This is a genomic window from Lentibacillus kapialis (assembly GCF_014646635.1).
Classification (GTDB): Bacteria; Bacillota; Bacilli; order Bacillales; family Amphibacillaceae; genus Lentibacillus; species Lentibacillus kapialis.
The window spans coordinates 1-43,301 of the sequence record NZ_BMNQ01000027.1 but is presented as its reverse complement, the minus strand read 5'-3'; the positions used below and the strand labels follow the sequence as shown (position 1 = coordinate 43,301).

Below are 43,301 nucleotides of genomic sequence, written 5' to 3'. Positions count from 1 at the left end.
ATTGACTTATCGAGGAGTCACGCTACAGCATTAGTGCTAGAGCCGGACGTGGCAATATTCGACGAAGTATCAATAGGGCTAAAAATTATATACTTTCTGATCTTCTTAGAAAAACTCGGCATTCGCCTCGCCTTATAGCGAATGCCGAGTTTTTCTTATAAGGTCATCCATATTTTATACTTTCTGACGTTATTAGAAAACTTGGCTTATCGCCAAGCTTTAATGGCGAAAGCCTTAGTTGCATTTATGCAGTAAGAAATAATTTATACTTTCTTAACTTCTAAAAAAGAAACGGAAGCATACGCCTCCGTTCCTTTACATCGCATCAAGCATTTCAAACTGTGATTTAACCAACTCAAAATAATCACCGCGCTGTTTCATGAGTTCATCATGACTGCCATTCTCAAGTATTTTGCCATTTTCCAGCACAAAAATATTATCAGATTCCCTGATGGTTGACAGACGGTGTGCAATCAGGATGGCCGTTCTGCCCGTTAAGAGCCTTTGCAGCGCCTTCTGAATTTTGACCTCGGTTTCAGTATCGATACTTGCAGTCGCTTCATCCAATATTAAAATCCTTGGGTTTGCCAGCAATGCCCTGGCAAAAGATAATAATTGCCGTTCACCTGCTGACAGGATATTCCCCCGCTCTTCCACTTCCGTTTCATATCCGTTTGCGAGCCTCTGAATGAAGTCATCTGCCCCGACCACTTTTGACGCGTCGATAACTTCTTGATCAGTTGCGTCCGGTCGGCCAAATCGGATATTTTCCATAATGTTGCCGGAAAAGATAAATGTGTCTTGTAAAACAACGCTGATTCCGCGACGCAAACTATCCAATTTGACATCCCGTAAATCGTGACCATCGATTTTGACCGAACCTGCCGTTGGATCATAGAACCGGTTGATCAAATTGGCAATCGTCGATTTTCCGCTTCCGGTGTGTCCTACCAAAGCAATAGTCTGACCAGCTTTTATATTCAATGATATCTCATGCAGTGCAGTTCGTTCTTCATCGTAGGAAAACGCCACATGGTCAAATTCAATCTGCCCGTTCATACCCGTTAATTCTGTACCATCTTTTTTGTCAACAACATTCGGTTGTTCATCAAGGAATTCAAAAATACGTTCCGATGCCGACATAGCCATCAGCAGTTGATTATACATCTGACCAAGGCGTGATATCGGCTCCCAGAACATACCGATATAAAATCCGAACGACACAAACGTTCCAATGGCGATACCACCGCCTGCCTCTCCCAATAATATAAGATAAGCACCATATGAGATAAGGATAACTGTCCCAAGTGCATTGCTCAATTCAACAAATGGGCCGAACATAGCGCTTTTCTTCGTAGCCGTCTGCCAGCTTTTAAAATTATCAGTGTTGACGCCGTCGAAATATTCTTCGTTAGCCTTTTCTTGAGAAAATGATTGTGTAATACGGATTCCTTGAATACTCTCATTAAGATGTGAATTCAGACGTGATTGCTGAATGCGCACATCTTGCCACGAGCGGCGGATATTGCGTCTGAGTTTTGTTGAAATATAAAACATAATAGGCAATATAACCATAATCGCCAGTGCCAGCTTCGGACTCAACGCCAATAAAATAACGACGATCCCGGTCAGGGTGACAACATCCATCAGCAAGTTGATGATTCCATTGGTGAAAAGTTCCTGAAGGGAGTTGGTATCGTTCATAATACGCACAATGATGGAGCCCCCGGAACGTGTATCAAAAAAGCGATGCGACAAGCGTTGAACATGCGAAAACAGATGCTGGCGCAAATCATAAATAACATTTTGCCCCAGAATATTCACCCATTTTATCCGAAAAACATTACCAATATAGCTCAGCGAATACAAAACAACAATGCCAATCACCATATAGGTCAGCAGCGTTATATTTTTATTTGCAATAACCATGTCAAAAGCAACTTTGCCAATGAGGATCGGAACAATCAATCGTACGGCTGTTGAAATAAACATCGCAATTACTGCGCCGGGCAAATATGTCTTGGCGTAAGGTTTCAAATATGTCAACAAGCGCCACATTTGCTTCCAGTTAAACGGCTTTTCCACCGCATGATCAATTGTGTAATAAAACCGGTTTAAATGACGATTTTTTTCTGGTGCTTCATGTGTCATAACGTCTCCCCCTTTAAGTGGCTGTTTCCATAATCTGCTCCCGGTCCTGATACTGAATGTTATAAATCCGCTCATACGGGCCATGATGACTGATTAACTCCTCGTGCTTACCGCGTTCAACAATTTCACCACCTTCAAGCACTAAAATTTCATCAGCATGTTTGAGCGACGATATGCGGTGGGCAATAATAAAGGTGGTCCGCCCCTTCATGACCTCCCTTAATGCTTGCTGAATCTTGAATTCGGTTTCCATATCGACAGCTGATGTCGCATCATCAAGCACCAATATGCTCGGGTTGATGCAGATGGCCCGGGCAATTGCAATTCGCTGCTTCTGTCCTCCTGAAAGCCCCATACCACGTTCGCCAAGCATCGTGTCATAGCCTTGTGGCATCGTCATAATAAAATCATGTGCCTGGGCTCTTTTGGCAGCATCAATGATCCGTTCCTCGGAAATGTCCGGGTCGCCGTAACGGATGTTTTCTCTGATTGTCGTTGAAAACAGAAACGATTCCTGCAACACAAATCCAATATGGCCGCGTAATGTTTGCAGTTTATAATCCTCAACCGGTCTGCCATCCACAAGCACTTTGCCTTTTTCAGGCTCATAAAAACGGGGGATCAGCTGTGTAATGCTCGTTTTTCCTGATCCGGTCGCTCCACTCAGCCCAATGACTTTCCCTTGCGGCGCATCAAACGTGACATGTTTAAGCGCTTTGTCGTCATTTTCCGTGTACGCTAACGTTACATCGTTAAATGTGACATGACCGTCTATTGGTGTATCGATAGCCTCCTCTTTTTCCACAACGTCCTCTTTTGCTTCCAATATGTCAAGAAGTCTCTCACCGGAGGCTTTTGCCTGGGAATACGTATTAATGACAAATCCCAGATTCATCAATGGCCCCATAATGTACCAGACAAGGCTGAAGAATGCTGTCAGCGCCCCCAGACTCAAATCCCCGTTCATAACAAGATAACCGCCATATCCCAGCAATAGAACAACACAAATATTGCCGATAAATTCCATCACCGGGAAATACTTTGCCCAGATACTGGATGTAAATAAATAATGTTGACGATAATTATCATTGCTGTCTGAAAAACGACCAACTTCAAAATTTTCCTTTGATAACGATTTCACTGTATTCATACCGCTGATATTTTCCTGTACACGCGTATTCAGTCTGCCGAATGATTTGCGGATCCCGCGGAATGCCGGATGAACCCGCTTATCGAATTTATAGACAACGATAGCTAAAAACGGCATTGAAACCATTGTAATTAAAGCGAGTGGTATTGAGTAATAGAACATGACACCCAAACTGAACAGGATTAGCATGGTGATTTCAATGAAATCCGATATCCCAAACGAGATAAAATTGCGAAAACCTTCCACATCTGTCGTTTTCCGTGACATCAGATCCCCGGTCCTGGCATTGTCATAGTACTTAAATGATAAGACCTGTAGCTTTTCATATAGTGCTTTACGAAGATTGTAAACAGCAGTTATGCCAAACAAATCCCCCATATATTGATGGAAAAACGACGCTACCCCCTTGAAAAGCATGATGAGAAAAAAGCCGGCAGCAATGTATGGGATCAATGAATACCGCTCCTGCAAGACTACTTCATCGATCGTCAACTGCAGCACGATCGGATAAACTACTGTTATGGCTACGACAAACAACAGGAAAAATAATGAAATAAATAAATACTTCCTGTGCGGCCAATAGAAATGTTTTAATTTTTTGAAAGTATTCATTAAAAATCCCCCTGATGACTTTTTGTAATATCTAATATAACGGGTTCCGAAATAAAATGCCACACCTTTTAATTAATTTTTTAAACTTTCTAATCCGGGATAAATCTAAATTAAATAAGGACAGCCCTTTTAAGCTGCCCCCCCGGTTAAATCAGTCTGCTAATTCTTTTCTGCAACAGTTGCAGTCCACCCGAACCCGAATGACGGTATCTTAATTTTCCATTCGTATCAAACAGATAATAACCCGGGACATACTTGTTTTGAAATTGGTTTGTTAATGAATGGTCATGATCGATTAAGATTGGAAAGGACACGTTATAACTCTTGACGACAGATTGAACTTCCGACAAATCCTGATCGCGCTCAGTACGTGGCATATGAACACCAATAACAGCCAATTGCTCATTATAAGCATCGCACAGTTCATTTACTTTTGGCATCGCTTTTTTGCATGTATCACAGCTAACTGACCAAAAATAGATGACGATCGGTTTATGACCGATCAAATCATGTTTGAACAATGGTTTGCTGTTAAGCCATTTCCCGGAATGTCCCAATTCCGGCATTTCTTCTCTCAATTTCATTGTTTAAAACCTCCATTATACAGCCTGGCTCACCTTTTGACGCGAGCAATTCTTTAACCACTTCTATATTCTATATGCTGAAAAGCTTTTCCGCGTACGGCGAGTCTGATTTAATTTCTGTTTTAAATTCTGTAATTTGGGTAATTTGTTGTTATCTGTCATTATATGTTTTAAAATGTTTACTGAAAGGAGAGTACATATGGAGATTTTTGGATTCAGCATCGATGTTGCCGGCTTACTGAAAAGTATCGTACCGGTTATCTTGCAAATTGGCTTAATGATTCTGGCATTTATTATTCTGGTGCCAATTGGTAAAAAAATCATTAAATCAACCTTAAACAAAGCGGGATCAAATCAAAAAGTATCCCCATCCCGGATTAAAACACTGGAAAAATTATTACTGAACGTGTTTACCTATGTTATGTTCTTTGTGTTGGTATTAATGTTGTTTGGGGTGCTCGACATTCCACTCGGGCCGTTACTGGCAGGGGCAGGTATTGTTGGCCTTGCTATTGGCTTTGGCGCCCAGGGACTTGTCAGTGATATTGTGACCGGGTTCTTCATCCTGCTGGAACGTCAGCTTGAGATTGATGATTATGCAACAACAGCCGGCTATGATGGTATTGTGGAAGAAATCGGGTTGCGTACGACAAAAATCCGCAGTTTCGATGGAACATTGAACTATGTCCCAAACCGCTACATCGAAGGGGTGGCGAACCATACCCGCGGGAACATGCGCGCGTTGGTTGACATAAGCATCCGGTATAACGACAATCTGGATGAGGCCATCACCGTGCTTGAAGAAGTTTGTGCCGGTTTCAAAGAAGATGAACGCTTTAAGGAAGGCCCTGATGCCATCGGTGTTCAAAGTTTCGGCACATCTGATATTGTTCTGCGTGTCGTTGGTCAAACTGAAAACGGCCTCCAATGGGAATGTGAACGCGCAATGCGGAAACAAATTAAAGAAGCCTTCAATCATGCAGGAATTGAAACACCCTTTCCTCAGCAAATTGCCGTTCATAACAATCAAAATTAATGTTAGAAAAACTCGGCATTCGCCTCGTCTTATAGCGAATGCCGAAGCTTTTCTTATAAGGTCATCCATAATTTATACTTTCTGACGTTACAAAAAACGCCGCATTCGCCCCAATACAGAGCAAGTACGGCGTCCACCAATGATTAACTGTATAGCATTTTTCCGGTGTATTTTAACAACGGACGGTCTGTTCTAAAGATCACTGCTGCTTTAATTTCTCATTCACTCTGTCACAAACTTCTTTGGCATTGGATCCGTCTGCATTGATTACCGAACCGGCGATACTTGCTGTTGACATACCCGAGACATCTTTATCCTGACCCGAAATAACACAGCAATCACAATAGGCGGTATCATCTTCTGAATGTAAATCAACGACATCATGCCCCATTTCTGCAAGAGCTTCCTTCACATCGGTCATGGTTTCTTCCACACCAATTCGCGCCATCGTTGCATACCTCCTTAGTTGCTATTACAAATACATGTCACCGTTAGTATTTCTTCATGACTTTTAAAATATGCAGTTCATGATTACGGGAAAACATGCACTGCTGTGAGCAAAGGTATTCATAAATGACGCTCATGTATGAGATTTCAATGTATAATAGTCCCGTTTCAGCTGCTTTAAAATAGTGCGCCTAGTCAGAATACCATCAAAATAGCCATCCTCATCAGCGACACATACGAATGGATAATTGATGACTGCCTTCATCCCTTCCATAAACGTGTCTGTTTTTGATAGAGACGGAATATCCGAATTCATAGCTTCATGCACCTGCAGTTGGGATAATTGTTCCATTTCAAAGCGTTCCAAACCCAGAACCTGATTTAAAATACGCGTTTTTCCGATTGTTCCTGCAAGTTTATACGATGAATCCAAAACAGGGACGGCAGAGTATCCTGACTTCACAAGTATTAGTAAAGCATGTTCTAACGGATTGTTGACCTGTACATGCGCTACTTTTTCCGAGGATATCATTAAATCACTGATTACAATATCTGTTAATTTCTTATCCTGTGTTGTACTCATAATAAAACGCTCCTTTTCAATCCTATACAATAAGGAGTTTATTATATTAACCTCATATCTAGTTTACCATAGGATGTGCAGTCATGACATGCAGGACAAAGTCAAAATTAAAAACGTCATATGATAGCCCTTACATTTCAATTAGCAAAAAAACCGTGGTAATTCTTAACCAGCCTCAATTGAAGAGGCCTTTCATGCAGGCGTGCCCACTTCACCGTCCTATCCGGATAAACCGGCACATGCTTGTGGCCGTGTTTTAAAATGGGTTCTGATTGAGCCACTGGCCACCATCCATTGTCACGACTTCTCCGTTTATGTACGCTGCCTTATCGGAAAGTAAAAAATATGCCAGTTCCGCAATTTCTTCCGGTTTGCCCAAACGCTGCAACGGTACAGAATGAAGTGTACGTTTTGCAGCTTCTTCAGACTCCCAAAGCTTCTCTGCGCCGCCAGTCCGTTCGATTGGTCCCGGAGCAATCGCATTAACACGAATGCCATACCTATTTCCCCATTCAACTGCCAGAGTTCGTGTCAGATTAAGCACGCCCGCTTTAGCCGCTGACGAGTGAGCTACACCTGCTCCGGCTTTCCAGGCATATGTCGCCACCATGTTAAGAATCGAACCATTCATTTTTTGATCGATCCAGTACTTGCCGGCTTCACGGCTACAATAAAATGTTCCGTTCAAAACGATGTCAATCACTGCGTTCCATCCATTGACAGACAGGTCTTCAGCAGGTGCAATAAAATTACCCGCTGCATTATTCACAAGGTGATCGAGTGATCCATATTGATCCACCGTTTCCGTAACCATCCGCTCAACATCTTCCGGTTTACGTACATCCATCGAAATCGGGTGCACATTTCCCTTGGACGTGTCCTCCAACTCTTGGCGTGCTGACTCCAGCCGCTCTTCATTACGCCCTGTTATCACAACATTGGCGCCTTCAGCAGCAAATTTGGCTGCCATATATTTCCCCATACCACTCGAAGCGCCCGTTACAACAACTGTCCTATTTTTCATCGTATCTCCCCCATTTCATTTTTCCCCTGTATTCATCATAAATTCAAATGACTTAAAAGGCAAAATATTAACAGTTTCTAACATCTATATCTTTCACTGGCATCATACTGTAATCCCATATAAAATAAGAATAGTCATTGATACTCAGTTTGAGAGGTAGAAACGTATGAACAGACGCACGTTCTTGAAACGATCAATCGGCAGTTTGCTCACGCTTCTTGGTTTAAGCGGTGGCACCTATTACTATGCACACGATATAGAACCCGGGATGCTTGATGTTAGCGATGCAGAGCTTTCGTCCGGCAAAATCCCACACGTTTTTGACGGCTTTAAAATTGTTCAGTTTTCCGACACGCACATCGGTTATCACTACACAATCGAACAATTTTCAGATCTTGTAAGCACCATTAATGCCCAAAACCCTGATTTAATCCTGTTTACCGGAGACCTTGTAGACAAGCCGCATACGTACAATTGGAACAGCGAAATTGTCCAAATACTGCAGCGTATAAAAGCAAAATATGGAAAGTATTGGATATATGGCAATCATGACCATGGCGGGTATGGAACTCAAATAGTAAAAAAAGTAATGGATGAGTCCGGTTTCAGCCTGTTGCAAAACAATCATACTACTATTAACATTGACAATCAGCAAATCGTTCTGGCGGGAATTGATGACGTCATGCTGGGTGAACCGGATCTTCAAACTTCTCTGAACGGCGCAAATCCTGACTTATATACCATTTTACTTGCGCATGAACCCGATTACGCTGATAATACCGTTCACTTTCCTGTTGACGTCCAGCTGTCAGGCCACAGTCACGGCGGCCAGGTCCGTCTGCCTTTTATTGGCCATCTTTACACCCCGCTTTATGCACACAAGTATGTGCAGGGAAAACACACATTCCAAAACGGAAAACTCAGCCTGTTTGTCAATCGTGGAATCGGTACAACACGTTTGCCATACAGATTCCTATGCAAGCCTGAGATTCATACGTACACCCTTAAAGCGGACCCGGCATCATAAAAGGGCTTCAGGACTGTCTTGCCCTGCTTTCTTCCATACATTCGTAACACTTTGTTCATAGTTTTTTTCTGAAAAAAGTGATACACTTGAGAATGATTACCACTAGGAGGAAAGCACATGGCACAATTTAAATGGGTTTTTCCGCTGTTATTATTCGCTGTATTTTTAAGCGCATGCGGGAATCAATATGATGGTGATTTTTCATATAAAGTGCAAGATTTCACGTTTACGAACCAGGATAGCGAAAAAGTGAGCAAAAGCGATCTGAAAGGTGAATTTTGGGTAGCTGATTTCATTTTCACAAATTGTACAACGGTATGCCCGCCAATGACTTCGAACATGTCTTCGCTGCAGGATCAGCTTGCAGAAGCAGGTCTTGATGATGTCCGGCTCATTTCATTCAGTGTCGATCCGAAAAACGATACACCGGAAGCACTAAAAAATTATGCCAAGCAACGCGACGGGACGTTTGAAAACTGGGATCTTCTGACAGGCTATGATTTTGAGACAATCAAAGAGTTTTCCGTCAAATCATTTAAATCAGCCGTTGAGCAGCTCCCAGATTCAGATCAGGTTATGCATGGTACAAGCTTCTTCATTGTTACCCCGGAAGGCAATGCGATCAAGAACTATGATGGACGCAAAGCTGGAAACATGGAAAAAATAGTAGAAGATATTCAGGCTATGAAATAATGAAACGTCAATTAAAGACATAGCCATTTCTGCTGAATGGCAGCTGAATTGGTCATCTACATGCTCGATGTTAAATGAGCGGGGATTAATCCCCGCTCATTTTAAATTGAACTTATGCTGGCAATAAGGTACGATAGAAACATGCAAGATGAACACATAAGAAAGGAGTGCCCTTTGAATGCATGAGAAAGAAACTGTTTCGCTCAATGATCTCGGTAAAGCGCTTTTCACCATAAACCGTCACGCCAAAACTGCTCCGGACCCCAAACATCTATATCATATCAAGAAGGAATCAATCAGCCGGTTATTGAAAGAAAAGCGTGCCGAAAAGATTGGTCTTCACTTCTCGAACAATCCAAGATTCAGCAATCAGCATTCAACACTTTTAGTTAAAGTGGACAAGTATTTTTTTCATATTCCTCCAACGAAAGACGACTTCAAAGAACTTGAACATTTAGGTGAGCTCGACCAGAGCTACCGTAACCCTTCAACAAAGATGTCACTTTCACAAGCCAAAAAGATAGTCTACCGCCACATAGACTGGCAGCCAGTCAAAAAGACACAAAACCGCTCGAACCGGAAAAAATACCGGTCCTCCTATTTCACGCCATCATCACTGGGAAAAATAGACTGGCCTCCCGGCAAAACAAAACGAAAAACACGTTAAAATGCCGGTAGAAAAACGACGGCATTCGCCCCCTCTTATAGCGAATGCCGACGTTTTTCTTATAAGATCATCCATAAATTAGACGAACAAATCCAAAATGATGAAAAGTCTTCAGTTGGATGTCACGCTTTTCTTTTATAAAAAAGTGATAATTATAGAGTTGTGCTTATCCGTCATACGCGCTTCTTTTTATTGCGAAAGACCTGAAGTAATAAGTGAATCCCTCCCAGACATCCGCCAAAAACCGCCAGACTATGTAAGGTGACTTCCAGCATAGAACGACGGAAAACGGCTGATAAAGCAATACCTCCGAAAAGAACCACCAGAACAAGCAAACTGCTCATAACGTAGTTTAATAATGTGACTGATTTAGAGTCAACAATCCACTTTATGAACGGACGAACAAACATATAGATGCCGCTAATCGCTATTATCATAAAAATGTATGCAGGGTTTATCTGTTCTGATAACATTTGTACTACCTTCGTTATACCCATGCCATCCAACAATTGCTTTCACCTCTTCCCTGCCAGTTTATTATCCAATATGAACCAATCTCTTTCGTATTATACGTCGATACTCTCTGGTATAATGTCAGCAATAAACATAGTTTGGGGGGATACGGACTTTGAATAAAGCGTTTCTTTACATTATACTCGGTGCCGCACTGTGGGGAACGATCGGATGGTATGTGAAGAACTTGTATGCATATGGTTTCACACCTATGGAAGTCGTGATCTTGAGAGTTTGGTCCGCTGCCCTATTATTGGTGCTTTTCTTGATTATCAAGGAACCAAAAAAACTGAAACTGACGTCCTTTTCTGATATAAAATACTTTATTGGCACAGGGATTTTCAGTATTGTTTTTTTCAATTTCTGCATGTTCACGGCCATTCATCTATCAACCATTCCAGTGGCAACGGCCCTCCTTTACACGGGGCCGGCATTTGTTACCATATTATCTTTCATACTCTTTCAGGAACCGCTGACAAAGCCTAAAATCACGGCTCTTATAATCACTATCTTTGGCAGTGCCCTTGTTGTCGGTTTGATTCCCCTTAACTTGAACACGCTGCAGCTGGCAAGCATTTTGTTCGGATTGGGATCAGGATTTGGCTATGCGCTTTACAGCATTTTCAGTAAATTTGCATTGAAAAAATACACAACGTTAAGCATTACAGCCTATACATTTATCATAGCAGCCATCTCATTGCTGCCATTTTTCCCTTACCAAGAAAAATTACCTGTATTGATGCAGCCCCGTGTCTTATTTTTTGCCGTTGGACTTGGTTTTCTTCCAACAGCATTCGCTTATCTCATTTACACATACGGGCTGAACAAAACAGAGGCATCCAAAGCCTCGATTCTAACGACAGTAGAACCGGTCGTAGCAACGTGGATTGGCATATTCATTTTTCAAGAAGCTTTTACGACAGCACAAATGATCGGTATGGTGTGCATAATCGGTGCCGTCATTCTTATGCAGATCAGCTCCCGCCGGGCAAAAATATCCTAAAATAGTGAGTTTAATCACGTCATTTCGGGCGAAAAGTCGTTATGATTTAGGTAAGTTCAATTTAAGGAGGCAATGCAATGACTGAATTTACCATTGAACATAAACCGGCTGACATCGTCAAAATGTATCCAAAAGCAAGCGACTTATTTAAAAAGAAGCGCATTGATTTTTGCTGCGGCGGGGACCGGCCGCTTGCGGAAATTTTTAAAGAACGTAACATAGATGAAGAAGAAGTGATGGGTGAGCTTAATCTTTCCTATCAGAATTGGCAAAAGGAAGATCATGAAGTCATTGATTGGGATGCCAAAGCCCCCGGTGAATTAATTGATCACATCGTTCATACACACCATGCTTATTTGTGTGAAGAACTGCCCGCACTAGGGAAATTTGTTTCAAAAATCTTCCGTGTTCACGGCAAGAATCATCCGCATTTAAAAGAGCTTCACAAGCTTTACAACGCGTTTAAGACAGAGATGGAGGAACATTCGGTCAAGGAAGAAGAAGAAGTTTTTCCACTGATTAAGGAATACGAGGAAAATCCAAGTGACCAACTCCTGGAACAGATTCATCTAGCCAATGGCGACCTGGAAGATGAACATGATACGTGCGGCAATATTCTGAAGCGCATGCGCGAGATCACTGAGGGATTTCAGCCGCCAATTGATGCGTGCAATTCCTACCGTATCACCTATGCACGGCTCGCAGAATTGGAGAGCGATACATTTCAGCATATCCACCTAGAGAACCACGTCCTGTTTAAAAAATTATAGCCGGTTTCAGAAAAGCTCGGTATTCGCCTTAATTTATAGCGGATGCCGAGCTGTTCTTATAAGGTCCTCCATAACTTTCTGATGTTTAGAAAAACTCGGCATTCGCCTCGTCTTATAGCGAATGCCGAAGCTTATAAGGTCAACCATTTTATATTTTCTGACGTTATAAGAAAAAGAGAGACATTTTTAGATGCCCCTCTTTTTTGCGTTTGAACAAGCGTTTAGGATATTTTATCCACTTTATCAGCATTTCGATCGGCTGCTTTTTTATCAAGTCGTTGTTCGATTTGTTTGAGTTTTCGATCATCTTCAAGCAGTTCCTGTTTATTCTGTTTAACCAGATCTTCAAAAGTCTGATGTTTTAAACGCATATGGTCATACACTCCTTCATGATGGATCATTCAAAAAGCTATCGCACGAACTTTTCGAATCATCTATTTTGTTTTATTTACAGTATACCCTATATTTCCTTATACTACTCAAAATTATTTGAACATTTTATAACATTTATTATGATTCAAGAATACTTGAGACTCCCAGCCGGAATTTAAGCACATGTTTTACCTCAGTGAAATCACTAGCGTTGCACAAAATTTTCAAGTAAAAGTCAAGCAATAAATGTTGTGAATAAAGGTAATTTTCACTATTAAGAGTTATAAAAAAACCTTATAATTAGGGTGTGGTAGTCCTGTCCTGCAACAACAATGTACTTTGAACAAACCTTAGCACAATACGTATCGGGTGATATTGCTCATTTGAACAATTTAACTTATGATCCTGTCAACTAAATAAATGTAAAAAAATGGATGTAGAACTACCTTTATAGCCTTGTTGTCCTTTTTTCTTCCATGTAGGATTGTCTGTATCAGAAATTTCAGTTATTAATCCCGATCATGAAATCAATTGTTTGACTTCGCTATTATTTTTTATGCAACGCTAGTGGAATGAAATAAAAGATCAATCAATCCATATAGGAAACAAGGAAGAGATAGAGGGGGAAACACTAAGGATGTTTGCGCTTGCGGTTACACATAAGAGGCGGAAAAGGGTCAAGGTCGTGTGAATTTCACTTTACTTTTTCCCGATTATTCGTATGTTTCATAGATTGGTACAGATTTAACAGCTTGTCCAATTCCTGGCTGATCCTTACAGATTCCGGACTTGTAAAACCTTTTTCCATCGCAACATCAGTCATCCTGTTTCGCAAATATTCAATGCGTCTTAAAATCGTATCTTCAGCACACATATGGTCTAAAGGGCACCTCCATGACAGACTTACTTAACTCTAGCATAATTCAACAAATCATGACAAGTTTTAATTGAAATTTCTGGAAAAACTCTTTCGCTTGGGAGGAATTTAAACTGGATCATAAATCTCGTGGCAAGTAGATGTGTTTACTGTTATATCACACACGTATGGAAAATGAAAGGATATCGTCGGCAAGAAGAGGCAGCCGTCGGATCAGAGCTTATTATTCTCCTATAAACCAATGATCGCTGACAAGGGTCAGACATACACTAAAGTATCTGACCCTTATGCTTATTCATTATCAAAAATACAATAGCCAATATTAAGTACAAGCAATCCAAAACAAACAATACCAAAGGCTGTTTCCCACACTCCCATGTTTGTACCTCCTTCGTGCAGTTTATAAGGTCTAATCTTCCCTTTCATCATACCAATTTCATCGTATTAATGAAAGTAAAACTTCTATTAGTGCAATGGCTTTCCCTGGTTGATGCGGACTAGAGCTAAAATATGATAAACTTGGAATAAGATGTTATCCGTATATCCTTTAATAATCCAGAGCGAAAGCAGGTGTGATGATGCACCACTGTCCCTATTGTGGCACAAAAGTTCAGAATAATGAATCCTATTGCATAAAATGCGGAAAAAAACTACCGGAAGACATGCATGAACGCCTTACAAACACGAAAACATTCAATAAAAACTGGTATTTTCCAATATCGATTATGGTACTCATTCTGTTGACTTGTGTTTTTTATTATCTGTTTTTGCAATCACAGGCATCTCAAGCAAAAGAACTATACAATAAAGGCGAGGAAAATGCTATGGAAGGTCACTATCAGGAAGCAAACGACGCCCTGAAGTTAGCCCTTGAACATAATCAGTCATTTCCGCAGGCTGATGTAGCCTTAAATTTTGTCGATATTGCAAAAATTGCCGAAAAAGATATGCAACGGGCGAAAAATCTTCTTGAAGAACAGGAATTCCAAAAAGCACTCGCGCTCATCAATGAAGCAGAAAGCAGTTTATCCAATTTCAATGGTGATACGGTTATTCCATTAATCAATAAGCTGACAGAGAAACGTAATACAATTAAATTGGAACAGCTTAAATACGAACTGGAACAGGACCCAAGCATCAATGAGTTAAAAACGCTATTATGGGAAGCCGATGCCATTCAAAATGAGGAGGCTGAGAAGATAACCGGCAATATCCGTACACGTATTGTTGAACATACGTTTTCCAAGGCAAATGAACAATTAAACGATAAACAATTTTCAGATGCTCTGCTGGTGGTTGAAGATGGGATGAAATATGCACCGGAATCTGAAAAATTACAAAGTCTGAAGACTACGATTGAAAAGGAAAAAACGGCATTTGAGACAGCGCAGCAACAGCGCATTGAACAGGCTATCAATTCAGCTGAAGAGGAACGGAAGCTGAATGAGAATGATGCGATTGAGCTCGTTTCGGTCAATGTCGAAAAAGATGAACAAGGGAAAGCAGTCATAAAAGGAAAAGTAAAAAGTGTCGCGACTATCCCAATCAATACCATTTTGGTTAAATATGAACTGCTGAATGATGATGAAGCCTTTTTATCCAATAAAGTATATGTCTATCCGGACAAACTTTATCCGGATCAAACCGGCGAGTTTGATTTCACACATTTCGATATTGATCAAAAAAAACAAATTGATATCAAAGTGAAGACAATCAAATGGTATATTGATCAATAAACCATTTAAATGCTCACGTACTTGAAACCCATGATCAAATAGCCATCAACGAGGTGACCACATGCATAAAAAATATCTGGGACCGCTGATTGTATCTATATTGCTCGTTGCAGCCGGCATTACGATAGTGACTATGATATATAATACATGGCGATCAAATCCCATATCAGTAAACAACCCTGGCATTAACATGGTGGAATCAAACACCCGCAACCTGGACCTGAAATCAATTATCCATAATGCCGAAAAAAGTGTTGTCCAGATAGAGGGCAAAACGGAACAGAAAACAATCACCGGATCCGGATTTTTGTTTAATGAAAAAGGCGATATCATCACAAATGCCCACGTTGTAAAAGATGCTGACGTAATTGACGTTCGTACAACTGACGGTCGGGTTTACCCTGCAGCAATAGTTGGAACAGGTAAAGATACGGACATTGCCGTTATCCGTGTACAACAGCTGGCCAATCAAAATTCCTTGACGATTGAAAACGATACAAAAGCAGAAATTGGAGATGCAGTCATCGCACTTGGCAGCCCTCACGGCTTCCAAAACACGGTTACCCTGGGGATCATTTCAGGAACGGAACGCAATTTCACAGTTGATGGATTCAATTATGAAAATGTCTATCAAATTTCCGCGCAAATAACCGAGGGCAACAGCGGAGGACCGTTGATTAACCGGGAAACCGGCAATGTTATCGGCATTAATTCGGTGGGCACTGATGATGGAACAATCGGTTTCAGTATTCCTGCAGATGAAATCTATGACCAAGTGACAACCTGGTCAAAAAAGGCGCAAAATGATCAGCTGGTATATAAAAATGCCGATGAGATCACCACCACAGACAATACCGATCAGCTTATTGAAGATGCCGAATATGTAGCGGATTACTTTTTCGAAAGCATCAGCATAAGAGACTATGTCGGGGCTTACACACTGCTTGGAAGCCCAATGCAATCATCCCGGTCTTATTCGGAGTTTCGAGAAGACTATATCCATTTTAAAAACCTTGAATATTCTGGTCTTTCCAGCACCGTTACAGACGAAAAACAGGTTAAAACGTCCGTCACCGTTACGACGGAAATAAAATCGTCGGATAAGAAAAAAACAAGCAAAGAAAAAATCACCTATAAACTGACGATCGGACACGAAAATGATCAGTTAAAAATTCTCGATATCAAAAAATCATGATGATTAAGGCGAAGCTTCAGTCAAGGGGAGGCTGACTGACAATTGAACACCGCATATGAGCGATTGGGAGCCATCAACCAATAATCATTTTCTCTTTAGGATAGTGATACTTCCCTACATTTTTATTATCTTTAAAGATAAGCAAGAAGGTAATAATCCCTATTCTACCAATAAACATTAATATCATCAGAATAATCTTACTGATACTTGACAGGTTATCCGTTATACCAAGAGATAAACCGACCGTTCCAAACGCCGAGGTTGCTTCAAAAAGGATTTCAGACAATTCAAATGGTTCCACAATGGATATCATAATCATTGCAGTAAAAACAAATATAAAACCCATTAATGTCACCATGACGGCTTTTAACAAATCCTCCTCATATACTTCACGATTGAAAAGCCGAATATTCCCCTTTCCCCTCGCGTACGTAATGATGAATATGACAACCAGCGCAAATGTCGTTGTCCTGACACCTCCCCCGGCACTACTCGGAGAGGCTCCGATGAACATGAGGACGGACATGAACAAGTGGTTCGGCTCGGACAGTTGACTGACATCCATTGTACTCAGTCCGCCGCTTCGTGTTGTAACCGACTGAAACAAAGAATAGAACAATACTTCGTGCCAGGATTTACCTGCAAAAAAGTCACCTATATCCAGCAGCATAATGAAAATAGTCCCTATGATAACCAATACAAAAAAGGTCAACGTCGTGACTTTGGTAAACAATGAAAAACGAAATGTATTGCCTTTGCTTCCACTTCCAATTAAAAATTCTTTTATTTCGACCAAAACCGGATAGCCAATTGCTCCGAATATAATCAGCAGCATATTGATGAACTGGACAAAGTAATCATCCTTAAACAGTACAAGGGATTGACCGGTAATATCGAAACCCCCATTTGTCGTTGCACTGATCACTCCGAAAAATCCTTGAAAATAAGCTTCTTTTGCTGTCGGGAAATACTGCAGAAAGTATGTTCCAAGAATCAGAAAACCGATTAACTCAATAATCAGAAGGACGGATAAAATTTCCTTTATTAACCGAACAATCCCCGAAAAGGATGTCTGATTTTGGTCTGCCATAATCAGCCGACGTTCTCTGAGTCCGATTTTTTTACCGACAATCATCCAGATAAACGTTCCCACTGCCATAACACCGACACCGCCTAACTGAAGAATGACGGCAAGCATCGTGATACCAGTTGTGCTAAATGTATCAGCAATTGTTAAAGTGCTCAAACCGGTTACACTCAGCGCGCTAACAGCCGTAAATAATACGTCAATGAACGGCGGTTCCACCCCATCCTGATGAGCTGCAGGGAGTGCCAGAAGTGCCGTAGCCAGAATAACGGCTATAAAATAAAACAGGAAAATCAATTGGACCGGTGATAATTGATTCACCCACCGTATAAAAGAATGTTTCATCATATCTACCCCCTGCAATTGTCGTTAAATTATTTGCTGTTTTTGAAAAACACGTCGTTCATCTCGCCTTATAGTGCGTGTTCAAAAAGGAGGATAAAAAGGACCAAGAAGTTCGAGGCGGCGCAGTTTCGAGCAGCGGAATGTATGCCTTTAGATACATGAGCAGCGGAGAAACAAGCCAACGAAGAAATTCAAAGTGTCATTTTTACCGGACTTTTTGAACTACCTCTTATAGCGATTTTATAAGGTGATCTATAAGTTATACTTTGTGACGTTATGAAAAAACATAATAACATTATAGCAGTCAAGTACGATGAATGCTTCCAATTTCGGTAATTTTTAGGCCGGCATTTTAAACTTAAAGAACAGTGAAAAAGCCGGCGGACACTTAAAAGCAGCACGCCGGCTTTTGAAAGCCTGAGGGTCATTTTTTTAAGACAAAACAGGGAATTCCGTTAAATCTGTTCTTTAAATTTGTACAGCAGGTTCTCCCCTTGATAGCCTTGTTCAATCAGCAGTTTCAATTTCTCTTCAATAATTTCTTTCCGCTGATCGACAATGGTTCCGATGAAAAGCACATTCATCTGATCGCCAATTTCATTCATTCCTGTTATCGATGTAATGAACGTTGCAGGATCATTACTTTCTTTTGTAATTTTAACCTCTATCAGGACTTGTTCGTTACGGCTCTGAAGGTGTTGAAAAAAATCATATTGTTCCTGTTCAACATAAGCTTCGATTACCCAGCGGTTTTCTTCATCTTCCTTGTTAATAATCAAACCATCCAAAAGAGGGACCGATTGTTTCAATACATCAGCATTTTCATTATTGATAACGTTTAAAGATCTCAGCTTGAATGTTTTCACACAATCACCCCCATTATTTAGCCTTCATGGATACCCTGTATTAACCGCCAATGTACGACATCTCTATTTTCTTGCGGTTACGACGGGTCTCCTCTGTGCGCTCCTCGGAATAACGATCCTTTCGTCTGCCCCACAAACGTGTCAGTTCCTCTTCCAATTCATCATCCGACAATTCGTCAGTACGTATTTTATCCCGGACATCAAAGCCATCTGATGCAAAAAGACATGTGTAAAGTTTGCCGTCTGCCGACAGCCTGATGCGGGTGCAAGTACCACAAAAAGAATCCGTGACCGAAGAAATGACACCGATTTCTCCCTCTCCGTCTTTATATCGATACCTGGATGCCACCTCGCCGTAATAATTCTCTTCAGCCGGCTCAATCGGCATTTCCTGATTAATTGTGTTAACAACGTCTTTTTTAGAAATGACATGTTTAAAATCCCAGCCGTTATGATTGCCGACATCCATGAATTCAATATAGCGCAATATAATGTCTTTTCCTTTGAAATAGCGAGCCATTGGCAAAATTTGGCTGTCATTCATTCCTTTTTTGACGACCATATTGACTTTCACACCAAGCCCTGCTGCTTGGGCAGCCTCGATTCCCTTCAATACAGGGTTTGATCCAACCCCTCTGTCGTTAATGGACTTAAATACATCATCTTCTATCGCATCGAGACTGACATTGACCCGTTTTAGCCCTGCTGCTTTAAGTTTTTTAGCCATTTTTGACAGCATAACGGCATTCGTAGTCAAGGCAATATCTTTTATCCCCGGGATGGCTGCCAGATCAGCAATTAACTGATCGAGATTTCTGCGCATCAGCGGTTCCCCGCCGGTGATACGAATTTTTTCGACACCTAGTTTGGCAAACATTTTGGCAAGCCGAATGATTTCATCGAAACTCAATAACTCTTTCTCCGACAAAAACACATAGTCCTCGCCGAATATTTCTTTCGGCATGCAGTAGGTGCACCGGAAGTTACACTTATCAATCACCGATATACGCAGGTCTTTCAGTACTCGTCCGAAGTGGTCTTTTATTGGTGCTGATTCATTGTGCACAATAACCTCTCCTCTATCTAAATGGTCTTAAATTCGGGCTGACCCTGCTGATCATCAAGTAACAATACATCCGCTTCATCGCCAGCTTTAAAGCCACGGGTTCCGCCTGGGAGCACCATCAGACCGCTTGTGTGTGCCAGCGATGTGACAACGTTGGATTTATCGATTCCAGCCAATTTAGCGTACAACCGGCTGTTTTCATAAAGTAAGTAACAGCGGACAAACCGGGTGAATGGGTTCGGCTTTGGAAAATCATCACCAAGTATGGCCTTAACCCTTCGCTGGAAAGCATGGCTATTGTGTAAATAATGCTGCACTATTGGCCTGACAAACAGCTCAAAGCCAACATAGCATGCGGACGGATTTCCCGACAATCCATACAATATCTTTTCCCCATTTGTCGCGACAGTCGTGACACTTCCTGGACGCATCGCCACTTTGTTAAACAGTACGTCGGCTCCGAGCTTCTCATAAATGGCGGGCATTAAATCAAAATCACCCACTGATACGCCCCCGGTGGTAATCAGGATATCGACTTCGTTCAAAATTTCATTTATCATATCGTAGCTTGAATCAAACTTATCTTCCAGTTTTCCGAAATACTTATAGTCAGCACCTGCTCTAATTATTTGCGACTCAATCATATACGCATTGGAATTGCGGATTTTCCCCGGCTGAAGTTCCTCGCCAACATCCAGTAATTCAGTACCGGTGGCAATGACACCAATCACAGGCTTTTTGGCAACTTTCACCTGACTATAGCCAAAGGTTGCGAGGACTGCTTTGATGCCGGGGTTAATAATAGTCCCCTTTTCAATCAGCTCCTCACCTTCTGCAACTTCCGAACCTTCGCCAATGATATTCTGACCTGAGTCCATGGTTCGTTTAATCGACATAAAGGATTGATTATCTTCTTCGTACGTCTGACATATTTCAAACATGGCCACGCAATCTGCGCCATCAGGGATCTTAGCTCCAGTCATAATGCGTGTTGCTTCACCTTTATGTAATATTTTTTCCGGAACTTGCCCTGCCCCGATATGTTCAACAACTTTAAATGTCACCGGATTATTCCGACTTGCTTCTATCGTATCCGCTGAACGAAACGCAAAACCATCGTATGGTGACTTTGGGAATGGCGGAACAGGATGTTTGGCAACAATATCTTCTGCCAGCCTTCTGTTATCGCAATCACGTATAGAAACGTGTTCTATCTCCCCTGTTATTCGGCGCTTCCATATGCGGTTAATCGCTTCTTCAACCGGGATTGGTTTTCGCATCTCTGCCATCTACCTTCCATCAATATATCTATATCATCAGTTTAACAAACGTGACAGAAAATTGATATCTACAGGATGGTTTGTCATGAAATGTTTAAGATTCAACACCAACGGGTAATACTTTCTGACATTAAGAAAAAGAGCATCCTGCCATAATGCGGGATGCTTTTCCTACTGAAAGGTCAGCTCCTCTTGGTGCGAGATTTTCATTGGTTCACCATTGACGATAAACCGCGCTTCACAAAACAACGTATAAACGCCTTCACCAGGGGTTTTAAATGTCTTCACACCCTGCGGATGATAACTGTTTCCTGTTGTTAAGGTATTGGAAACGGTTTTTCCAGTATAATCATGATTGGGATGATTAAACGATACCGAAACAAGTGGTGTTTGATGCTTGATTTCAACCGATTCATCACCGACATACTGAATCGCTCGGAACACCTGAAAGCCTTCATCTGCAGACTCGATTCGCATATGTAAAATAAAATCATCCTTCTTTACCTGACTGGTTTCGTTGCTTGTGAGTTCTGCATCGGCAACACTGTTGAGCCAATAGTACGAAACAGCTGTTATAATCAATACCGCCCCGATAAACACAGTAATCCATTTTTTCATTCCCATCTCTCCCTGTTATATACGACGATTGAACCCGTCAAAAAGTTCCATATGATTTTTTAAAAGGTAAAAAATAGTAAGCATAAATAATGGCTATCATTAAAATTATAAATAGTGAAGTGCTTAGGAAAAAATCATGAATGTTGTCAAAAGCATTCAGGTTTTCTATTTACTTTAACATCAAGGATAGTAATGAATTCCCGAATTTAAGGAGGATTAACCACCATGACCGTTTCATCACAGGTTAAACAAACGATTGCCGGGTTAAAAAGTGCGCAGGCAAGCTTTGAACAGTTTGCGCTTCAGACAGAAAATAAACAAGCGAAACAGCTTTATCAGGATGCAGCTCAGCAGACACAAACTATTTTGCAGACCGTCGAACCACGCGCACAGCAAATAGAACAGGAAGAACCCCAATACAAAGGATTTTAAATGGACGAGGTTGGCGTACTCAGCCAACCTCGCCCCATTGGGGGTATACTATGAAATCATTATCGACTCTGCTGTCACTGATGGCACTGATTTTCCTGATAAGCTGCTCACCTGACAATGATACATCACAAAACGACCGAGGCGTCAATTTCAGTAAAATTTCATCCAGCAGCTCCATCGACCAAACTGCTGCGAACCAGGCAAAAGAGAACATAAGTAACTATAATCCGGTGACGGCCGTTAATGCCGTCAATACGGAAAAGAAAATAATCATTGCCTTTGAAATTGAACATAACAAGCGGTTCCAATTAGCTAACATAAGCAAGAAAATGCAAAAAGACATGGAAAAACAATTCTCTGGTCATAAAGTTGAGGTTTCAACCGACAAAAGGCTGGTTTTCGATATCGGTAACCTTGAAGAAAAAATAGCCCGGGATGAAATATCCAGTAAGAAACTAAAAAAAGAGGTCGACCGTCTCATTAAACTGATGAAAGACAATACGTAAAAAAGGTGTGAGGATGTATGGCAGATAAGAAGAAGAAAAATTTACCGCCAAATGCACAGCGGTATCAATCTTTCGCAAAACAGCGGGAAGTAAAACGGCCATTGCTGAAGAATTGTATCAAGGCTTTTCTGGTTGGTGGTTTTATTTGTTTTATCGGCCAGATCATTTCCACCATCTATGTGTATTTTTTTGCGTTCACAGAACAAACAGCAGGCAATCCGACCGTCGCAACCCTCATTTTAATCACCATGTTTTTGACAGGCTTTGGCGTATATGACCGGATAGGCCAATTTGCAGGTGCCGGTTCTGCCGTACCTGTAACCGGGTTTGGCAATTCGGTCATATCTGCTGCTATTGAGCACCAATCAGAAGGGTTTATCCTGGGTGTCGGGGGCAATATGTTCAAGCTGGCCGGTCCCGTCATCGTATATGGTGTTTTTTCAGCATTTGTCATAGCCTTAATTAAAACAATCTTGACTCAATGGGGTGGGTTGTAATGTTAACCGGACACCGCACCTGGATTTTCAACAACCACCCTGTCATTATTTCAACCGGAACTGTCGGCGGTCCATTTGAAGCTAAAGGTAATATTCCTGAGGCATTTGATATTTTGCATGATGATATGTGGCTTAAGCAATCATCCTTTGAAAAAGCACAGCGGATATTGATGGAAGAAGCAAGCCAGCTTGCTATTAAAAACAGTTTGATTCAAAAAGAACAGGTGAACTTTTTTATCAGCGGCGATTTAATCAATCAAATCACTCCAAGCAGTTTCGCAGCTAAAACATTTGATGTGCCCTATCTTGGCTTATTCAGTGCCTGTGCAACATCGATGGAAAGTCTTGCGCTTGCGGCTTTCATTCTTAATGGTGATGGGGCTGATTATATCTTAAGCGGAACCGCCAGTCATAACGCCGCGACCGAAAAACAGTTCAGATACCCGACTGAGTATGGGGGACAAAAACCCCCAACTGCCCAATGGACTGTAACAGGGGCGGGATGTGCATTGGTTGCTAAAAACGGAGAAGGTCCAAGAGTTACATCGGCAACCATTGGCAAAGTTGTCGATATGGGTATTTCCGACCCATTTAACATGGGTGCTGCCATGGCACCTGCTGCCGTTGATACTATTGAAACCCATTTACGAGAACGAAATGTCGACCCGACCTATTATGATTTGATCATAACCGGCGACCTTGGGCATATCGGCCGTGAGGTGTCCATGGATATGTTGCAGAAAAAAAATATCACGATAAACAGCGACATGTATAAGGACTGTGGCTTGACGATTTACCGCGAGGGTCAGCCGGTTCTGGCAGGTGCAAGCGGTACAGCCAGTTCAGCAGTCGCTGTGTATGGCCATTTTTTAAAACTGTTGAAGGAAGGGCGATTAACCCGCATTCTCGTGGTTGCAACCGGCTCACTTCATTCGCCGTTAAGCGTTCAGCAAAACGATTCCATCCCTTGTATCGCACATGCCGTTTCGATTGAGTCAGGAAGTGATAAACCATGATTTTCTTCTGGGCCTTTGTTGTCGGTGGAACAATCTGTGTCATCGGTCAAATTCTTTTTGATGTTTTTAAACTGAATCCAGGTGTGACGCTTACCATTTTTGTCATTATCGGGGCCATTTTGGATGGGTTGGGGTTATATGATCCGTTAATCGACTTCGCCGGTGCGGGGGCAACCGTTCCAATAACCAACTTTGGAAACCAGCTTGTCCATGGTGCCATGCAAGAAGCAGAGCAACACGGTATTATTGGAGTCGTTACCGGTATTTTTGAAGTAACAAGTGCCGGTATTTCGGCAGCCATTATTTTTGGCGTCATCGGGGCAATTATTTTCAAACCGAAAGGATAGGATATGATGACGGTCAGTTCACAGGTTAAAGGATGCTTTTCATCCATTAAAAGTGCTGAAGCGACGCTTAACACCTTAGCAGCAAAAACGAATGACGAAGAAATGAAACAAATCTGCAAAGACGTTCAAAACACATTAAAAACGGTGCAGCTTGATCTGGAAAGTCAGGTTCTGCACCTCACGAAAGAAGAACCGCAGTATAAAAGCTAATTAAACCCCAAAATCGGGCTAATAACGTTGCGTTATACATTTCTGCTTGAACAACACTTGAAAGGATGGATATCATGCCGGGCTGGCTTGAAATCGTGATTAGATCAGTTGTCTTTTTGATTGTTTTGTTTTTAATAACCAAAGCACTTGGCAAAAAACAGATGGCCCAACTGGATATTTTTCAATATATTACCGGAATTGTTATCGGAAGTATTGTCGCTATACATGTGACTGACCTTGCGACCAATGCCGTTTACGGATTTCTGGCGCTGGCGGTGTGGTTCCTTATTACGGTAGGGATCGAATACGCTGCACTGAAGAGTAAACGGTTTCGCAACATTATCCAAGGAAAAGGCACTGTATTTATTCAAAACGGAAAGATTATGGAAGACAATCTAAAGAAAGAACGGTACACCACGGATAATCTGCTTGAAAAATTACGCGATAATCACGTTTTCAATGCGACCGATGTGGAATTTGCTATTTTAGAACCAACCGGAAACTTGAATATTCTTCCTAAAAAAGAGCATCAGCCGATTACGCCAAAAATAATCGGTGCACGTGTTGCACCTGAAAAAGAACCGCAAACGGTTATAATGGACGGCCATGCCCTGCTGGAACCGTTAGCAAACGCGTCACTAAATACGAACTGGCTGGAAACAGAACTGGAAAAGATGAATGTGAGTATCGAAAATGTGTTTCTTGGACAGGTCGATAGTGACGGACAATTAACCGTCGATCTGTATGATGATAAACTAACAGTTCCTGAGCCAACCGAAAAGCCGCTGCTTCTTGCTTCCATGAAAAAATGCCAGGCGGATCTTGAATTGTTTGCTCTGGGGACAGACAATCGGGATTCCAAACAGCTTTATCAAAAAAACAGCAAACGAATGCAGGAGGCTATCGATAAAATCACGCCGTACTTACAATAAGCTGCGGCGTTTTATCATGGTTAGACGTGCTTATCGGGATTCTCGGTGCCCTTCTGTTGATGTTTCCGCTTAACTTATAAAAACAGGCCCCCTCATCATAGAGAGCCTGTACATTTGATTAATTAGTGATCTTTAAAGCAACTTTACCGAACTGCTTGCTTGCTTTAAGGTAAGCCATCGCATCGTGTGCTTCATCCAGTGTATACGTCCGGTCAACTATAGGATGAATCTGGTGTTCATCGACCAATTCGAGCATAGCACGCAGCTCTTCCTGACTGCCCATGGTTGTGCCGATTAGCTTATACTGCCCGTAGAAAAATTTGCGCAGATTCAACTCAATTGTATCTTCTGTCGTCGCACCAAACGTAACAAGACGCCCGCCTTTTTTCAGCACTTCCAGCGAATGATTGAATGTTGCTTTTCCAACACTGTCAATCACGATATCAATCGTTTCTTCCCGGAGTTCCACCGGCCAATCGCTATTCGTATTCAATGCTCTGTCAGCACCAAGTTCCAGTGCCTGTTGACGCTTTTCCTCGCTTCTGGACGTAACGATGATTCGCGCTCCGGCTTGTTTGGCAAATTGAATCAGATACGTTGCCACACCACTTCCAGCTCCGGGGATGAACAGTGTTTCACCTTCTTGTACTTTCCCTTTCGTAAACAATGCCCGGTAGCCGGTCAATGCGGAGAGGGCAAGCACCCCGGCCTCTTCCCAGGATAAATGGGCCGGTTTTTGTTCAACCTGTTCCGCTGGCAGCACAATATATTCAGTGAATGTCCCATTATCAGGCATACCCAAAATATCAAATTGTTTCGGCGGTGCTTCAGTATTTTCATACCAGCCAAGTGAAGGGTTGATAATCACTTCGTCTCCAACTGAAAATTCCGAGACCCCCTCTCCTACCGCCTCAATCAAACCGGCACCGTCCGAACCAAGTATCAGTGCGCCTGCGTCTTCTCCTCTGCGGTTTGGCACCGCGACATCTCTGCGGTTCAGGCCGGCCGTCCGAATGGCGACGGCAACTTGTCCATGATCGGCAAATGGTTCGTTCATCTCTTTCAGTTTCAATTCTCCATATTCGTGTACAAATGCTTTCATCTATTTCCCCTCCAAATAATGATCACTAAATGTTTCCAGATGGTGTTTCTCAGTTATATCATGCGGAAACAATGGAACATAAATTTTTTCCTGATTGGCAAATGATTTCTCAATCATATCCAGATAGTGCTGTTCATGCTCCTTCCGCCTCAGTAAAAATTCGCCTTCAGCATCATCAGGCAACAATTTATTTATAATCAATGTTTTCACGTGCAGGTGATACTGATCAAGCAATTTGATCGCTTTTTCCGTTTCCACAATCGGAAGACGTTCCGGATTGATAACAAATACAAAACCTGTCACACTACCATCCAGCATTATCTCCCTTGCTTTGGAAAACCGTTCTTTCCGCTCTTTCAATACATCATAAATCGGATCCTCAACAGGATTCCCATCATTTAGCAGCTGCGTATAATTCTCATTTGTCTTTTGGCGCTTGTTAAGCATGCCTTCAATCCAGACACCCATTAGCTCAGGAAGAGACAGCAAGCGGATAGTGTGACCTGTTGGTGCTGTGTCAAATATAATCTTATCATAACGGCTGCTTTCTTCCAGTATAATGGAGACCAGCTTATCGAACAGTGCCGCTTCATCAGCACCCGGTGAAGCTTTTGCCGTATCAAGCTGCCGGTGTACTTCCTCCATCATACTCGATTGGACGACATTCTTTATATTTTCTTTGACCCCTTTAATATATTCTTCCGTTTCTTTGGAGGGATCGATTTCAAGTGCGTCCAGATTCTCTGTAATACGCGTTATTTTGCCGCCAATGGATTCATCAAAGATATCTCCCAAATTGTGGGCGGGATCGGTGGAAATTAAGAGTGTCCGGTTTTCATCTTTTGCGGATTTCCAAGCAATTCCCGCAGCAGATGTTGATTTTCCGACACCGCCTTTGCCGCCCACGAAGATGATTTGTTTGTCTAAAACCTGCATGTAAAGACTTCCTTTCTTGCAAGCTGCGATTCCGTCTCTCCCAGATGACATCTGTTAACAGCATCTGATGCCGGTCAGCGGTGATTTATCCATCCCCATACGCAAATGCCAGTCATGAAAATCTTCAAGCATATACGGATACAATTCAAGTGTATAATAGTAAACCGGATTCGGGATACCGATCATTTCCGAATATAAAAGCAGTAAAAATAAATCGTCCTGATCACGCAGTTCTCTGGCAATTTCCTGACGATGTGGCATACTTAATACTTCTTCATAAAATGCCGCTAGTTTCTTTAGCTGTTCAAACATGATCTCACCCCTCGTATAACAAGTGAATCTTCAACCAGGAAGGGATCAGCACAAGCCTGCCTGATCCCGTTATAATCACTATTTCGCATTTTTATCCAGATCTTCCGGTGAAACGATATTGCGTGTCAATGCACTGAATGCAGTCAAAACAATCCAGACGGCAAACACAAATATGATGGAACCAAGAATAAACAGCAGCATTTTCGGGTCGCTTCCAAACCAGGACCATTTAAACAACACCTGTTCAAACATTGCCCACAACGTCATAAACATCACAAAGATCATCGGAATCAATGTCACCAGATAATTGCTTCCGCGCTTTTTAAGCCAAATAGATACGAGCAGGAGACTGATACCCGCCAGCAGCTGGTTGGATGTACCAAATAAAGGCCATAGCAAATAGCCGCCGGAACCGAATCCTTTTGACCCTTCAGGCATCAATACCAGAACAGTACTTGAAATGACAGCCACAGTTGTTGCGACATGCGTTTTAGTCAGCGCCGGCACTTTATATTCTGTACCAAGCTCAGCAATGATGTAACGCATCAGTCTGACAGACGTGTCAAGGCTCGTAGCTGCAAAACTGACAACAATAATCGATACAATTGTTGCAGCAATATCAGCAGGAATTCCCAGACCGGAAGCCAATACACTTGCCCCTTCCACAAACACATTCAGACCGGCCTCATTAGCTGCCGTAAAGCTGGTGTAGGTTCCAAAAAATTCTTCAGTGTTACTAAAGAATGTAACGACCGCCAGGATGGAAATGAGCGCAAGTAAACCTTCACCGACTGCTCCAAAATAGCCGACGAAACGTGCATCCGTTTCTTTGTCAACCTGCTTGGAGGATGTGCCGCTTGACACCAGACCGTGAAAACCGGAAATGGCACCGCATGCAATGGTGATGAATAATAGCGGGAACCATGACGTATCAGCTCCCGGGTTTGTAACCGGTGCCGTGATTTCCGGACTGGTCAATAATAAACCCAGATACAAAATTGCCAGGCCAACCACAAGCTGGTGTGAATTAATAAAATCTCTCGGCTGAAGGAGTTTCCAAACCGGCAAAGTTGATGCGATATAAACATAAATCATTAAAATCAGAATCCAAATGAAGAAAGCACTATTGACCGCACCAAAACCAAGTATGCCTGAGCTTCCTTCGCCGCCGAAGTAGGAAACCAGGTCAATCTGCAACAAGCCGACACGACTGGCCAGGATTGCTGTCAGATACATGACGGCAAGAGCAATGACAGATGGTAAAAGCATCTTCGTTTTACCCTTGTAAACGGCATATCCAATCCAAACCGCAAGCGGAATTTGGATGAATACCGGCAGAACACTTGCCGGAAATGAAACAAAAAGATTGGCAATGACCCAGGCAAATACAGCGTTTACCATTAACACAAGAATAAGAATGATAAATAAGAACAAAATTTTAGCCCGTTGTCCAATCAGTTTGTTCGCCAGTGTCCCTATGGATTGCCCTTTATTCCGTATCGATAATGCCAGTGTCCCGAAATCATGGACACCCGCTGCAAAAACAGTTCCCAGGACCACCCATAGTAAGGCGGGCAGCCACCCCCAGTACACGGCTATAGCCGGGCCAAGAATTGGTGCGGCTCCCGCGACCGAGGTAAAATGATGCCCCCATAATACAAACTTGTTTGTGGGGACAAAATCCACCCCGTCTTTATACCGATGTGCCGGTGTCACATAATCCGGGTCAAGGCGGAATATCTTCTCCGCTACAAACTTGGAATAATAGCGGTAACCCAAGGCAAAAACAATAATACCTATAATAGCGACTAAAATACTATTCAATTTCTTTGCCTCCCTTTTAATTTTTGGAAAATGCCGTATGAATTTTTCAGTACATTTTATGTATGATGGACTATTACTAGTACAACTCTATTTTTATTTTGACAGTTAAAGGTAAATAGTGCGAATTCTCTTTGTTTTAAAATGCCCCGACAGCGACCTGACCACCTGCCAGGGCAATGAAGGTTAGTCTTTTCCCATGCCACGCAAAAATTGAAGCAGCATGGTGATGCTCCGGTTAATTTCAGGGTCTCTTAAGGCTTTTATTAGATCCATGTACGACGTTTTTTCTGAAGCTCCTGAAGCAGCTGCTTCCTTCACACCATCATTGAGCCGACCGGCAAACGCCTGCAGATCATCCAAATTCATAGCACCCAACAACAACAGAAGGTTCGTCAGATTTTCCAGAATCCCTGAATACTCCGGCTTATTTAACTCGCGCATAATATTATCCAGGGCATCTTCACGATGTTTCACAAATGCGTTTACCATATCCAGTATCCCGCTTTGATTCAGCGATTCCAGCAACTCAATTCCTTTTAAAATGGCATCTTTATTCTCACTGACAGACGTTGCTACATCCTCCAGATTTCTCGTTCGGATGGCTTCTTCGGGAACCTCGATACGCTTAACTTTCGATATTTGCTCAGCCATTCTGTTTCACCTGACTTCCCGGGAACTCATAGTCGTTTCGTGCCCACTTCCGCTCAGGCTGCACACCAATTTGCGGCTGTGGATTTCCCCGCCGGTAATTATTCGGTGGAAGCGGGCTTTTGCCTTTTTTCTTAATGACTTCCATTTTGACGGCTATTTCCTTGAAGGCCGGGGTATTGGAGTCTTTATCAACTCGGTTGTCGGTTAAGTAATTGACGGCCGTTTTGCCGTTATCATTCAATGGCAAATATAATTCTCTGCCACTTACTCTATCTGTGATGTGTACGGGACCTGTCACATCGCCGGCTTCAGAGATCAATTTCACTTCCGCACCTTCGTTTATGCCGCGTTCGCTCGCCAACTCGGGCGAAACTTCAATAAATGCACTTGGCATTTTACGTGTGATGGCTTCTGATTTATACGTCATATTGCCTTCATGAAAATGCTCGAGCACTCTTCCGTTGTTGACATGAAGATCATATTCATCATTTGTATCATAGACGTGTTCATAGTCCAATGGATAGAGTTTCGCTTTATGATCAGCAAACGGAAATCCGTCAACGAACAGCAGTGGTGAATCCGTTCCATCGGCTGCAACAGGCCATTGCAAACTGTTATAATCAGTCAGTCTGTCATAACTGACACCAGCGAATAACGGAGCAAGCGATGCCGATTCATCCATAATATCCGATGGGCCGTTATAGCACCACTCAAATCCGAGTCTTGCTGCCAAATCCATAATGATTTCCCAATCCGGTCTAGAATCGCCAACAGGATCAAGTGCCTGATACAGACGCTGAATCCGCCGTTCGGTATTCGTAAACGTTCCCTCTTTCTCAAGGCTGGGAACAGCAGGCAAAATGACATCGGCATATTTAGCCGTTTCCGTTAAAAATAGATCCTGAACCACGAAGAATTCGAGCTGTTCAAATGCAGCTGTTACGTAATTGATATTGGCATCAACGATCCCAGTATCTTCTCCAAGAACGTAAAGCGCGTGAAGTTCACCTTCATGAATTGCCCCAATCATTTCATGGTTATCTTTGCCCGGTTCACCCGGAATGTCAACACCCCATGCGTCTTCGTAACGCTTACGGACCTCATCGTCGGCCACCTTTTCATAGCCCGGGAAGAAATTCGGCATGCTTCCGAAATCACTGCAGCCTTGAACATTATTATGACCTCGCAATGGATAAGCGCCGGTTCCGTTTCGCATATAATTGCCGGTGATCAGCAACAGATTGGAAATGGCTGTGCTTGTGTCACTGCCGAGCTGATGCTGTGTTACACCCATCGCCCAGCAAATCGCAAGCTTATCGACGCTCGCAATCTGTTCAGCAATGTGTTTTAACTCATCTTCGGAAATGCCTGATAATGCCTCGGCGTAGTCCAATGTGAACATGTTCAATGATTTTTTGTACTGCTCAAAATCATTGACCCATTTATCAATAAACGCACGGTCTTCCCAGCCCTTATCGATAATATATTTTGTCACTGCTGAAAGCCAGACAAGGTCTGTACCGCTTTTTGGCTGGAAGAACCTATCAGCGCGCTGTCCCATTTCATGTTTCCGCAGATCGAACACATACAACTTCTGGCCCAATAATTTTTGCGAGCGCTTGATCCGTGATGCCAATACCGGATGGGATTCGGCTGTATTAGAGCCGATTGTGATAACCATGTCAGCTTTCGCTATATCATCAATCGAACCCGAATCACCGCCATGTCCGACCGTACGGAATAGTCCTTTCGTTGCCGGTGACTGACAGTAACGCGAGCAATTGTCAACATTGTTCGTTCCGATCACTTGCCGTGCAAATTTCTGCATGCTGTAGGATTCTTCATTGGTAGCCTTTGATGAAGAAATAAATCCTAAACTGTCAGCACCTTTTGCCTCTTTGATTTCAGCAAACCGTTTAGCTGTATAGTCAAGTGCTTCATCCCATTCAACTTCAACAAAAGCATCACCTTTTCGGATCAGCGGTTTCCTCAGACGTTCTTCCGAGTTCACATAATCCCAGCCAAATTTCCCTTTTACACACGTTGAAATACCATTGGCAGGTGAGTCCGGCTGGGGCTCGACCTTTAATACTTTTCGGCCCTTCGTCCAGACATCAAAAGTACAACCGACACCACAATACGTACACACCGTTTTGGTTTTATCAATGCGTTCCTCACGCATTGCTGCCTCTGTGTCGGACACAGCAAATAACGGTCCATAGCCGGGTTCCGCCTTTTTGGTCACTTCGATCATGGAGCGCAGCAGCCCCGGTTCGTGATTAGTCATATAGCCGGCTTCACCAACCATTGGTGTCTCTATCAAGGCATTGCAAGGACACACGGTGACACATTGGCCACAGCTGACACATGAGGATTCATCAATCGGGACATCATTATCCCAGACGACACGCGGCTGCTCACGCTCCCAGTCAATCAGCAATGTTTCATTTACCTGAACATCCTGACAGACTTCCACACAACGTCCGCACAGAATACACTGATCTGGATCATAACGATAAAACGGGCTTGAATCATCAATGGCATATGGCTTCTGCTCAAATGGCCGTGACTGGTGTTCCAAGCCAAATTCGGCTACTGTATTATGAATTTCGCACGTTCCATTATTGTAATCACACACTGTACAATACAGTTCATGATTTTGTAGAATACGATCTAGCGCTTCCTGCTGCGCTGCATTGACAGGATCCACCTGAGTGTTCACTTCCATGCCTGCTTCTACAGATGTCCCGCAAGCCCGTACAATCTCCCCATCCGCTTTAACCATACACGTATCACAGGTCTGAACAGGTCCGAGTGACGCATTATAGCAGATTTGCGGTACAAAATTACCTGTTGTGTTAATCAGATCAAGCAGATTCTGCCCAGGGGCTGCCAGGTACTCCTCCCCGTTAACGGTAACCACAATATGTTCCTGATCCGCCAAGTCATCGCCTCCTCAAAAATATATGAAATCCCTTACAAAAAACATAACCATTTCTATCAATCTGTTAATTACTAATATAATCTTTGTATTTTTAATATTATAACATGTTGAAGAAAAAGTAAAAGCAAATTCAGGTAAAGGAACATATCCATCGTGGTTGGTGAACTTTGAAACATACATTATAGGGTGATTAAGACTACTTGACAAAACAGAAAAACGGCTAAAGTAGGTGTCTTGAACAAAAGTGGTTTTATTAAGAAACATTCTAAACTAATTGGAGTGTATACATCGCTTCGGGAAATATACTCCGCTTAGGGCGGTTGTTGCACCCCCTCGTGCTGACGCACTAAGGAGGTCTCACCGCGATCTTTCCTTCCGCAAGAGTCTATGCGTTTATTTCCATTCCTCCGCTAAAACAGAGTATCGTTTGTTTTTGTGTTGTAATCATAATTATGTTAAGGCTTCCAGGTTATCCACATCTAACGGATCCTCATTCCGCTAATTGGACATAAATCGCCCTATTTAGTGGTGTCATGAATCCTGATTCCGTTATTCGGCTAAAAGCAGGGCAAAACTAAGGTGAAAAGAGGAAATAACGGAATGAGGATCCACTAACGTGTTGGAAAAGCTTTAATTGACGCAAATAACGGAATAAGGAACCGCCGAAAATGGCTATCCGGCCGGCAACCTCAATCCCGGGACGTTCATGCATTCTTTTTGACACGTTCTTCTTGTGTCAACAGCCCACCGCCTTGGCTTAAATACCTGTTCATCCCCTCTGCTGCCCGGTATGCAAACGCTCCAATCGTTTCGGTCGGGTTATAATTGCTATTGTGCGGAAATGAAGAACCGCCAACAACAAATAAATTTTCCATATCCCACATTTGCGAATAAGTGTTTACTGCGGAGGTGTCGGGATCCCCGCCCATAATCGCACCACCGAAAAAGTGGTCGGTATAAAACTTATGATTAAAGTTTGCATCATCAGGCACCTCATCCACGTCAACGATATCCGCCCCCATCTCTTCCATTATTTGCTTACATTTGGCAATTCCGCTTCGGGCCCGCTTACGGTCCTGTTCTTTATATTGACATGTCACACGTAACAGCGGGTTGCCAAGATCATCTTTATAAGTGGGATCCAGATCCATATAGCTATTTTTATTTGGCAAAAACCCTGTTTGTGGTGTAATAAATAAATTACGGTTATAGTAATGGATAGAGTTTTCCTTGAATTTCTTCCCCCATTTCGGTGTACCTTTTGGAACTTGATTGTTGGCGATTGGTCGCGCACCCAACTGGCTGTAATGAACTTCAAAACCATGCAGAAAGTCCAAATTTTTATGGTCCTTATTGTCACCGCTAAAATCATCAATCGTTGCACCGAGTGCCCCGGCACCCATAAACAAATTAAATCGTTTGTCTTCAAAAAATCCGCGTGCCCCGATGTAGGTGGAAATGTTGGTGAAGTGACCAGTAAAGTTTTTACCGATAATACCTTTCCCGGTTTTCGGATTGTAGGGCTTACCAATGTCTGACAATAACAGTAATCGCGTATTGGTAAAAACAAATCCGGCCAATACCACAATATCAGCAGGTTGCTCATAGACGTCACCGGTAGTGGTGTCTGTATAGACCAGTCCAGTCGCACGTTTACCATCATGAGCAACACGCGTTACGTTTGCGTTGTTACGCAGCTCAAGATTACCGGTTTTTTCCGCGGTAGTAAGTACCGTAACCATCGGGTCAGCTTTTGCACCGAAATCACATCCGTACTCTTCACAAAAAGCACAATACATGCACCCATTAATTGTTTCACCATCCGGATTTTCATAGGTTTGAGACACATTGGCGGATGGAAGATGATAAGGATGGTAACCAAGACTCTCACAAGCTTTTTTAAATAAGTTAATAGTAGGTGTACTCTTTAATGGCGGATTAGGATATTGATTGGAACGTGGCGGACCAATCGGATTTTCTTCCCCTGAAATACCAGCTGTCTTTTCATATTGATCGTAATAAGGCTCCAGTTCATCATATGTAATACCCCAGTCCTGGATCGTCATATCGTGTGGAATTTTATCCTTGCCGTAACGCTCGACCGTTTTGCTGTAAATTTCAAAATCGTAGGGAAGCCAACGAAAACTGATGCCGTTCCAGTGGACACCAGCTCCTCCAGTATCAGTGCCAAGTCTTGCATTGTCATTACCGCGCACTGGCAACGCTGTTTCGCCCAGACCATTTCGTGACGTTATGGTTTCTTTATTTAAATCCTGCATCAAATCATAACGTAATGAATAACGCAATTCATCTTTTGTACCGACATAATCCGACTGATCTTTAGCTTTACCGCGTTCCAATATAACCACTTTATGCCCTTTTTTCGTCAGTTCCGCAGCTGTAATACCTCCAGCCCAACCTGAACCGATGATGACAACATCTGTTTTATCAAGTTTTTTCACCATAGTATAACCTCCCGTGTCTTAGTTTCCTTGATAATCTGTCAAACTAATGGGTTCCATTTGGACGAACTCATCTTGTTCAATAACGTTCGCATAGGATGGCTGTGCACCGGGAAAATTCTTCATTTTCCACCCTTCCATGTTTTTGTTGCCACCATACAATGGATCTGAATAGGCGCCTTCCAACGTCGCCTGCCGAAGCAAAAAGAAAAAGTCCGATGGTGCTATACCGGTCATTTTTACGTTATCATGCTCAACATCCTGCATAACTTCAATTTGCTGATCTTCCTCGGCTTCATCAAACCGCTGATTAAAACGCTTTTGACTTTCCTCATTCATTCTCCGTAAACCGTGGATAAAAATAAGCCCTCTATTTAAAGCGGATTGTTCAGGGTGCAGTTCTGGATTAGGAACTTCTTTTTGGGTCTGGGGCATGAAAGGACTGTGTCTGTAATCTCTTCCGTTAATCCCCCATAAACCAGCTAACTGCTTATCTATGTAATAAGGGACACCAAGCCCAATGGCTCCCGGACCATGATCGTTTTTAGGAAAAATGCGTTCCGTAGCTGCTTGTAATACATTAAAATCATCGCGGCGGGTGAAAAATTGCAGTGCTTCTTGAAAATTGGCTTCTTTATGGCCGGATTTCGTTTGGGTGTCCTGATTTTCTGTAAGTTGACTTGTGAATAATCCGCCAAGCAATGAACCACCGACAACACCGCCGGCTACCATACCCGTATTTTTTATAAATTTGCGGCGGCTTTCATCATGCGTTCCACCGTCTTTGGAATGCTTATCACCTGCCATGATTGCTCCCTCCTCATTTTTAGGTAGTATCTCCATATAATGTCTTATTTATGCAACAAATACTTTTAAATTAGCTGTAGGCCGTATGAATGCAGAGCTTAACCAACAAGACGCTGCTTAATCAGGAATTTTGTATAACAAATCATTGCCATTTGATAAGAAGATTGCGGCTGAGTAACAACAATCACAGCGAATAGGCTTTTTAAAAATGGGGCAACACCAAAATCTATGGTTGAAATGATTGAATATGGTAATAAAGCGAGCTAGGAGCCTTAAACATTATTAAGATATTCTATACTAAAATATACTAAAGACGAACGATACTCCGTTTTAGCGGAGGAAATATATGTAGACTTCTGCAGGAGGAAGGACATAGGTGAGATCCCACAATGCGAAGCGCGAGGTGGATCACCAGCCGCCTTAAGGTGCGCGAAGTATATTTCCGGAGCGATGTAAACGCTCCAAATAGTTCGGATTTTTCTTAATAACACCACTTTTGACCAAGGCTCCTAGCGAAGGAAAAAACACGAAGGCCGTGGGAATGCGCAGTTCCAAGTGTGAAGACCCCACAAAAAAAGCGAACTATAAAATTCACTCATTAGTTTGTGAAAATTCGAGTCATATTAATGGTTTTCTAATGCTTGTTAGATCAGAAAGTTGAGTTAAGAATAATTCAACTGCTGCATAAATTTATGTAGGTAGCAAAATCTAACCTTGGAGGTGAAAACAATGACGGTTGGCACCAAGATGCACGAAACAATAGCCAGTTGTGAAAGTACTATTGCAAACTTACACTCATTTTCATTAGAAACACAAGATCAAAACGCTAAACAAATGTTTAAAAATTTAACAAATCAGCAGCAGCAAATTCTTGATAATCTGAAATCACGTCTCCAATATATTGAATCCCAGGAGCCGCAGTACAAGGAATAATTCTAAAATGGGAAGAAGGGTCCCTGGCCTCCTTCCCATTATTTAATATCATTCATTTATGGAGTTGGGTATCTTTGGATATTTTTATTACATATGGGTTGAAGCCGTTATTCATTTTTATTGGCTCTTTTATATTTATTCGATTGGGCGGAAAAAAAGCTGCCTCAGAGATGTCTAGTTTTGATTTATTGTTTATTATTGTTATTGGTACTATTGTGAGTGAACCGTTAGTTACCAAAAGTGTTTTGCCGGCCTTTGCTTATGCTGGTGCACTTTTAGTAATATATGCATTATTTTCTTATTCTACACTCAATAATAAATTACGCTGGTTATTAATTGCTTCACCAACTGTTCTTATTAAAAACGGAGATATTGATGAAAAAGGATTAAGAAAATCAAAAGTAACAACTAGTGAACTCTTAAGTACATTAAGGGAAAAGGGATATACTGATCCCAAAAATGTTGAGCTAGCGACCATGGAGGATACGGGAAGGATTAGTGTGATTCCGAAGTCAAGTGTAAGACCCGTTCAACCCACCGATATTCAATTACAACCTTCTCCCACATTTATTCCTATTCCGCTTATTATGAATGGGCAAATCATCAATCATAATTTAAAATACCTCGAAAAAAATGAAGATTGGTTAAGTATGCAATTAAAAACGCATCAATTAAATTTAAAGAATATATCTGATATAACATTGGCCACTTATAATCAGTACGGAACACTATCCATCGATACAGATGATCCGATAGATAATTCTCAAAAGGGAAATCCATACTTATATAAACCGGGCAAAAACAATTAAAAATCAGCCATGATAACCGTAAAGTGTCAATTTAGCTAAAAAAGTTCACGACTTGATATCTTTGAAGCGACAAATAAATTGTAGTTATAATACAAGCGCCAAATAATCCCCAACTGTGTAACAGGTGAGGATTATTCGACGCTTACCCGTAACGTAAAACATGATGTTATATAGAAAGCTTTAATGGGAAATGAGAAGCAAAGAAATAGACTTTAAATAAAATGTTATAGTACAATCGAACCAAGACATAATCAGCACTAAGGTGTTTCAAAAACAGTTATTTTTCTAGGAATATTTACTATGCAGAAGAAATAAAATGAAATTGGCTGTTTTTTTCCAAGACCGAAAGCGAGTCGCAAGCTGCCACTTGCGACTCGGACGGTTAACATCAGAGTGTGGCGACTTCGAATAGGGAACGGGAAAAAGTAATGACCATGCGTCCGAACTTCGTAGACGGTAGCACGATTACTATTTTCCCTTCGTGTCAACAATTAACACTACGAGTGTTCCAAACATTAGCATTAACTCGAGCACTCCGCCAATTGGTATCACGTTCTTCAACCCCTTTCACCTAAGGGATTTGAAGCCGCCAAGTAAAAGCAGACATTCTCCTACTGCCTTCGTCTCAGCACACTCTAATATAACCTGTCTTTTACATTATACTACAGAATAATTAAGAATACTTGTAATTTTTGGTAAAATGATAAAATATTCCTAAATCCATAGGAGATGTATATTCAATTAAACGGTCCAATGACCCAGCAACAAGAAGGTATTTACTCCCGAAATGCACCCGTATCTGGATTCCGAAGATCAAGAGCATAGAATCGCGTGTCGTATCGGTCAGTGCCAACTGCTACAAACCGGGGCAACCGGCCATATTCCATGAACCCCAGGGATTTATACAGTTCGGCGGCTCGCTCATTGTCACCACGGAAGTCAAGGGTTAACACCTCGATTCCGGCATTGTTGGCAGCAGAAATTAATTTATTCATAAGCTTGCGACCTAACCCATGGCCTTGATATTGTGAACTAATTGCTATCTTTTCTATATCGGCATGAGGATAATGTGTCGGACGACTGTAACGTCTCCAGTACCCCACACCCGCAAGATAATGGTCTACCCAAATTGCAATTAGGTACGCGTTATTATTTTTACTTGCATTAGCAAGTTCCTGAAGTAGGTCAGTCACCTCTTCTGTTGAAGGTGGGTCGACCCATCCAATTGCTGCACCATTTGAAACAAGAGCCTGTAATAACCGTGTTGCATTTTTTACAAACGACACGTCTCTTGCCTTTGCAATATCAATCTTACGTAACACAATAGAGTCCTTCATCACATCCCCTCCCCCAGCACAAAAGATTCCTTGGAACCCCCCTACACGTTATGTTTGCTAAACCAATTCAGCAATCTGACTCTGATACACAACACGAGCGTCAGTGTTTAATATAATTTCCCTTGTCGATACGTAATGGTTGAGATTTTCATGACCGCATGTATATAGCAATTTTGTCTTAGCGGAAATGGGTCGCCATAAAACTCCGGAAAAATGGTATCAAACGTCTCTTTCATCTTATCAAACATGCGTTCATACACTTTTTCTTCACTCAGAAATTGTGTTTCTCTCCCCTGTAACCACTCGAGGTAGGATACAATAACACCACCCGCATTAGCCAGGATATCCGGGATGATGATGATACCATTATCAGCCAGATAGTGATCGGCTTCACTTGTAATCGGAGCATTTGCGCCTTCGACAATGATCTGTGCTTTCACATCTTTCACATTGTCCTGATGTATTTGCGATTCAAGTGCAGCCAGGATTAACACATCGATATCCAGAGTTAGCAGATCATCCCGATCCCGGATAATAGCCTTCACCTCTGCTTCACCCAATTGTTCTTCATTTGTCGGCAGGTCACCTTGGTGATCATTTGCAAACGTGATCAGGTTCGGGATATCGAGACCTTCCGAATTATATAATGTGACGTTATGGTCGCTAACAGCCACCACTTTGTTTTTTAGATAGTTGCACTGATAAGCTTCAAGCGCTGCAATCGAACCGACGTTGCCAAACCCTTGTACAGCAATTGATAAAGGTTTATCGACATACGATAGTGCCGTTTTGGCAAACCGATTATCCCGTTCGGAAAGCCACTTTTCCTGTTTTTTGACAAAATCGTTCATCATATAACGGAAGGAAAGATAAACTCCTTTGCCGGTTGCACGCTTCCGGCCCAGTGAACCGCCATTCATGACACTTTTGCCGGTGAAGCTGCCTCTGTAAGGCTGACCTGGATGAATATTTTTATACTCCCCCATCATCCAGTCCATTTCCCGTTCACCGGTTCCCATGTCCGGTGCCGGTATATCCTTATCCGGGCCAAGAGTTTCATTGAAATTTTGCACGTATTTTTTGCAGATCAGGTTTAATTCCTTCGGCGAATATTCTCTCGGGTTAATAATAACCCCACCTTTTCCACCGCCAAATGGAACTTCGTGCAATGCATTCTTTAACGTCATCAATGCTGCGAAATTCTCTACCTCTGTTTCGGAAACGCTTTGATGAAAACGAATACCACCTTTATAGGGGCCCAGAATTTTATTATGCTGAACCCTGAAGGCGGGAATCCGTTCCACTTCACCATCTTCAAGCGCAATCCGTAAATACGATTTGTTAACGTGATCCGGTGTCGATAGAATGGAATGTAATGAAGAAAATGCTTTCTTTCGCTCCGAATCTTTCAAATCCGGTAAAAATGATTGATCATCCATTAGCGCATCCAACGATTCCCGGATAATTGTTTCAGTACTGTTTCCCATTAAATCACCCTCTGTCTTTGATACTCGAATAATTGTTGGTTCGTTTATGCTTATATCCGTCTTTCACAAAAACATAACATACGTGACGGGTGATTACTAGAATATGACTAATGCAAGAATGGCAGAAACGAATAAACCGAGTATCACCGGAAGAAAGTTTTTACGGACCAATTCCATCACAGAAACTCCACAGAAACCGGCAATCGCAATCAGTGAGGACCAGGCCACAATCGTTCCGCCACCGGTCCAGATTGATCCCATTTGCCCGATGGCAGCGAGGGTCCCTGCATCAACCGATCCGGTTTCCAGCGATGCTGCCAAGGCACCGGTCAGCGGCAAACCGGAAAAGCCGGAACCGTCCAGCCCGGTGATAATGCCAATAATCAGAACGCTGAAAACCGTCATCAGTGCGCTTTCCGGTAAATAACCCTGGGATGCTTCTACCAGATCAAAAAGAAACCCGGGCGCATTTTCGTCAATACCAAGAATGTTTTTTGAGAAATCTGAACTGCCCATAAAAAAGAATCCGGCAATCGGGATAACAGGTCCCATTGCTTTAAATGCAAAAACAAACCCTTCTGTAATGTGGTTTGTAATATAGTCCAAAGCCTTTTGGCGTCCAAATGCTATTGTGGACAGTAACAGCAGAATGACAGCAACGCCGCCGACGAACGCCGCCCCGTCTCCGCCTTCGAATCCCGTCATTCGCCCTGAATTCAGTTTTGTGTACATCATGAAGACAACAACGGCTAAAAGGGATACCGGTACCAGTACTGCGAATATTCTGCTCCAAGTGTTTAAATGAACGGACTGTGGTTTGTTTTCGGATTCTTTTTCCATTTGCATCCGTTTCATTTCAATTTCATTTAGCTCGCTGTCTTTTGGACGGATACTCCTCCGGTACAACACATATGCTGTCCCAATGGCAACACCACCGGCAATTAACGATAAAACGATGGCTTTGTCCGCAACGAGAGCTGTTTCGATTCCTGCTGATGTAGCCGACAGATTAGGCGCAACCTGCACAATATAGTCCGAAGACAATGCCATTCCTTGCCCCGCTAATGCAACTGCAATGGCTGCCGTCATTGCCGGGAGTCCCGATCTGATAGCCGCTGGGACAAGCAATGCACAAATTAATGGTACAGCCGGAGTGGGCCAAAAGAACAGGGATATCACATAGGTGACAGCGACCAGCACGAAAAACGAAATGTGACCATTCACCATCAGCTTCTGTATGGGCTGGATCATTCGTTTATCAGCACCAAGGTCCCGTAACGAGTGCAATAAAGCAATCATAAAGGTGATGATCAAAAAAATATTAAACAACTCTTTTGCCGCGACGAGATTAGCATTGAATATGGCAGTAAAGCCGTCAACAAGGCTGCCCTGATAAACCCAGGCAACTAAAAAAGTTCCCAGTAACGTTGGCAGAACAACACCTTTGCGGAAAATCATCGTTAAAATAATCATTAATGTAAATATGCCATATAGCCAATGGGAAATGGTTATTTCCACGTCAAACACTTCCTTTCTAAACTGTGCTATAGCCTATGCACATCGAAAGGAAGCGGTGAAAATCATAATTGAAGGACTAACCAAGTACATGAAGGTTTCCTTATGTCGATTCTTTTTTATCAGCACACGCATTGCACAGAAGTTCACCATTTTCGTGCACGCCGTCAAAAAATCCATTCTCACAATAAACGTTTGTACCGCACTCCTGACATTGTCCGATGAGTTCGCGCATGAAATACCTCCCTCCATACCCAGTATATACATCCACCAAAACTATTATAAACCTCTTAGAAAAACCGGGCAAAGTGCGGCCCGGTCTTTTTTCTATCTTCGTTAGAGAAAATCCGATAATTTATATGCCTGTCCATGTACGCCATTATAATACGCTGGATACATTTCCCCTCCACACAATTCACAGTTGAATTTTGTCTCGAGGACCCCAGCCCAAGCTCACAATTCCAGAAAGCATATAGCGGAATCAGGAACCGCCGAAGTCGGATTATCCAAACCGAGCGGATCCTCATTCCGCTAAATGGA

Annotated in this window: 44 protein-coding genes; 17 read left to right on the top strand and 27 right to left on the bottom strand. The window is 42.3% G+C overall.

Features of this window, described 5'->3' with window-relative positions:
* Positions 1 to 315: 315 nt before the first annotated feature.
* The 3 genes from IEW67_RS10400 to IEW67_RS10390 form a co-directional block, all read right to left on the bottom strand.
* Positions 316 to 2,151 (bottom strand): ABC transporter ATP-binding protein, encoded by a 1,836-nt coding sequence (locus IEW67_RS10400; protein WP_188633005.1) that lies wholly within the window; start codon positions 2,149 to 2,151, stop codon positions 316 to 318.
* Positions 2,152 to 2,164: 13 nt separating this feature from the next.
* On the bottom strand, positions 2,165 to 3,913 hold the full coding sequence (locus IEW67_RS10395; RefSeq protein WP_188633004.1) for an ABC transporter ATP-binding protein: 1,749 nt from the start codon (positions 3,911 to 3,913) through the stop codon (positions 2,165 to 2,167).
* 146 nt (positions 3,914 to 4,059) lie between these two features.
* Entirely contained in the window at positions 4,060 to 4,497 is a 438-nt protein-coding gene (locus tag IEW67_RS10390; protein ID WP_188633003.1) for a redoxin domain-containing protein, read from the bottom strand.
* Positions 4,498 to 4,696: 199 nt separating this feature from the next.
* On the opposite strand from IEW67_RS10390, the gene IEW67_RS10385 reads away from it, so the two are divergent.
* A complete protein-coding gene (locus tag IEW67_RS10385; protein ID WP_188633002.1) occupies positions 4,697 to 5,533 on the top strand; it encodes a mechanosensitive ion channel family protein in 837 nt (278 codons plus the stop codon).
* A 199-nt stretch (positions 5,534 to 5,732) separates the two neighbouring features.
* Here IEW67_RS10385 and IEW67_RS10380 read toward each other — a convergent pair whose 3' ends face one another.
* The 3 genes from IEW67_RS10380 to fadH all read right to left on the bottom strand — a co-directional run bounded on the left by IEW67_RS10380 (position 5,733) and on the right by fadH (position 7,587).
* Positions 5,733 to 5,981: a YkuS family protein gene (locus IEW67_RS10380; RefSeq protein ID WP_188633001.1), complete on the bottom strand. Its 249-nt coding sequence runs from the start codon at positions 5,979 to 5,981 to the stop codon at positions 5,733 to 5,735.
* 132 nt (positions 5,982 to 6,113) lie between these two features.
* Positions 6,114 to 6,563, bottom strand: a complete 450-nt coding sequence (gene cbpB / locus IEW67_RS10375; RefSeq protein WP_188633000.1) for a cyclic-di-AMP-binding protein CbpB — start codon at positions 6,561 to 6,563, stop codon at positions 6,114 to 6,116.
* A 256-nt stretch (positions 6,564 to 6,819) separates the two neighbouring features.
* On the bottom strand, positions 6,820 to 7,587 hold the full coding sequence (gene fadH, locus IEW67_RS10370) for a 2,4-dienoyl-CoA reductase (protein WP_188632999.1): 768 nt from the start codon (positions 7,585 to 7,587) through the stop codon (positions 6,820 to 6,822).
* 166 nt (positions 7,588 to 7,753) lie between these two features.
* Here fadH and IEW67_RS10365 point away from each other — a divergent pair, with 166 nt between their 5' ends.
* From IEW67_RS10365 to IEW67_RS10355, 3 genes are all read left to right on the top strand, one after another.
* A complete protein-coding gene (locus IEW67_RS10365; RefSeq protein ID WP_188632998.1) occupies positions 7,754 to 8,614 on the top strand; it encodes a metallophosphoesterase in 861 nt (286 codons plus the stop codon).
* Between the two features lie 117 nt (positions 8,615 to 8,731).
* A complete protein-coding gene (locus IEW67_RS10360; RefSeq protein WP_188632997.1) occupies positions 8,732 to 9,307 on the top strand; it encodes an SCO family protein in 576 nt (191 codons plus the stop codon).
* Between the two features lie 178 nt (positions 9,308 to 9,485).
* Entirely contained in the window at positions 9,486 to 9,974 is a 489-nt protein-coding gene (locus tag IEW67_RS10355; protein WP_188632996.1) for a YkyB family protein, read from the top strand.
* 173 nt (positions 9,975 to 10,147) lie between these two features.
* Here IEW67_RS10355 and IEW67_RS10350 read toward each other — a convergent pair whose 3' ends face one another.
* Entirely contained in the window at positions 10,148 to 10,483 is a 336-nt protein-coding gene (locus IEW67_RS10350; protein ID WP_188632995.1) for a hypothetical protein, read from the bottom strand.
* 119 nt (positions 10,484 to 10,602) lie between these two features.
* On the opposite strand from IEW67_RS10350, the gene IEW67_RS10345 reads away from it, so the two are divergent.
* Together IEW67_RS10345 and ric are read left to right on the top strand one after the other, a co-directional pair.
* Entirely contained in the window at positions 10,603 to 11,490 is an 888-nt protein-coding gene (locus IEW67_RS10345) for a DMT family transporter (protein ID WP_188632994.1), read from the top strand.
* 77 nt (positions 11,491 to 11,567) lie between these two features.
* The gene (ric, locus tag IEW67_RS10340) at positions 11,568 to 12,260 is read left to right on the top strand and encodes an iron-sulfur cluster repair di-iron protein (RefSeq protein WP_188632993.1); all 693 of its coding nucleotides are present in this window, start codon (positions 11,568 to 11,570) and stop codon (positions 12,258 to 12,260) included.
* Positions 12,261 to 12,481: 221 nt separating this feature from the next.
* Here ric and IEW67_RS10335 read toward each other — a convergent pair whose 3' ends face one another.
* From IEW67_RS10335 to IEW67_RS10325, 3 genes are all read right to left on the bottom strand, one after another.
* The gene (locus IEW67_RS10335; RefSeq protein WP_188632992.1) at positions 12,482 to 12,631 is read right to left on the bottom strand and encodes an FbpB family small basic protein; all 150 of its coding nucleotides are present in this window, start codon (positions 12,629 to 12,631) and stop codon (positions 12,482 to 12,484) included.
* Positions 12,632 to 13,326: 695 nt separating this feature from the next.
* Positions 13,327 to 13,506 carry an aspartyl-phosphate phosphatase Spo0E family protein gene (locus IEW67_RS10330; RefSeq protein ID WP_188632991.1) on the bottom strand — a complete coding sequence of 60 codons (180 nt, stop codon included), beginning with the start codon at positions 13,504 to 13,506 and terminating at the stop codon, positions 13,327 to 13,329.
* A gap of 294 nt (positions 13,507 to 13,800) precedes the next feature.
* Positions 13,801 to 13,938, bottom strand: a complete 138-nt coding sequence (locus IEW67_RS10325; protein WP_188632990.1) for a hypothetical protein — start codon at positions 13,936 to 13,938, stop codon at positions 13,801 to 13,803.
* Between the two features lie 146 nt (positions 13,939 to 14,084).
* On the opposite strand from IEW67_RS10325, the gene IEW67_RS10320 reads away from it, so the two are divergent.
* Both IEW67_RS10320 and IEW67_RS10315 read left to right on the top strand, forming a co-directional pair.
* Positions 14,085 to 15,245: a zinc ribbon domain-containing protein gene (locus tag IEW67_RS10320; RefSeq protein ID WP_373288514.1), complete on the top strand. Its 1,161-nt coding sequence runs from the start codon at positions 14,085 to 14,087 to the stop codon at positions 15,243 to 15,245.
* 61 nt (positions 15,246 to 15,306) lie between these two features.
* Positions 15,307 to 16,440 carry a S1C family serine protease gene (locus IEW67_RS10315; protein WP_188632989.1) on the top strand — a complete coding sequence of 378 codons (1,134 nt, stop codon included), beginning with the start codon at positions 15,307 to 15,309 and terminating at the stop codon, positions 16,438 to 16,440.
* Positions 16,441 to 16,513: 73 nt separating this feature from the next.
* Here the strand turns inward: IEW67_RS10315 and IEW67_RS10310 are convergent, their stop codons facing one another.
* From IEW67_RS10310 to IEW67_RS10290, 5 genes are all read right to left on the bottom strand, one after another.
* Positions 16,514 to 17,872, bottom strand: a complete 1,359-nt coding sequence (locus IEW67_RS10310; RefSeq protein ID WP_188633008.1) for a TrkH family potassium uptake protein — start codon at positions 17,870 to 17,872, stop codon at positions 16,514 to 16,516.
* A 455-nt stretch (positions 17,873 to 18,327) separates the two neighbouring features.
* Positions 18,328 to 18,738 (bottom strand): YwpF-like family protein, encoded by a 411-nt coding sequence (locus IEW67_RS10305; RefSeq protein ID WP_188632988.1) that lies wholly within the window; start codon positions 18,736 to 18,738, stop codon positions 18,328 to 18,330.
* A gap of 40 nt (positions 18,739 to 18,778) precedes the next feature.
* Positions 18,779 to 19,804 (bottom strand): GTP 3',8-cyclase MoaA, encoded by a 1,026-nt coding sequence (moaA, locus tag IEW67_RS10300; RefSeq protein ID WP_188632987.1) that lies wholly within the window; start codon positions 19,802 to 19,804, stop codon positions 18,779 to 18,781.
* Positions 19,805 to 19,821: 17 nt separating this feature from the next.
* Entirely contained in the window at positions 19,822 to 21,093 is a 1,272-nt protein-coding gene (locus IEW67_RS10295; RefSeq protein ID WP_188632986.1) for a molybdopterin molybdotransferase MoeA, read from the bottom strand.
* Positions 21,094 to 21,255: 162 nt separating this feature from the next.
* Positions 21,256 to 21,702, bottom strand: coding sequence for a hypothetical protein (locus IEW67_RS10290; protein ID WP_188632985.1), 447 nt, complete (start codon positions 21,700 to 21,702; stop codon positions 21,256 to 21,258).
* 225 nt (positions 21,703 to 21,927) lie between these two features.
* Here IEW67_RS10290 and IEW67_RS10285 point away from each other — a divergent pair, with 225 nt between their 5' ends.
* From IEW67_RS10285 to IEW67_RS10255, 7 genes are all read left to right on the top strand, one after another.
* Positions 21,928 to 22,134: a DUF1657 domain-containing protein gene (locus IEW67_RS10285; protein WP_188632984.1), complete on the top strand. Its 207-nt coding sequence runs from the start codon at positions 21,928 to 21,930 to the stop codon at positions 22,132 to 22,134.
* Between the two features lie 50 nt (positions 22,135 to 22,184).
* A complete protein-coding gene (locus IEW67_RS10280) occupies positions 22,185 to 22,640 on the top strand; it encodes a YhcN/YlaJ family sporulation lipoprotein (protein ID WP_188632983.1) in 456 nt (151 codons plus the stop codon).
* Between the two features lie 17 nt (positions 22,641 to 22,657).
* Positions 22,658 to 23,137, top strand: a complete 480-nt coding sequence (gene spoVAC, locus IEW67_RS10275) for a stage V sporulation protein AC (protein WP_188632982.1) — start codon at positions 22,658 to 22,660, stop codon at positions 23,135 to 23,137.
* Positions 23,137 to 24,153 carry a stage V sporulation protein AD gene (spoVAD, locus tag IEW67_RS10270; RefSeq protein WP_188632981.1) on the top strand — a complete coding sequence of 339 codons (1,017 nt, stop codon included), beginning with the start codon at positions 23,137 to 23,139 and terminating at the stop codon, positions 24,151 to 24,153. The genes spoVAC and spoVAD overlap by 1 nt, the downstream gene beginning before the upstream one ends.
* Entirely contained in the window at positions 24,150 to 24,500 is a 351-nt protein-coding gene (spoVAE, locus tag IEW67_RS10265; RefSeq protein ID WP_188632980.1) for a stage V sporulation protein AE, read from the top strand. The genes spoVAD and spoVAE overlap by 4 nt, the downstream gene beginning before the upstream one ends.
* A gap of 3 nt (positions 24,501 to 24,503) precedes the next feature.
* Entirely contained in the window at positions 24,504 to 24,710 is a 207-nt protein-coding gene (locus tag IEW67_RS10260) for a DUF1657 domain-containing protein (RefSeq protein ID WP_229671738.1), read from the top strand.
* Positions 24,711 to 24,784: 74 nt separating this feature from the next.
* Positions 24,785 to 25,642, top strand: coding sequence for a DUF421 domain-containing protein (locus tag IEW67_RS10255; RefSeq protein WP_188632979.1), 858 nt, complete (start codon positions 24,785 to 24,787; stop codon positions 25,640 to 25,642).
* 118 nt (positions 25,643 to 25,760) lie between these two features.
* Here IEW67_RS10255 and IEW67_RS10250 read toward each other — a convergent pair whose 3' ends face one another.
* The 8 genes from IEW67_RS10250 to IEW67_RS10215 all read right to left on the bottom strand — a co-directional run bounded on the left by IEW67_RS10250 (position 25,761) and on the right by IEW67_RS10215 (position 36,680).
* A complete protein-coding gene (locus IEW67_RS10250) occupies positions 25,761 to 26,744 on the bottom strand; it encodes a zinc-binding dehydrogenase (RefSeq protein ID WP_188632978.1) in 984 nt (327 codons plus the stop codon).
* The gene (locus tag IEW67_RS10245; protein WP_188632977.1) at positions 26,745 to 27,680 is read right to left on the bottom strand and encodes an ArsA family ATPase; all 936 of its coding nucleotides are present in this window, start codon (positions 27,678 to 27,680) and stop codon (positions 26,745 to 26,747) included.
* A 54-nt stretch (positions 27,681 to 27,734) separates the two neighbouring features.
* The gene (locus IEW67_RS10240; RefSeq protein ID WP_188632976.1) at positions 27,735 to 27,992 is read right to left on the bottom strand and encodes a cory-CC-star protein; all 258 of its coding nucleotides are present in this window, start codon (positions 27,990 to 27,992) and stop codon (positions 27,735 to 27,737) included.
* 78 nt (positions 27,993 to 28,070) lie between these two features.
* Complete coding sequence (locus IEW67_RS10235; protein ID WP_188632975.1) at positions 28,071 to 29,816, bottom strand: carbon starvation CstA family protein; 1,746 nt, start codon at positions 29,814 to 29,816, stop codon at positions 28,071 to 28,073.
* Between the two features lie 183 nt (positions 29,817 to 29,999).
* Positions 30,000 to 30,467 carry a helical membrane plugin domain-containing protein gene (locus IEW67_RS10230; RefSeq protein WP_188632974.1) on the bottom strand — a complete coding sequence of 156 codons (468 nt, stop codon included), beginning with the start codon at positions 30,465 to 30,467 and terminating at the stop codon, positions 30,000 to 30,002.
* Positions 30,460 to 33,411 carry a formate dehydrogenase subunit alpha gene (gene fdhF / locus IEW67_RS10225; protein WP_188632973.1) on the bottom strand — a complete coding sequence of 984 codons (2,952 nt, stop codon included), beginning with the start codon at positions 33,409 to 33,411 and terminating at the stop codon, positions 30,460 to 30,462. The genes IEW67_RS10230 and fdhF overlap by 8 nt, the downstream gene beginning before the upstream one ends.
* Positions 33,412 to 34,115: 704 nt before the next feature.
* A complete protein-coding gene (locus IEW67_RS10220; protein WP_188632972.1) occupies positions 34,116 to 35,876 on the bottom strand; it encodes a GMC family oxidoreductase in 1,761 nt (586 codons plus the stop codon).
* 18 nt (positions 35,877 to 35,894) lie between these two features.
* On the bottom strand, positions 35,895 to 36,680 hold the full coding sequence (locus IEW67_RS10215) for a gluconate 2-dehydrogenase subunit 3 family protein (RefSeq protein WP_188632971.1): 786 nt from the start codon (positions 36,678 to 36,680) through the stop codon (positions 35,895 to 35,897).
* 729 nt (positions 36,681 to 37,409) lie between these two features.
* Here IEW67_RS10215 and IEW67_RS10210 point away from each other — a divergent pair.
* Positions 37,410 to 37,613: a DUF1657 domain-containing protein gene (locus IEW67_RS10210; RefSeq protein WP_188632970.1), complete on the top strand. Its 204-nt coding sequence runs from the start codon at positions 37,410 to 37,412 to the stop codon at positions 37,611 to 37,613.
* Positions 37,614 to 37,687: 74 nt separating this feature from the next.
* On the top strand, positions 37,688 to 38,422 hold the full coding sequence (locus tag IEW67_RS10205) for a DUF421 domain-containing protein (protein WP_229671737.1): 735 nt from the start codon (positions 37,688 to 37,690) through the stop codon (positions 38,420 to 38,422).
* A 776-nt stretch (positions 38,423 to 39,198) separates the two neighbouring features.
* Here IEW67_RS10205 and IEW67_RS10200 read toward each other — a convergent pair.
* From IEW67_RS10200 to IEW67_RS18335, 4 genes are all read right to left on the bottom strand, one after another.
* Positions 39,199 to 39,759 (bottom strand): GNAT family N-acetyltransferase, encoded by a 561-nt coding sequence (locus IEW67_RS10200; protein ID WP_188632969.1) that lies wholly within the window; start codon positions 39,757 to 39,759, stop codon positions 39,199 to 39,201.
* Between the two features lie 107 nt (positions 39,760 to 39,866).
* A complete protein-coding gene (locus IEW67_RS10195; protein WP_188632968.1) occupies positions 39,867 to 41,246 on the bottom strand; it encodes a Glu/Leu/Phe/Val family dehydrogenase in 1,380 nt (459 codons plus the stop codon).
* 96 nt (positions 41,247 to 41,342) lie between these two features.
* Positions 41,343 to 42,764 carry a hypothetical protein gene (locus IEW67_RS10190; RefSeq protein ID WP_188632967.1) on the bottom strand — a complete coding sequence of 474 codons (1,422 nt, stop codon included), beginning with the start codon at positions 42,762 to 42,764 and terminating at the stop codon, positions 41,343 to 41,345.
* 100 nt (positions 42,765 to 42,864) lie between these two features.
* Complete coding sequence (locus IEW67_RS18335; protein ID WP_268238661.1) at positions 42,865 to 42,996, bottom strand: hypothetical protein; 132 nt, start codon at positions 42,994 to 42,996, stop codon at positions 42,865 to 42,867.
* Positions 42,997 to 43,301 lie beyond the last annotated feature (305 nt).

Bases quoted from the DNA above. Each gene is read 5' to 3' on its own strand.
- IEW67_RS10400 (WP_188633005.1), bottom strand. From the start codon at position 2,151: ATGACACATGAAGCACCAGAAAAAAATCGTCATTTAAACCGGTTTTAT.
- IEW67_RS10395 (WP_188633004.1), bottom strand. From the start codon at position 3,913: ATGAATACTTTCAAAAAATTAAAACATTTCTATTGGCCGCACAGGAAG.
- IEW67_RS10390 (WP_188633003.1), bottom strand. From the start codon at position 4,497: ATGAAATTGAGAGAAGAAATGCCGGAATTGGGACATTCCGGGAAATGG.
- IEW67_RS10385 (WP_188633002.1), top strand. From the start codon at position 4,697: ATGGAGATTTTTGGATTCAGCATCGATGTTGCCGGCTTACTGAAAAGT.
- IEW67_RS10380 (WP_188633001.1), bottom strand. From the start codon at position 5,981: ATGGCGCGAATTGGTGTGGAAGAAACCATGACCGATGTGAAGGAAGCT.
- cbpB (WP_188633000.1), bottom strand. From the start codon at position 6,563: ATGAGTACAACACAGGATAAGAAATTAACAGATATTGTAATCAGTGAT.
- fadH (WP_188632999.1), bottom strand. From the start codon at position 7,587: ATGAAAAATAGGACAGTTGTTGTAACGGGCGCTTCGAGTGGTATGGGG.
- IEW67_RS10365 (WP_188632998.1), top strand. From the start codon at position 7,754: ATGAACAGACGCACGTTCTTGAAACGATCAATCGGCAGTTTGCTCACG.
- IEW67_RS10360 (WP_188632997.1), top strand. From the start codon at position 8,732: ATGGCACAATTTAAATGGGTTTTTCCGCTGTTATTATTCGCTGTATTT.
- IEW67_RS10355 (WP_188632996.1), top strand. From the start codon at position 9,486: ATGCATGAGAAAGAAACTGTTTCGCTCAATGATCTCGGTAAAGCGCTT.
- ric (WP_188632993.1), top strand. From the start codon at position 11,568: ATGACTGAATTTACCATTGAACATAAACCGGCTGACATCGTCAAAATG.
- IEW67_RS10335 (WP_188632992.1), bottom strand. From the start codon at position 12,631: ATGCGTTTAAAACATCAGACTTTTGAAGATCTGGTTAAACAGAATAAA.
- IEW67_RS10330 (WP_188632991.1), bottom strand. From the start codon at position 13,506: ATGTGTGCTGAAGATACGATTTTAAGACGCATTGAATATTTGCGAAAC.
- IEW67_RS10325 (WP_188632990.1), bottom strand. From the start codon at position 13,938: ATGATGAAAGGGAAGATTAGACCTTATAAACTGCACGAAGGAGGTACA.
- IEW67_RS10320 (WP_373288514.1), top strand. From the start codon at position 14,085: ATGATGCACCACTGTCCCTATTGTGGCACAAAAGTTCAGAATAATGAA.
- IEW67_RS10315 (WP_188632989.1), top strand. From the start codon at position 15,307: ATGCATAAAAAATATCTGGGACCGCTGATTGTATCTATATTGCTCGTT.
- IEW67_RS10310 (WP_188633008.1), bottom strand. From the start codon at position 17,872: ATGAAACATTCTTTTATACGGTGGGTGAATCAATTATCACCGGTCCAA.
- IEW67_RS10295 (WP_188632986.1), bottom strand. From the start codon at position 21,093: ATGGCAGAGATGCGAAAACCAATCCCGGTTGAAGAAGCGATTAACCGC.
- IEW67_RS10290 (WP_188632985.1), bottom strand. From the start codon at position 21,702: ATGAAAAAATGGATTACTGTGTTTATCGGGGCGGTATTGATTATAACA.
- IEW67_RS10285 (WP_188632984.1), top strand. From the start codon at position 21,928: ATGACCGTTTCATCACAGGTTAAACAAACGATTGCCGGGTTAAAAAGT.
- IEW67_RS10280 (WP_188632983.1), top strand. From the start codon at position 22,185: ATGAAATCATTATCGACTCTGCTGTCACTGATGGCACTGATTTTCCTG.
- spoVAC (WP_188632982.1), top strand. From the start codon at position 22,658: ATGGCAGATAAGAAGAAGAAAAATTTACCGCCAAATGCACAGCGGTAT.
- spoVAD (WP_188632981.1), top strand. From the start codon at position 23,137: ATGTTAACCGGACACCGCACCTGGATTTTCAACAACCACCCTGTCATT.
- spoVAE (WP_188632980.1), top strand. From the start codon at position 24,150: ATGATTTTCTTCTGGGCCTTTGTTGTCGGTGGAACAATCTGTGTCATC.
- IEW67_RS10260 (WP_229671738.1), top strand. From the start codon at position 24,504: ATGATGACGGTCAGTTCACAGGTTAAAGGATGCTTTTCATCCATTAAA.
- IEW67_RS10255 (WP_188632979.1), top strand. From the start codon at position 24,785: ATGCCGGGCTGGCTTGAAATCGTGATTAGATCAGTTGTCTTTTTGATT.
- IEW67_RS10250 (WP_188632978.1), bottom strand. From the start codon at position 26,744: ATGAAAGCATTTGTACACGAATATGGAGAATTGAAACTGAAAGAGATG.
- IEW67_RS10245 (WP_188632977.1), bottom strand. From the start codon at position 27,680: ATGCAGGTTTTAGACAAACAAATCATCTTCGTGGGCGGCAAAGGCGGT.
- IEW67_RS10240 (WP_188632976.1), bottom strand. From the start codon at position 27,992: ATGTTTGAACAGCTAAAGAAACTAGCGGCATTTTATGAAGAAGTATTA.
- IEW67_RS10230 (WP_188632974.1), bottom strand. From the start codon at position 30,467: ATGGCTGAGCAAATATCGAAAGTTAAGCGTATCGAGGTTCCCGAAGAA.
- IEW67_RS10220 (WP_188632972.1), bottom strand. From the start codon at position 35,876: ATGGTGAAAAAACTTGATAAAACAGATGTTGTCATCATCGGTTCAGGT.
- IEW67_RS10215 (WP_188632971.1), bottom strand. From the start codon at position 36,680: ATGGCAGGTGATAAGCATTCCAAAGACGGTGGAACGCATGATGAAAGC.
- IEW67_RS10210 (WP_188632970.1), top strand. From the start codon at position 37,410: ATGACGGTTGGCACCAAGATGCACGAAACAATAGCCAGTTGTGAAAGT.
- IEW67_RS10200 (WP_188632969.1), bottom strand. From the start codon at position 39,759: ATGAAGGACTCTATTGTGTTACGTAAGATTGATATTGCAAAGGCAAGA.
- IEW67_RS10195 (WP_188632968.1), bottom strand. From the start codon at position 41,246: ATGGGAAACAGTACTGAAACAATTATCCGGGAATCGTTGGATGCGCTA.
- IEW67_RS18335 (WP_268238661.1), bottom strand. From the start codon at position 42,996: ATGCGCGAACTCATCGGACAATGTCAGGAGTGCGGTACAAACGTTTAT.